We start from the raw sequence: 57,671 nt of genomic DNA on the forward strand, positions 1-57,671 counted from the left end.
CGGGGACTTACCCCATCGTGCTGGTCTCCTACGGGATGGCCTGCGCCAACTACGACAACGCCGAGACGGGTGAGCTCGTCCGCTCCTACTTCCAGTACATCCTGAGTGAGGAGGGGCAGCAGAAGGCGGCCGACGCGGCGGGCTCCGCCCCCATCTCCCAGTCACTGCGCGAAAAGCTGCGCCCGGCCGTCGAAGCCATCGGTTCGAACGGCTGAGCCGCTCGTTCCCCACGCCGGAGGGGAACGAGCGGAGCCCCGCGAACGCGGGGACCGGCCGCGAACCCGCTGGCCGAGATCTCGACCAACGGTGATCGCAGCGGCCCGGGACGTCTCCGCCCCGGGCCGCTGCTCACCCGCGAGCGCTCGGCTCGATGGCGGGTTCCGGCAGTGAAACACCGTCGTCCGACCGGGAATATCCGAAGGGACCGTCCGTGAGCAGTATCGGACAAGACGCCGTGCAAGGCCGTCGTGCACGCAAGCGGCCCGCCGACCAGGCCTTCAGAGGGATCACCACCGGGGCGGGTGTGCTGATCCTGGTGGTGTTGGCGGGAGTGGCCGCTTTCCTGCTGATCGAGGCCTGGCCCGCCTTCGTGGCGCCCGCGGAGGAGATTCCCGGTGAGGGCGGTCTCGTCGTCTACATCTGGCCGCTGGTGTTCGGCACCCTGCTGGCAGCGGCGCTGGCCCTGGTGCTCGCCGCCCCGCTCGCCGTGCTCATCGCCCTGTTCATCACGCACTACGCCCCGCGCAGGCTCGCCCAGTTCCTGGGCTACGTGATCGACCTGCTGGCGGCCGTTCCGAGCATCATCTACGGGCTCTGGGGCTTCACGGTCCTGGCGCCCGCCACGCTGGCGCCGACGGGGTGGTTGGCCGAGAACCTCGGTTTCATCCCGTTCTTCGCGGGTCCGGCCTCCACCACCGGCCGCACCATGTTCACCACCGTGCTGGTGCTGGCCGTGATGATCCTGCCGATCATCACCGCGGTGATCCGCGAGGCCTTCCTGCAGACCCCGAAGCTCTTCGAGGAGGCCTCCCTGGCTCTCGGGGCCACCCGGCTGGAGATGATCAGGATGGCCGTGCTCCCGTTCGGCGGTTCCAGCATCCTGAGCGGTTCCATGCTCGGCCTGGGACGCGCGCTGGGGGAGACGATGGCCGTGGCGATCGTGCTCTCGGCCTCGGGAGGGATCTCCTTCAACCTGATCAGCTCCGGCAACCCGGCGACGATCGCGGCCAACATCGCGCTCGAGTTCCCCGAGTCCTCCGGCATCGCCATCGACACCCTGATCGCGTCCGGCCTGGTGCTGTTCGCCATAACGCTTGTCGTCAACATGATCGCCCGAGCGGTCATCAACCGCCGCACCGACTTCTCCGGAGCCAGTTGATGAGCACCCCCACCCAATCCCGCCCCGCGTCCTCGGAAACGGACCCGCCCGGCGACTCCGCACGACTGGTCCGCGGTTCGCTGCCGCGGTGGGCTCCGTGGGGCGCCCTGGCAGTGGCGGTCCTGGTGGCCGCGGCCATCGCGGCCATGACGGGTTTCTCCGTCACGCTGTTCGTGCTCCTCGCCGTGGTGCTGTACACGGCGGGGATGTACGCGTGGTCCCGCACCGCGGAGGGAAGGCGCAAAGCCGCGGACCGCGCCTTCACCGCCGTGGTCACCTCGGCGTTCCTGCTCGCGCTGACTCCGCTGATCTCCGTGGTGATCACGGTGATCTCGAGGGGAGCGGAGCGCTTCGGCGGAAAGTTCTTCACCTACTCGATGCGCGGAGTGGTCGGGGACGGCGGTGGCGCCTACCACGCGATCATGGGCACGCTGATCACCAGCGGACTGGCCACGCTGATGTCGGTGCCCATCGGTCTGGCCACCGCGATCTACCTGGTCGAGTACGGCGGGGGGCGCCTGGCCCGCGCGATCACGTTCTTCGTCGACGTGATGACGGGCATTCCCTCCATCGTGGCTGGTCTGTTCGCCTACGCGCTGTTCACCCTGGTTTTCGGGGCCGGGACCATCAACGGCTTCGCCGGAGCGGTGGCCCTGAGCGTGCTGATGATCCCCATCGTGGTGCGGTCCAGCGAGGAGATGATCAAGCTGGTTCCGGACGACCTGCGCGAAGCCGCCTTCGCGCTGGGAACGCCGAAGTGGAAGGTGATCCTGCGCGTGGTGCTGCCGACGGCCGTCGCAGGCATCAGCACCGGCGTGACGCTGGCCATCGCGCGCGTGATCGGCGAGACCGCCCCGCTGCTCATCGCCACGGGGACCACGGCGAGCACCAACTTCAACCCCTTCTCCGGGCAGATGGCCACTCTCTCGGTCTTCTCCTACTACGAGTACGCGAGTCCGGGGGTGCCTCCCGAGCCCTACCTGGCGCGTGCCTGGACCGCCGCGCTGACGCTCATGCTCATCGTGATGGTGCTCAACCTGGTGGCCCGGTCGATCTCCCTGTTCTTCGCGCCGAAAACTCGTAGCTGAACCGCCGAACCGGATAGGAGCCAGCAATGGCGAAGCGCATCGAAGTCGAGGACCTGGACATCTACTACGGCTCCTTCCGCGCGGTGCGGAACGTGTCCATGACGATCCATCCGCGGGCGATCACCGCGCTGATCGGCCCGTCCGGCTGTGGCAAGTCCACCTACCTGCGGGCGCTCAACCGGATGCACGAGCTCATCCCGGCCGCACGCGTGGAGGGAAGGGTCGTCATGGACGACCAGGACCTGTACGCGCCCGGCGTGGACCCGGTCGACGTCCGCAAGCACGTCGGCATGGTCTTCCAGCGGCCGAACCCGTTCCCCACGATGTCGGTCTACGAGAACGTGGCGGCGGGGCTGCGGCTCAACTACAAGCGGATGCGCAAGTCCGAGGTGGACGACGTCGTCGAGGAGTCGCTGCGCGGTGCCAACCTCTGGGAGGAGGTCAAGGACCGCCTCAACAAGCCGGGGGCCGGGCTCTCCGGCGGGCAGCAGCAGCGGCTCTGCATAGCCCGTGCCATCGCCGTCAAGCCCGGGGTGCTGCTGATGGACGAGCCCTGCTCGTCGCTCGACCCCATCTCGACGCACGCGATCGAGGACCTGATGGCCGAGCTCAAGGAGAACTACACCATCGTCATCGTCACCCACAACATGCAGCAGGCCGCGCGGGTGAGCAACTACACGGGGTTCTTCAACATCGGCGGAACCGGGGAACCGGGAGAGCTGATCGAGATCGACGAGACTCCGACGATCTTCTCGGCGCCCACCCACTCCGACACCGAGGAGTACATCTCCGGTCGCTTCGGTTGATCGGCGCTTCCGCGGCCGCCGAGCCTCCGAACACGCCCGGAAGTCGTCGAATCGTGGTGCGTTCGGTCGAATCGCCCGGTTGGCAGTTCCCGCCCGGTTCGCGCGAAGGGTAGTTTGCCGATCGCAACCGGACGTGTCGACCGAGGGGCGGGTCCGAAGTGTCCAGCCAGGTGTCGAATTCGGGGTCCTGCAGGCAGCTGCGTCTCGCGCTGGCGCTGCGCGGCGGGGCCAGCATGGCCGTGTGGATCGGGGGAGCCGTAGCCGAGACGGACCGGTTGCGGCGCTGGGTCTCCCACGGGCAGGAGCGGGGATCGGGACCCCGCTCCCGGCACCCCTGGGCCGCGCTGGCCGAGCTCGCCGGGTACGACTCGGTCGAGCTGGACGTGCTCGCCGGAACCTCCGCGGGCGGGCTCAACGCCACGCTGCTGGCGACCTCGCTCGTGTACGGGATGCCGTTCGGGGTCATGCGGCGCGCGTGGATCAGGTTGGCCGATCTGGAGGCCATGGCGCGTCCCGTCCCCCGCCCCTGGGAACCGCGTCCCGATTCGCTGCTGGAGGGGGACGGCTACTTCCGTTCCGAACTTGGCGAACTGCTGTCCGAGGGGATCGGCAACGGCTCCGACGTGGAGGCGGTCCGGCGGGTGGAGCTGCTGTTGACGGCCACGCTGCTGGACCCGGTCTCCGAGCGGCACTTCGACGCGGCGGGAACGGAGTTCGACAAGGCACGTCGCCGGGCGATGTTCCGGTTCAGGCACCGGGGGCGACCGGGGGAGCCGCTCAGCGATTTCGGTTCGGCGGAGCAGCCCGCGGACACGGCGCGACTGCTCGCCCAGGCGGCGCGCACCACGTCCTCCTTCCCGTTCGCCTTCGAACCCGCCGTCTTCCGCTCCGCGCCCCGCGACGGCGCGGAGCGCGGGAACGGAGCCCCCGCGGCTTCCGATTCCACCGTGGACGGAACTTCCGGAGTGCCCAACATGCACGGGAGGTTCTCCGAGGCGAGCGGTTCGGACGGTGCGCGCTTCCGGGCCATGGACGGCGGGGTGCTGGACAACATTCCCGTCACGGCCGCGGTCGAGGCGATACGGCAGGTCGAGGCGGACACCCCCACGGAGCGGTGGTTGCTCTACCTCAACCCCGAGCCGGACCCGCAGGAGCCCTCCGAACGCACTGCAGGCCTCGCCCGCGCCGTCACGGCCACGGCGCTGCGGGCGAAGCTCGGGCAGGAGAGCCTGCTCACCGACATCGAGGCCATCGAGGAGCACAATCGCCGTGCGCGCGAGGCCGCCGGCAGACGTGAAGCCGTTTTCGCGGAGCTGGTCGATACCCCGCGCCCGGAGCGCTGGGGCTGGCTGAGCGCCCGCGTGAGCGCGGTTCGCGTGGAGCACGCCGAGCGGTTCGCCGAAGCCCGCGCCGAGAGCGTGCACGAGCTGCTGACGGCGCCGAAGGACACCGCGGGGACCCCGCTGCTGGCCCCGCTGCCCAAGCAGCCCCTGCTGGACTGGCCCGCGACCGCCTGCACGGGGCTGCGCGAACGGCTCGTGGAGCACCACCGCGGCGAGGCCTCCCGGCGACCGGCCGAGGTGTTCGACGACACGGACACGCTGCTGGCAGCTGTGGACGAGTGCCTGCGCTGGACCCGTGAGCTCGAAGCGCACTGCGCGCTGCCCACGGAGCGGTTCGGCGTGCTCAAGGGGAGCCTGTACCGGTTGCGCGCCGTCTTCGAGACCCTGGAGGGGCACGTCGCCCGTTGCTGGGTGCACGCGGCGCGCTCCGAGCCGGTCCTGGTGCGGACCGAGCTGGACGGCTGGATCGAGTGCGTGTGGCAGCGCCAGTACCGGCTGCAGCACGCCCTTCCCTCCCCGATGGGGGCGCTGCTGGATCCGCTGCTGGGCAGCGTCTCCGCCGAGGAACCGGGTTTCGGCACGGTATTCCAGCGCAGGTTGGCCGACTTCGCGGCCGAGCTGTCCTCCGTCGTGGAATCCGCGGGGGTCGAGGCGGCCGATTCCGACACCGGGGTGGACCCGGTCGCCGAGGGATGGGCGGTGTTGGACCGCCTCGCGGGGGAGGTGCTGGAGGCCACGAGCGAGGAGGGGACAGCGGACCTCGATCGGGTGACGCGCGCCTTCCTGGAAACCGCCTCCGACGGGGACGCGGCCCGACTGCTGCGCACGCTGGTGGTCATCGGAGCCCCGCTGGGGGTGGGGGACGGTGACGAGTCCCGGGTGCTGCTGCACCGCTTGGCCGGGGACCGGTCCAGCCCGCTGCCGTTCACGGCGCTGCGCGACGAGAACGGCCGGATACCGGTTCCGGACAAGGTCCGAGGTTCGGGAATGGGCAACTTTGCGGCCTTCCTCTCGGCCAAGTGGCGGGCCAACGACTGGATGTGGGGACGGCTCGACGCCGTGGCGAGCCTCGTGGAGATGCTGGTCGAGCCGGGGCGGCTGCGCCGACACGTCTCCGACGCTTCCCGGGCGGGGGACGAGCTCCAGGCGATCCTGTGCGAGCCGACCACGGCCGAGCTCGGGGAGCTGGACGAGCCCACCACCAGGAAGTGGCGCGAGTTCCTGGCGGAACGCTGGGCCGAGCGCTCCGGCGCGGTGCGGGCGGAGCTGGAGGCCCTGTTCGCGAGTCCCGCCGACGAGCACCCGCTGACGGCCACCAGAGCGGCCGTGACGGAACGCCTGCAGTGGACCGTCGTTGCCGAGGAACTGCCGTTCGTGGAGGCGGTCGACTCCGGAGCGGACCCCACCGCGGGCGACGTCCCGATCAGACGTGACCCGCGCGCGCTGGACTCAGCGGTGCGGAACTACGACGTGGGCAAGCAGCGCTGCGCCGACCTCGCCGAGGACCGCGTTGCCTCGATGGCCACCCGGTTCACCCTGCTGGCCCACCGCGCCCTCCTGCCGCGCTGGAGGGGGTTCCGCGGTGTGCTGGCCGCGCTGGCCGTGACGGTGGCGAAACCCGTGCTCCTGCTGATCGCTTTCGGGCTGGCGGCGCCGCGCCGCACCGCGATCTGCGTGATGACCGGCGCGGCCGCGACGGTTCTCGCCGGGACGGCCGAGCGGGACGGGACGTGGGCCTGGTTGCGGCTCTACGAGTTGTCCGACGCGGGAGTCGGGATGGTCGGAGGAGCCGCTGCCGCCCTCGCCGTGCTCGCGGCCGCCCGCTGGGGATGGCTGTCCGTCCCGCGCTCCGGTTCGAGCGCCACGCGCTGGCTCGGCGGGCTCGTGGCCGGGGGGCTGTTCGCGGCCGTCGGCTACTGGGCGCTCGGAGCGGGACCGCGGCTGGGACCGCTCGGTGTGCTGGTGGTGGCAGTGTGGATCGTCTGGTACGCGAGCTTCGCCCTGCGGAAGGGCGGCAGGACGGCGGCGACGGTGCTGGCGCTGGTCTCGTTCGGGACCACGCTCGGCGTGGCCGTCGCCTTCGACTGGTCGGTTCCCGGTTGGATGGTGCTGGCCGCGGTCACGGCGGCCTGGGCGCAAACCCTGCTGCTGAGCATCGCCGACGTGCTCCGCCCGCGTCCGCGTCCGCGGGGCGGGCACGTCGGCGGGGGCCGAACGGCGAGGACGCGGAGCTCGGACACCACCGAGGTGGGCGCGGGCAGCGCCTGATCGAGTGGAGAGCGGGTCCGGGGAGACGCCGCCGGTCGGTCCGGTCCGCGCACCGCCTCGCACACCGCCGGGATGATCCGAGTTCTCGGGTGTATCGGGTGAGCGGGTCGGCAGCGGGCCTACTATTCCGGTGTGTCCGACCATTTCGCACGCACCGACCAACCAGGAGTCGCGGGGGAGAACCTCCCGCCGACGGCGGAGCCCCCGCCCCCGCGCGGGGTGGTCCGGGCGGCACCGGGAACGCCGTTCGACATGCTCGCGCGCAACCCGGTGCACCGCTGGTGGCGTCCGCTGGTGACGCTGCTGGTCTTCGCCGGAACAGCCGTGCTCGCGCTGATCGGCACGACCGTGCTGTTCGTCGGCTCGGTCCTGCTGGGGATGCCCACTCAGGTGCTGCGCGCGGTGTCCGATCCCGCCCTGCGAGTCGAGGACCTGCTGCGCGATCCGCTGCTGATGCTGTTCTTCAGCTTCGCGCTGCTGGTGGCGCTGATTCCCGCTGCCGTGCTGACGGCTCGCTGGACGCAGCGGCGGAGCCCGGCGAGCCTGGTGAGCGTGGTGGGGGGCTTCCGGGTTCGCTGGATCGGTTCGGCCCTGCTGTGGGGCCTGCTCGTCTTCGGCACGATGTTCGGCGTCAGCCTGCTGCTCCAGGTGTTGGCGGGGGTGCCCCTCCTCGAGGGTTTTCCCGGCTGGTGGTCGTACTCCTCGATCGCGCTGATCGCCGTGATCGTCGTCCCGGTGCAGAGCGCGGCCGAGGAGCTGGTGTTCCGCGGACTGCTGCTGCAGACGCTCAACGCCTGGTTCCGGGTGCCGTGGTTGGGCATCGTGGTGTCCTCCTTGGTCTTCCTGTCCGGACACGGCTACACGGATCCCGCGGTGTGGGCGGAGTTGTTGTTGATGGCCGGGGCCATGTGCTGGCTCAGCATCCGCACCGGGGGCTTGGAAGCGGCCGTCGCGCTGCACGTGAGCAACAACGGCCTGAGCTTGTTCATAGCGGGGCTGTCGGGGGTTCCCGGGGTCGAGCAGGGCGGGAACTACCCGCTCACCCAGGTGCTGCCGCTCATGGTCGCTGTCGTGGTGTACGCGTGGTTGGTGGACAGGAGCGCGGCTCGCCGTGGTCTGTACACAGTCGTCGGGGGACGGGTTCCGATCCATCCGGTGAGCCTGCGTCCCGGAGGGGCCTCGCGGGCTGAATCCGGCGCCGCGGAGAGGGTAAACTCGTAGTCGACAGGACATTCGGCAGGTTTCGGACCGAACCATGGCGAGCATCCTGGGGTGCGGTCGTGCCGGCGGGCCGCGCTCGAGTGGTGGTAGGCCCGGTTTATCCGGCCGTGTCCGCCCGGCGAGCAGTACGCACGACGTCCAGTGCTCGGACGTCGGCCGTAACGGAGGTGTCTACGGTGAGCAGCCCGTTTTCCGGCTCCGCCCGGTCAACCCAGGGGCTACCCAGCTTGCCCACCCCGCCGACAGGTTGGCCCATCGGCTCCTACGGCACCTACGAGGAAGCCCAGCGCGCCGTTGACCACCTCGCGGACAACGACTTCCCCGTGCAGGAAGTCACCATCGTGGGTGTTGATCTGATGCTCGTCGAACGCGTGACGGGAAGGCTGACCTGGGCGCGCGTGCTGGGTGGTGGCGCCGCTTCGGGGGCGTGGTTCGGCCTGTTCGTCGGATTGATCATGGGGATCTTCTCGGAGCAGAGCGCCTGGCTGGGGCCGCTGCTGGTCGGGTTGGGAGCCGGTGTGGTGTTCGGGCTGATCTTCGCGGCCGTAACCTACGCCTCCACGCGGGGGCGGCGGGACTTCTCGTCCTCGAGTCAGATAGTCGCGGGGCGCTACGACGTGCTGAGCCAGCCCAAGCACGCCGAGCAGGCGCGGGACATGCTCGCTCGCCTTGCGATGGGGGGACCGGCTACGCAGCAGTAGCGCCGCGCTGCGGTGGGGAAGCGATCCGGGACTGATCGTTGGACTGGTCGGTGGCTCCCAACGCGGCGGAGAGCCCCGCCGAAGGAGCCCGCGGAAGGTGCGGTCAGTCCCGCGGATCGGAGCTGCCGAACAGCTGCGTCCAGTAGTGCCCCCACTCGCTGCCCGGGTTCGCCGCGTGGCCGACCCCGAGCTCGGTGAAGGAGCAGTTCACGATGTTCTTCCGGTGCGGCCGGCTGGTGCTCCACTGGGTGAAGGTCGCGGACGCGCTCGCGTTGCCCGCTGCCACGTTCTCACCCACGTACGTTGAGGGGTAGCCCCCGCGGCGTGCTCTGGTGATGTGGTCCGCGCCCCTGCTTCCGATGTGGCCCAGGTAGTCGTGGCGGGCCATGTCGGTGCTGTGCTGCTGGGCCGTTCTGGTCAGCGAGGGGTTCAACCGGACTCGGGGGCAACCCGCCTCCGCTCTGGCCCGATTGGTCAGCTCCAGGATCCGCTCGGCTCGGTCCGTGGGTTCCGCGCGGTCGGCGGCACCGTGCGCCGGTACGGTCAGGAGCAGCGTGGTGGGGACGAGCAGAAGCAGTACCCGACTCGTCGTCGTTCTCATGCGAGTGCCCTTTCCGGTTCGCGTGGGTGGGGTGCTGCCTCGTTTTTCTACAGCACCGCACGCCGGCGCTGTGCCGCGCGATCTCCACCGGGCGACGTGCGGAACGGGAAAACCACCCGCTCAGGGGAGCGGACAATTCGGAAATTGTCCGGGATTCGCATTTACGGGACGCGCTCTCCGGGAGATCGGGGTCTCCCGGAGAGCGCGCTCGGTGGTGTTTTCCGGAGAGTATTCGGGCGGAGCGGGTCCCCCACGACCCGCGAAAAGGACGACTGGAAAACTTTTCAGATCTGATTGGCGATGATCAGGAACAGCGTGAGGATCCAGCCGTTGATCAGCGTGAAGAGCACGGCGGGCTTGTTGGTCACCAGACGGGACATGACATTCCTCCCAGTGCGCAGCTCGAAACGGAAACCGCGTCCGAGCGGAAATCACCGGACGCGCGGAATTCGCCGCACGATGTGGCCCGTGGTGCTCCCCGAGTCAGTGTGCCGAGGGCTCGGCGCGCGTGCTCGTGGGAGTCACGTGCCACACCGCGCCGGGTTTTCGCTGATGCCTTACGTCGCGGGAGGCCCGTCGCGGGCGAGGTGAGTGCGATCCGCGTTCGCCGGTCGCCGTGGAGACCGACTCCGGTGTCGCCTGCGGCGTGTTCGCCGACTTGTCGGTTCCGGTGTCGCGCACGATTCCCTCCCAACCGCGATCGTCGTTCTCGTGCCCGAGGTGGTGCCTGAGCCGGGCCGTGCGAGCGAACCGCACGTGGTCGTGTGCCGGCGTGGCCGCGCACCGGGCGACCGGTCGTTCCGGTGGCCCTGACCGTGATGTCGTCACGCCCCGGCCGTGCGTTACTCCCGGGGTCACAACCAGTTGTTCCTTCTGAAGATCTTGAACAGCATGACGCAGGCCAGCATCATCACCAGCAGCGTCACCGGATAGCCGAAGGCCCACTGGGTCTCCGGCATCTTGTCGAAGTTCATCCCGTAGATACCGGCGATCATCGTGGGCGTCGATATGATGGCGACCCAGGCCGATATCTTGCGCATGTCGGTGTTCTGCTGCAGCGTGATCTTCGCGAGGGTCGCGTCGACCAGCGTGGTCAGCAGTTCGTCGAAGGAGGCCACCCGCTCCGAGACCGTGGCCAGGTGGTCCTCCACGTTCCTGAAGTAGGAACGTACCTGATCGGGGACGTGTGCCGTGTACCCGCCCGCGAGTCGCTGCAGTGGTTGCGACAGCGGCATGACCGCCCGGCGCAGCTGCATGACCTCGCGCTTCATCAAGTAGATCTGCTCGGCCTCTATGCTCGTGCGCGGAGCGAACACCTCGGTCTCGATCGTGTCGATGTCGTCCTGAACCGACTCGGTGACCTCGAGGTAGCTGTCGACCACGTGGTCGGCGATGCCGTGCACCACCGCGGCTGGACCCAGCGCCAGGTGCTCGGGGTACTGCTCCAGCTCGTGGCGCACGCGGGTCAGCTCGGCCTGCCGACCGTGCCGGACGGTGATCACGAAGTCGCGTCCGAGGAAGATCATCAGCTCGCCGCTCTCGACGATCTCGCTGTTGGTCGCCCTTGCGCGGTCCGGAACGTAGCGCACCGTCTTGAGCACCATGAACAGCGTTTCGTCGTAGCGCTCCAGCTTGGGGCGCTGGTGGGCGTGCACGGCGTCCTCGACGGCGAGCTCGTGCAGCCCGAAGGTCTCGGCCACCCCGTTTATCTGCTGCTGGTCCGGTTCGTGCAGCCCGATCCAGACGAAACCGCCGCGCCGCTCGCGAACCTCGGTCATGGCCTGCTCGTGCGTCCACTCGCCGGGGAGTCTGATCCCGTCCACGTAGACCGCGCAGTCCACGACGGAAGTGGAGCGGTTCGACGTCGTGGTGACCGGACGGCTGCGCTGCCCGTCGCGTGTGGACCTCTTGCGCAGGCCGAGCGCGGGGATGCTGAACACGGGGACCTCCGGGGTGGGACACGTCGCGAGCTACCGCACGACGGGAATCGGCATCACGTGCGCGTCCCTGCCGAGGTCCGACCGGCCAGCGGTCGACGAGTTCGGCGGATCAACCCGCTCCGGCGGGAACTCCCGGCCCTTCGAGGCTGATCTTCCCGGCGGGGACGCGGCCGGTACTGCAAGGCGATGCACTGTCCGCGCTGCTGCCTTCCGCGGTGTTCGGCACGTATCCTCACCTCCAATCAGCTCGGCTGCGGGGGTCTGCGGTCCTTGGCCGACCGCTCGACCATCCTACGCGCTCGGTGTTGTTCGGTGCGAAGCGGTGTGTCGAGACTTACTCGCTGCCGGTGCCCGGAGCGCTCCGGTGAGGCCGGCCTTCGTGGAGCGGGGTGCGACGCGCTTCCGGGGGGGTGCGCGCATCGGATGTCCGGCAGCGCACAACTAATGCTTTCGAGTGATAATTCTTGGATTTGGCGCGGAAGAGCGCCAATCCTGTGAGCGGAAGTGCCCCGCGATGTCAACAACACGTGTGTGAACCTGTGTTGATCTTCACCTGAAAAGGGGTTCCATTGTTCGGGTCAAGGCTGCCGGGGCAGCTGGTTCCACTGGGAGAGCAGTTCGGGCAGGCCTTCGGTCAGTTCGTCCGATCGGGCTAGTGTGGTGAATGTCGCAGCGTCGGTCCACATTGCATCGGCAGCGTCGTCACCTGCGCAAAGTTCGTGGTGCAAGGGGTGGCAGGAGTAGTCCACTATGTAGTAGGAGTGCTGTGATCCGGATCTCGTAAGCCGTCCGACGGCGGGGCCGACCTCGACCGTGAGCCCGGTTTCCTCGGCGATCTCGCGCCGCAGCGCGGTCGCGTCGCTCTCGCCGTGCTCGACCCGTCCTCCAGGCAGGGACCACTTGCCCTGACCAGGTTCGTTGGCTCGCTGAATCAGCAGCAGCCTGCCGTTCCGGTCGTGTATCACGGCCCCGACGCAGCGGATCCACGAAGCCTCGAAGTCCCTCATGGACACGCAGGGTAGCGATTCCGGCGCCGGTGTCACATCACTGACCCGAGTGCGCTAAAAACCTGCCGTACAGGCATTGAGTGCGGTACAACGGATCAGCAGGTTCCAGCACTAGTACAGGTCAGTCCAGACGGGGTGCGTGACAGTGAACATCAAGAAGATCCTCACTTGGGCCGGGATCGCGTTCCTCTTGTTCTTCCTCATCTCGGCGCCATCGCAGGCGAGCGACGTGGTCAACGGCATCCTCGCGAGTCTGCAGCAGGCGGCTGAGGCGGTGATCACGTTCATGCGCAATCTCTTCGAGTGAGCGGGCGACGCGCTTCGCTCGTCGAAACGGGCGCTGTCCGACGCGGACGTTCACGGTCCGGTGTGGTCGGCTCAGCGAGGCACAGCCCGACTCGGGGTCGGTACGAGACGTCATATCGGCCCCGTGAGAGGCAAGAAAACGAGCCACGAGGGTGGTTTCCATGTTCGCACCGAGGGATCCGGGGGAGTACCTGCTCGAAACCGAGCGGCGCGTGATCCGGGTTCGCAGGCATTGGGCGTGTCTCGTGTGGGACATCTTCGAGGCGGCAGGGCTGTTGCTCGGAGTGATGATGATCTCCGTTCTGCTGCCCGAGGGGAACTGGTTGCTGCAGAACGTCCTCTGGTACGCCGGGCTGTTCGTGCTGTTGCGCTTCATCTACCAGGTGTTGGACTGGTACGTGGAGCGGATCGTGGTCACGGACAAGCGGTTCATGATCACGGAGGGGATCTTCACGACCTCCGTGCAGATGATGCCCGTGACCAAGGTCACTGACCTGACCTACTCGCGCAGCGTTCCGGGGAGGCTGTTCGGCTACGGAACGCTGATCGTCGAGTCGGCGGGACAGATCCAGGCGCTGAACCGGATCGAGTACCTGCCCAATCCGGAAGAGGTCTTCGACGCGATCTCCTCGCTGGTCTTCGGGGAGAAGAAGGCCCAGCAGGACCGCTTCTCGATGCTCAAGGCCCGCAGGGCCGCGGTCGGGCGCGGCAGGGCCAAACTCACCGAGTGAGCCCCGAGGTCCTCCGCGCGGGGAGCAGCGATTCCTGCCCCGGCGACGGGCGCCTCGCCCGCTCCGGGGCGATCCACCGGTGCTCGTCGGGTGCGGCTCCCCCGTGCCGGAGGCATCGGTCACACTGGCGGATGTGCGAACAGACCTGCATGTGCATTCCACCGAGTCCGACGGCACTGACGAGCCCGCAGATCTCGTCCGGGTGGCCGTCGAAGCCGGGCTCGACACCATCGCGCTGACCGATCACGACACCACCGCCGGCTGGCGGGAGATCGAGCGCGCGGTGCGCGAGCAGGACGGCACCTCCCTCCGCGTGGTTCCGGGGGCGGAGCTGTCCTGCACCAGCGACGACGGCCAGGGCGGAAGCGTGACGGTCCACCTGCTGGCCTACCTCTTCGACCCCGAATCGCAGGCGCTGGCCGACGAGCAGCTCCGGCTGCGCTCCGAGCGGCGCGGTCGGCTGGAGCAGATGGCGCGCAGGATGGCCGCGGACGGCTTCCCGGTTGACCCGGACGCCCTGATGGCGGGGTTGCCGCCCGATTCCCCGGGCGGGCGCCCGCACCTGGCCAGGGCCCTGGTGGAGGGCGGAAGCGTGGAAACGGTCACCGAGGCCTTCGACAAGTACCTCCGCACGGGAGGCCCCTACTACCTGCCGCGCACCGACACCCCGGTGGAGCGGGCCATCGAGATGATCACCGAGGCGGGCGGGGTCACGGTCCTGGCCCACCCCTTCGCGGCTTCCCGGGGGAGGTCCGTCACGGAGGACGTGATCGCCGATCTGGCCGATCGCGGTTTGCGCGGTGTCGAGGTCGAGCACCCGGACCACGGGGACGAGGCGCGCGCGAGGCTGCGCGGGCTCGCGGCCGAGCTGGGGCTGGTTCCCACGGGAGGCAGTGACTACCACGGCACGAACAAGAGCATAGCCATGGGAAGCAGGCTCACCGAGGAGCAGTCCCTGGAGCGGCTGACGGCGGAGTGCACCGGTAGCGCGATCATCGGTTGAGGCGGTGATCCGGCCCGGCCTCCCGGCCTCCCGGCCGCAGGTGCGGTCGGGTAGCCGCGGGGGCGCTGGAAGCGGTGCACATCCGGTGGACTGCGTAGTGTTGGACACGTGCAAGGACAACTCGCCTTCTGCGGCGTTCCGGATCGACTGGTGCGGGTGACCCCGGCCAAGCTGGCCGCGTGGTCGAGCTGCCCGCGCCGGTACCGGTTCGGGTACGTGGACAGTCCCCGGCCTTCCCACGGTCCCGCCATGGCCCACACGACCCTCGGCGCAGTGCTGCACAACGCGTTGCGCGCCCTCTACGAGTCGTCGGTGGAGCAGCGCACCCCGTCGAGGGCGCGGGAGCTGGTGCGGCGGTACTGGAAGAGCGACGGTTTCGCGGGGCCTCGGCAGTCCGGTGATTTTCTGGCGCGTGCGCAGGACTGGCTCGCGGAGTACGTCGAGCGTTGGGGAGCGATCGCGCAACCGGTCGGCGTCGAAAAATGGGTCAGCGCGACCACGGGTACGATCATCGTGCAGGGTCGGGTGGACCGCGTCGACGAGCGCGACGGCGAGTTCGTGATCGTGGACTACAAGGCGGGCAGGCGTCCGCCCGAGGTCGACGACGTGCGGGAATCGCAGGCACTGGCCCTGTACGCGCTGGCGCTGCAGGGGATGTCGCGCACCCGGTGCCGTCGGGTCGAGCTGCATCATCTCCGCACCGCCGAGGTCGTGGGGTGGCGGCACAGCACCGATTCCCTGACGGAGCACCGTGAACGGGCCGAGGAGCTCGCTCGTGAGTTCGAGGAGGCGGGCGCCGAGGTCGAGGCGGGTGCGGACCGGGAGCGGATGTTTCCCGCGCGGCCCGGCGGTCAGTGCGCGGCGTGCGAGTTCCGGAAGCACTGCCCGGAAGGGCAGCGGGCCACTCCGGAGGTCGACCCCTGGGCGCTGCTCGGGGAGTGAGTCGTGCGAGTCGATCGGAGCCGGTGAGGACGAGGCAATGTGGGCATCATCTGGTCAACCTGCCGATGACGTCGCGGCGAGGGTGCGCGGTACGGAGGGGCTCGGGGAAATGTCCACACGGCCTTCGTTCGGAGCGCCCGCGCAGGTGGACTTCGCAGGGGAGCCCGCACGGGGGAGCGGACTGATGGGAACGGTGCTGCGCGGAGTGTCCGGAGCTCTGGTCGCCGGGATGCTGGTGCTGGCGGTGACTTTGACCGGCGTCCAGTTCTGGGGACTCGGGAAGGGCGGCATCGGACCGGGCTGGTTCATCGTCGGCGGGCACTGGGTCGTTGCGCTCGTGGCGCTGTTCCTGCAGGTGCGTGCCGACCGCGGGCAGAGTCCGGCCCGCGCGTTCCAGGCGCTCTGCGCCGCTCTGATCGTGCTCCTGAGCCTGGCCTACTGGTGGTGGCTCTGATCCGGGCTTTCCGCGCGTGTCCTGCGGGGCACAGCCGGAACTACCGGACCGCGCGTCGCGGCGGGGCGTTGCCGCGCCGCGAGCGGTGGAAGGGTCGGGCCCCTCACCGGTAGGCGAACAGCCGGTCCCCGCGCTGCTCCAGCACCGTTCTCCCGACCACCTCGGGGAAGACGACCCGGGAGTCGCCCGCCCGGTCCAGCGCCAGAGTTCTGAGCCGCTCACCGGATGCGGGGTCGTGCACGGCCAGGCCGTCCCGCACGGGGAGCAGGAGCTCGTCGGCCATCCGCGTGGCGGGACCGAGCGTGTCGCGGGCCGTCCACACCGGGGTGAGCCGGTCCCCCTCGAGGGCGACGGTGTCCCGTCCCGTGTACCAGTAGACGTCCCCGCTCCGCGTTGTCGGTTCGATGTGGACGTTGGCGCCGCTGTCCGGAAGCTCTCCGAGCCGTACCGCGTAGCTCTCCCGCAGCGCGCCGGACATGTCGTAGACCGCCAGCCGCTGGCGGTCCCGCAGTGCCACGGCGACCCGCTCCCCGGTCACCGCGACCACGCTGGCCCGCTCGCTGCTCAGCACGGTGCTCATCACTTCTTCGGGCTGCTCGTTGTCCTCGGGGTGGGCCTTGAGCACGGTCACCCGGTCCCCGGGCGAGTCGGCGCACTCGGCTATGACGGCGACCCGCCGATCGCCGACGGCGGTTCCCGAGTAGTCGCAGTCCGGGCGGCGCAGGTTGTTGTCCGGGATCTTGATGTCGGTGGGGATGCCGTACTGCTGGGTGCGCACCAGATCGGAGCGCCAGGTCTCCAGGAACCCGCTTCCGGTGGCGGTCACGTAGTTGCCGTCGGAGAGCAGGCGGGTCCCCGGGCTCATCCCGCTGTTGCGCTGCGGTTCGCGGCTGCCGTCCGAGCCGTTCAGCGAGGTGACGGCGTTGCAGTGGTCGCCGGTGCGGTAGACCGCGATCGCGCGTTCCCACTCGGCCCCGACGGTGCACAGGCTCTTGTCCCTGCTGTAGCGCCACCGGACGTCGCCGCTGGCCGGGTCGCGCCCGAGCACCTCACCGTCCTGACCGGTCACCACGGTGGGGCCGGCCAAAACGGGGTGCGGGGTGGCGGAGCTGGGGGCTTGCCACACCTGCTCCACCCGCTCGGGCACCGTCCGCGCCGGGGACGCGGGGGAGACGGGCTCGCTCGCCGTGCTCAACTCGGTGGCCCGAGCGGAGCTGAACCACCAGAGGGTGACCGCCCCGCCCAGAACGGCGATGGTGAGCACGAGTGCCGTGGCGATGTCGCCCTTCGTGCGTCGCTCCGGCCGTACCAATGTCACCCCGGTTGTCGCTCGTCCGACAGGTCCTCGCACGTGAGACTACGAGGTCGCGCGGGCCGGTTCGCCTCGAGGGGCGGGTGCCGCCCTCGGCAGCGCCACGGCGCCGCGCTCGGGCGGCCGGTGCCTCCGGCGGGGTGAGCCGTCAGCGGAGCCGCCCGGGGACTTCCGCTCGTGGGGACGGTGGAGCAGCACCGCCCGGGCGCGGCGTCACCGGAGTCGCCACGCCCGTGCTCGGCCGGACAGCCCCGGATCACTGACTGGTGGCGTCCGCCTTCTGCTCGGCGGCTCCGCTCTGGGAGCCACGCCTCCTGCGCACCCGCCGGCGTGCCGGACGCTGGGAGCCGCTCGCCTCCGAGCTCTGCTCGGATTCGGTCGACGTGCCGGAGGCCTGGGCCTGTTCGACGGGTTTCCCGTTCCTGGTGCGCCGCCGCTTCCTGCGTCCGTTCGGGCGGCTGTTGCCGGTCTCCTCGGACCCGTTCGCACGGGACCCGGAGGAATCACCGCGGGAGCTCTGCCGGTTCCGGCGCTTGTTGCGCTTGGGGGCGGACTCGGTGCGCTCCTCGGCCTCGGCCCCGAGTCCCACGCGGGTGCGCTTGGCCAGCGGCAGCCTGCCGCCCGCGTCGGAGGGGATGTCGAGATCGCTGAACAGGTGAGCGGAAGTGGAGTAGGTCTCGACCGGGTCGTCCATCCCCAGCCCGAGCTCCTTGCTGATCACCTTCCACCGGGTTTCCTCGTCCCAGTCGACCAGGGTGATGGCCACTCCGGTGCGCCCCGCACGTCCGGTGCGCCCGATGCGGTGGACGTAGGTCTTCGAGTCCTCGGGGCACTGCAGGTTGATCACGTGCGTGACGCCCTCGACGTCGATGCCGCGCGCGGCCACGTCGGTGGCGACCAGGATGTCGATCTTGCCGGTGCGGAAGGCGCGCAGCGCCTTCTCCCGCGCTCCCTGCCCCAGGTCGCCGTGGACGGAACCGGCCGCGAAGCCGCGCTCGTTCAGCTCGTCCGCGAGCTTCTGGGCCGAGCGCTTGGTGCGGCTGAAGATCATCGTCAGCCCGCGTCCGTTCGCCTGCAGCGCGCGGGCGAGCAGCTCGGGCTTGTCCATGGCGTGGGCGCGGTAGACGAACTGGTGGGTCCGCTCGTGCACCGCGCTCTCGTCGGACTGCTCGGCGCGTATCTGGGTCGGCTGGTGCAGGAAGTTCCTGGCGAGCTGAATGATCGCGTCCGGCATGGTCGCCGAGAAGAGCATGGTCTGCCGCTGCTCGGGCACCATTCCGAGGATGCGTTCGATGTCCGGCAGGAAGCCGAGGTCGAGCATCTCGTCGGCTTCGTCGAGCACCAGGGTGGAGACCTTGCCGAGCACCAGGTGCTGTCGTTCGGCGAGGTCGAGCAGCCGCCCCGGAGTGCCGATCACCACGTCCACCCCGGCGCGCAACCCCTCGATCTGGGGTTCGTAGGGGCGGCCTCCGTAGACCGACAGCGTGCGCACGCCGAGATACTTGGCGGCGTCCTCGATGTCCCGCGTCACCTGCATGCACAGCTCCCTGGTCGGTACCACGATCAGGGCCTGCGGGGTTCCGTCCCCGGGCAGGTTCATCTGCTGCAGGAGGGGGACGCCGAAGCCGAGGGTCTTGCCCATCCCGGTACGTGCCTGACCGATCAGGTCGGCGCCGCGCAGGGCCAGCGGCAGCGTCATCTCCTGGATCATGAACGTCCGCTCGATCCCGGCTTCCCGGAGAGCGCGGACGATCTCCTCGGAGGCCCCGAGCTCGGCGAACGTGGGGCTCTCGGAGCCCCCGGTGTTCTCCGCGTGCAGGTCACGGCCCTGCGTTTGCCTGGGCTGTCCGGAGGGTGTTCCGGGCTGTTCCGAATCGCGGTTCTGGACCGCTCGTTCCTCGTCCTCGGCGCCGGTGTGACCGGTGCTCCGGGTTTCGTTGCTCGTCAGAGTAATCGCCTCTTTCGTGATCGCGCGCGCGACTGCGTGGCCGGATCGGTATCGATGCGTGGGCACGCGTTCGCGCGGCGATGTCGGTTTTGTGGCCGTACGCGGATCGCGGATTCGGCGCGACGCTCGACGTCGCCCGCCGACTCCGCCGCGGTTCGTCGCCGCGCGGTGGCGGCCTGTCGTGTGGGCGCCGGGTCCGTCGCTGCGACGTCCGCTTGCTCACGGCTTGCTCCGGCGGAGACGACTCGCGTCGCCCACCGCCGTGAGACGGCGTTCGTGTTCGGGAGGGCCCGGCACGGTTGACCGTTCTCCCCGCTGGAGTGGAAGCAACCGCCGAGGGCATCCCCGTTTCGGAATGTGGGCGTTCTCGTTCCGGCCGGTCGGACTCGGCCGTCCGGTCCGCGGAAGAACCCGCCCGCGGCTGCGCGAAGGATCCCCGGCTCGGAAGTCCATCCGGCGGGAACTCGAAGCGCACCAGCTGTCGGCACACTAACCGCTGTCGGGGCGACCCCGCACGTGCAACACTGTTCAGCGGGGTTCCATTCCCACGGTCGGGGGACCGATGGGGCGGGTGCTTGCCTGACGCCAATAAACCTCCCTTTGGGCGAGGATACCTGGCACGTCCCACCGTGAGGGGCGTGGATGGCGAACGCCACCCGTTGAGTTCCCTTCGTGTCGTTGGTTCGCCCCACTCGCCCGAAAGAAGGACTGAAGTCTCGCGACCGGGTGAGCGGCCCGGGCCGCAGCGTGCTGCGCGGTTCCGCGCGCACCGCTGCCGCTCGCGCCGGGTGAGCCGCTCCGCGCGAGATCCCCGGTTCGGACGGACGGACCTGCAACGAGTTCGAGAACGGTAGGCTCACACCATGACCGAGGCTGACCAGAGTGCCGTGACTTCCGGGGGGCGTGACACGCAGGCTCCGGAGGCCGAGGGAGCGGATTCCGCCGGCTACGAGGAAGGGGTGACGGATCTGCTCGCCGCTCTGGCATACGGTGAGCTCTCCGCGTTCGACCGGCTCGCCGAGGACGCCAGGGAGGCGCCCACCCTCACGGGCAGGGCCGCGCTGGCGAGCATGGCCGCCGCCGAGATGGGGCACTTCCGGCTGCTGCAGGACAAACTCTCCGAGCGCGGCGTGGCGGTCGAGGACGCGATGCGACCCTTCGTCGCTCCCTTCGACGCCTTCAACGCTTCCACCGCCCCCCATTCCTGGCTGGAATCGCTGGTCAAGGCCTATGTCGGGGACGGGCTGGCCGCCGATTTCTACCGCGAGGTCGCGAACTGGCTGGACCCGGAGATCAGGGAGCTGGTGCTGACCGTGCTCTCCGACACCGGGCACTCGGCGTTCGCCGAACGCGAGGTCTCCGCCGCCTGCGCCGAGGACGACTCCCTGCGCGACAGGCTGACCCTGTGGGGGCGCAGGCTGCTGGGGGAGGCGGTCACCCAGGCGCAGTGGGTCGTGGCCGAGCGCGACTCGCTCTCCGAGCTGATCATCCGGGGCTCCGGGGATCTGGCCGGGATAGGTTCCCTGATGCGCAGGCTCCAGAACAACCAGAACAAGCGGATGTCGCGACTGGGACTGGGCTGAGGGCCCGGAGCGGCGGACGTCTCCGCCGGGATTCCCGGGAGCGCGACATTCCCCGGCAGTGGCCGTTTCGGGTTCCTTCCGGGGTGGGCAGATAGCCTCTTGAGGCAAGGCGACAATCAGCAACGTTCACGGAGGTGTGCGGTGGAGGTCAAGATCGGAGTCGCGGAAGGCACGCGCGAGCTCACGCTGAACAGTGGTCAGAGCCAGGAAGAGGTCGAGAAGCTGGTCTCGGACGCGTTGGCCACCACTGACGGCCACCTGCGTATCGACGACGACAAGGGGCGGCGCTACATCGTGCCCGCCGCCAAGGTCGCCTACGTCGAGATCGGGGCGCCGGAGACCCATCGCGTCGGCTTCGGAGTCGGCTGACCCGCTCTCTCCCGGTGAGGCGTGAACGGCCCCCGGGCACCGAACGGGCCGGCCTCGTTCCCGGACGGGACGTCGGGCCTTCGACTCGGGGAGCCCGCAGGGCTCCCGGCGTCGAGAGCCACTCGAGCGACTCGCACCGCCGCGGGCGTCCCGCGGCGGTGCCGACTGCCCGGGTGGAGCCGGGTGGAGGAGAACGGCCGCGCCGTTTCCCCGCCCGCCGGCTCGCCCGGGCGAGTGCTCGCCCGCCGAGCTCGGCGGGCCCGTGCGGACCGAGCGCGAGGGACGTCGTCAGGCACCCTCGTTCAAGTCGGCCAGTTCCGTGCCCGGGGGAAACGGGGGGCGCCCCGATCCGGTGAGGCGGTACCTGTTCCACGGGTCCGGATCGGACAGGGTGGCTGCCGCCTCGCCGTGCGGCGTGCGCAGCACGACCTCCACTCTGCGGCCCCCGGTCAGCTCGTCCAGCTTCTCGTCGGGCCCGGTGCGCCCGTACCAGTGGAACCGCCCGTCGATCGGCTGGAAGTTGCCGCGCAGCACGACGTCCACGGTGACCTCCGCGTCGGCGGTGAACACCACGGCTGAGCCGAGGTAGTCGTGCTCGTCGTGCTCGTCGTGCTCGTCGTGCTGCTGCTCGTGCTCGAACTGCTCCACCACGGTCGCGCCTTCCGTTGTTCGTCGTGCTCGCGTTCCCCGCCGGGCCGTTCGGCCCGCGTCGGCGGGTCGGAGCGGTGGTCAGACGTCCTCGTCCTCGACGAGCTTCAGGTCGGGGGGAAGTTCCAGCGGCTCGTCCGGGTCGATCACGATTCCGCCCGAGCGGAGGACTCCGTCGAGCGCGAACCAGATGATCTTGGTCAGGTATTCGGTGAGATCGTCCCTGCTCATGGAGTGGCGCTCCATCCACCAGTCACCGCTGGCCTGCACCATGCCCACGAGCCCGTGGCTCCAGGCCTCCACGCCGCCCGAGTCCAGTTCCAGACTGCGCAGGTACTCGCCGAGCAGTCGGGACAGCGAGTTGGCTATGATCGTCTTCTCGTTGCTGACCGGATCGGTCTGCACCGGCCGGTCGGCGAAATTGCGGCGCACCACGAAGCGGTACAGCTCCGGGTACTCCTCGATGACCCCGAGGTAGGTGCTCACGATTCGCTCGATCCGCTCGCGGATGGTGCCGCCCTGTTCGAGGGCGGGTTTTATCCGCTCCATTAGCAGGTTGGTCCCCCACTCGCCGACGGCGAGGTAGAGATCGCTCTTGTCGCTGAAGTGCCTGTAGAGCACGGGCTTGCTCACGCCTGCCTCCGCGGCGATGTCGCCCATGCCCACTTCGGCGCCGTAGTTGCCGATCGCGCGGATGGCGGCTTCGACGAACTCCGCCCGCCGTGCTCTTCGGTGTCCCTTCCAGCGTTCCCTCCGGGCGTCGCTGCGCCCCTGCGACTGCGTGACCTTGACAGGCCGCGAGATGTGGCTCACGCTACTCAAGGTAGCTGTTACTTGTAGTAACACGCAATGTTCGGCACGGGCACCCCACGGAAGGGTGATCAGCGATCATGACCAACACGCTCCAGGTCAACGACCGGGAAAGAACCGCTTCGCGGCTGCTGAAGTCCTCGGCCAAGAACAGCTACGACCCCGAGGTGGACATCGACTGGGACGCCCCGCTCGCGGAGGACAAGCCCTACCTCCCGTTCCACCGCAGCACGCTGTACGGCACCCGGTTGTGGGAAGAGCTCACCGAACAGCAGCGCATCGAGCTGACCAAGCACGAGTTCGCGAGCCTCGCCTCGAACGGCCTCTGGTTCGAGGTGCTGCTCATGCAGATCCTGCTCAAGGACTTCTATCGCCGCGATCCGCGCACCAACCACGCCCAGTACGCGCTGACCGAGATCGCCGACGAGTGCAGGCACTCCACCATGTTCGCCAAGACCTGCGAGCGGATCGGGGCGCCCGCCTACGGGCCGTTCCGGATTCTGCACCAGGGCGGCAGGCTCCTGCCCGCCGCGCTGAAGGGCCCCTCGGCGTACGCCTCCATCCTCGTCGCCGAGGAGATCCTCGACCGGATACAGCGCGACCAGATGCACGACGAGCAGGTGCAGCCGCTGGTGCGGATGGTCAACCGCATCCACGTCGTGGAGGAGGCGCGGCACGTCACCTTCGCCAGGGAGGAGGTGATCAGGGGGATGCGCGAGTGCGGTCCCGCCGAGCGCGCCCACCACCAGTTCATGACCGCGTTGGTCGGCTTCTGCATCGTCAAGGCGCTGATCAACCCGAGGATCTACGAGGCGGTGGGGCTGCGCCCCGGTATCGCCTACCGGGTGGCCATGGAGAATCCGCACTGGCGGGAGACCATCCGGTGGAGCGGCGAGAAGATCATGGCCTTTCTCGACGAATCGGGTCTGGTGGGAGGACCCGGAATGCCCTTGTGGCGGAAAGCGGGGTTGATCCGGTGACTCTCGGGCAGCAGGAACGCGCGGGGAGCACGCTGACCACTTCGGACGGGGTCGGGCTCGCCGTGGACGAGAGCGGTGACCCGAACGCCCCGATCACGGTGCTGCTCGTCCACGGCTGGACGTTGAGCAGGCGCACCTGGGACCGGGTGATGGCGGACCTGCCCGGTTCGGTCGGGAGCTCGGTGCGGGTGGTGCGGTTCGACCACCGGGGGCACGGTGATTCGGATCCGTCCCCGCGCGGAACGGCCGAGATCGCGCGCTGCGCGGACGACGTGGCGGAGTTGATCGCGGAGCTGATTCCCACCGGGCCCGTGGTGCTCGCCGGTCACTCGATGGGCGGAATGACGATCATGGCCCTGGCCGAGCGGCACCCCCGTCTCATGGCGGAGCGGGTTCGGGGCGTGGCCCTGATCGCCACGTCGAGCGGCGGCCTGGCCGCCCCCGACCTCGGGCTGCCGGGCCCGGTGGCGGCCGTGTTCAACGCGGCCGAGCGCAGGATCCGCTCCGCGCTGGCCCGTTCGGAGCGCTCCAGGGTCGGCGATCGCTCCGCGTGGATGCGTCCGGGGCTGCGGTGGCTGCTGTTCGGCAGCGGTGCCGCGAGCGGTGACGTGGCCAGGAGCGCCGAGTGGGTCGCCCAGTGCCACCCGGCCAGTTTCGCGGGGTTCCGCGAGTCGTTGGCCGAGCACGAGCGCGGCGACGCCCTGGACGAGTTGCCCGGGGTGCCCACCGTGGTGTTGGCCGGGCTCGCCGACCGGCTCTGCCCGCTGCCGCACGCCAGGGTCATGTCCGAGCGACTGCCGCACGCCGGCTTCTTCGTGTACGCGGGGGCGGGCCACATGCTCCCCCTGGAGCGGGCGGAGGAGGTGACCGGCCGGATAGCCGACGTCACGCGCTCCGCGCTGGAGTGAGTCGTTCCCGCGGTCGGTCCTGCCGGGCTCACCGGACGTCGTGCTCCGGAGCGGCCCCCTCGCGGTGGGAGCCGTCAGGGCCCGGCCGGGTGACCCACGCACGCCGATCGGGGCGTTTCCCCCCGCGAGTTCGGTACTGTGACCGGAGGCGGCATATCACGGTGGGACGGTTGCGCGGTGGTGTTCGGAAACCGTGCGTCGCGCCGTGACGGGAACCATCCGGACGAAAGGACCTCCGTGGGACAGCACACCAACAGCATCCACCACCACGGCTATGTCGAGGACACGCCGCTCAACCAGGCCATGCCCGCGCACGAGCGGTTGACCCGCCTCGACGCCGTCGAGATCCTGCACAGTCCCGACGAAGTGGCGCAGTGGTTGGCGAGCACGCTGCGTGCGGCGATGGGCAGGTCCGAGGACGAGGTCGCGTTCGACGACGAGTGGGACCAGTGGGTCAAGTACGCCCATTCCGGTGAGACGATCACGACCGGCCTGCTGCACGGCCCGACCATAAGCGTGGTGGCCGTCCCCGAGGACGAGTGTCGCTGTGCCTCCACTCCGCTGGTTCCGGTCGGAGGCAAGAAGCGCAGCCGGTGAGGCCGGGGAGCGGGCGGCGGGCCGGGTCAGCCCTGCTGCATCGGAAAGCCCGCCAGTCCCCTCCAGGCCAGGGTGGACATGAGGTTCACGGCCTCCTCGCGGGAGATGGAGTTCTCGCTGTCCAGCCAGTCCCTGGCGGTCACCTGGCTCAGTCCGACCAGCCCCACGGCGAGCAGCCTCGCCCGTTCGTGGTCGAGACCGGCGTCAGCCGTGACGGCCTCGGCCACCGCGTCGATGCAGCCGGAGGAGGCCTGCTCGACGGCGCGTTCCACTGCGGGCTCCCCCCGGAGGTCGGACTCGAACACCAGCCGGAACGCCTGGTCCTCCCGATCGACGAACTCGTAGAGCGCCCCCACGGCGGCCCGCACGCGCTGCTTGTTGTCGGGGTTGGACTCGATGGCTTCGCGCACCCGGGCGACCAGCTCGGTTCCGTGGGTTTCCAGCAGAGCGAGGTACAGCTCGAGCTTGCCGGGAAAGTGCTGGTAGAGCACGGGTTTGCTGACCCCGGCGCGGTCGGCGATGTCGTCCATCGCCGCGGCGTGGTACCCATTGGCCACGAACACGTCCTGAGCCGCGGAGAGCAGCTGCGCCCTTCGTGCGTCGCGCGGAAGTCGAACCCCGCGATTGGGCTGGTCGGTGCTCTGCTGCGCGGTCTCGGTCATCTCTAAGCCTCCACCGAATGATGCTGGTTCCGGTCGGGTCGTCGTGCGGGACGGGATACCCAACTTTACTTGTCGGTAGAGATTTTGTGCTGCTTACCTGTTCACTCCCCGGTGGGGAATTGGAAATCCGCACCGCACGGGCTCGGTAGCCGCGCGTCGCTCTCGGCTACGGACAGTACCCGCATTCGCTGATCAAGTTGCGTACTGTGGCAATCTGGAGGACACGGAAGCGCTCGGCACCTCGCTCGATCGAGCAGCGCGCCGAGCCGAGTTCGCTGTTCGGGTTGTCGTGGGGGGCTGAGCGGGGCCTCCCGTCGACTCGCGCTGCGCCGAGCCCGACATCGGGTAGCGTTCCAGGACGTCGGAGCCGTCCGCTCGAGCGCGCGACGCAGGGGAGCCCGTGGAAGAAGCGGGCCGCGGAGCGCCGCGGCGCTGCCGGGGGCAGGAGCACCGCACCGGGCGTCGACCCGGCGGGAACAACCAGAGCATCAGTGAGTCGGCAGGAATTCGAGGAGATCAGTGGAATCCGGGGAAGGCGGTCGGCACCGGGGGGATCCGCTCGCGGCGTCCTGGTATCCGAGCCCCGAGCGGCATCCGGGGGGCGATGGGACCAGACGTTCCGGCAGGAGCCGTCGGAAGAGGGGGCTGCTGCGCTACGGCTGGGGCGTCTACGCGGTTCCGGTGCTGTTGGTGATCACCGTCTTCGCGGTCGCCGGGATGCCGGACCGGTCCCAGCAGGGGAGCGGTTCCTCGGAAGCGGCGGGCAGGACGACGGAGAACGACACCGCTCCCGTGGTCACCGAAGGTGAGAAGGGCGGCGAGTACGACTCCCGGATGAAGTCCCCGGAACTGCCTCCGGGGGCGCCGATCCCGAAGTCGGGCTCGGGGACGTTCGGGGTCGTGCCGGGCAAGACCGAGCCGGTCGGCTCGGGGCAGCTCTACAAGTACACCGTCGAGATCGAGACCGGTGTCGAGCTGATCGAGGGCAACGACACCTTCGGCAGGCTCACCGAGCAGACCCTGGCCGACCCGCGCAGCTGGACCAACCCCCGCGCCGGCGGCATATCGCTGCGGCGGGTCGGTCCCGACGGTCCCCGGCCGGACCTGCGGGTCACGCTGGTCAGCAGGGACACCGCCAGGGAGGTGTGCGGATACGGCAACGGGCTGCCCTACGACTCCTCCTGCCGGATCGGCGAACGTGTCTACATCAGCGCCGCACGCTGGGTGCGGGGTGCGGTCTCCTTCGACGGGGACATCGGAACCTACCGGCGGTATGTCGTCAATCACGAGGTCGGGCACTTCTTCGGCAACGACCACGTGGGCTGCCCGGCCCAGGGGCAGCTCGCTCCCGTGATGATGCAGCAGACCTTCAGCGTCTCGAACGACGAGCTGCACGAGCTGAACGAACGAGTCTCCCAGGGCACGGAGATTCCGGCCAACGGTTTCGTGTGCAAGCCGAACGCGTGGCCGTTCCCGCTGGGGAACGAGGCGGGCGACTAGGATCCTCGTCTCAGTTCGTGGGAGCAGCTTGGGACGTGGAAGACCATCGGCCAGGCTTGCGTTACACGATGTGGTGGCGCGCGGTAGGCGGGCTGTGCGACCGCACCGGTCGGCACGCCGTGGCCGCCGCACGTCAACGCACATCCAGGCAACGCAGGAGGAGCTGGGAGATGACCGGCAACACATCCCCTCAGGGGGCGGCCGGTAGCGGGACGGCGCTCCCGCCGCTGGTGGAGCCCGCCGCGGAGCTGACCAAGGACGAGGTCGCGCGCTACAGCAGGCACCTGATCATCCCGGACGTCGGGATGGAGGGGCAGAAGCGCCTGAAGAACGCCAAGGTGCTGGTCATCGGTGCTGGCGGGCTCGGAAGCCCCGCGCTGATGTACCTGGCCGCCGCTGGTGTGGGCACCCTCGGGATCGTCGAGTTCGACGAGGTCGACGAGTCGAACCTGCACCGCCAGATCATCCACGGTCAGTCCGACCTGGGGCGCTCCAAGGCCGAGTCCGCGCGGGACTCGATCGCCGACGTCAACCCGTTCGTCCAGGTCAATCTGCACCAGACCCATCTGACCTCGGACAACGCGCTCGACATCTTCGCCGACTACGACCTGATCCTCGACGGCACCGACAACTTCGCGACTCGTTATCTGGTCAACGACGCCGCGGTGCTGCAGGGCAAGCCCTACGTGTGGGGTTCGATCTTCCGGTTCGAGGGACAGGCGAGCGTTTTCTGGGAGACCTACGGGCCGAACTACCGCGACCTCTACCCGGAGCCCCCGCCGCCGGGAATGGTGCCGTCGTGCGCCGAGGGCGGTGTGCTCGGAGTGCTGTGCGCCTCGATCGGTTCCATCATGGTCAACGAGGCGATCAAGCTCATCACCGGAATCGGTGAAACCCTGCTCGGCAGGCTGATGATCTACGACGCGCTGGAGATGAGCTACCGCACGGTTAAGATCCGCAAGGATCCGAACGCGGACAAGGTCACCGAGCTCATCGACTACGAGAGCTTCTGCGGAGTCGTCTCGGACGACGCGCAGCAGGCCGCCGCGGACAGCACCATCACCCCGCAGGAGCTCAAGGACAAGTTCGACTCGGACGAGAAGTTCGAGCTGATCGACGTCCGGGAACCGCACGAGTACGAGATCGTGCGCATCGAGGGCTCGAAGCTGGTCCCCAAGGACCGGATCATCTCCGGGGAGGCGCTGGCCGAGCTGCCGCAGGACCGGCAGCTCGTGCTGCACTGCAAGTCGGGCGCGCGCTCGGCAGAGGCGTTGTCCGCGCTGCACAAGGCGGGCTTCTCGGATGCCGTCCACGTCGGCGGCGGTGTGCTCGGCTGGGCGAACCAGGTCGACACGGACCTGCCGACCTACTGATCGGGGTTCGCGGGAACCGGACCGTTCCGGTTCGGTCCCGGTTCCGTTCGGTCCCGGTTCGGTCCCGCTCCGGAACGGACCGGTCCGGGGCCGAACCCGTGATCCCGCGGGCCCGTCGGTGCGAAGTTCGGGCGGCGCCCGCGTGTCACCTTGATCGCTCCAGAACTCGCCCTCTCCCGGAGCGCCTGCGACTTGATCGACATCGTTGCGGGTAGCGTCTGGCACGTGAGTGCTACGGCCGAGCCACCCCCGACCCATGTGCGCGCCGCGTTCGGTGCTCGTGGGGAGGAGGTCGAACTGCTGGATGGCGGACTCGCCTGGCGTTGCGGCGAAGAGGACGCGGTGCTGCTCAAACTCGCGGCGAACACGGCCGAGGCCGCCTGGGTGGCGCGAGTTCTGGACACGCTGGATCCGGAGGAGACGCGTCTGGCGCGGCCACTGCGGTCCACCGACGGGAGGTGGGTGGTTTCCGGGTGGTCCGCGCGGCGCGATCTCGTCGGACGTCCCGAACCGCGACACGACGAGGTCGTCGCGATGTCGCTGCGGTTGCACGCCGCGACCAGTCGCCTGGACAAACCGCGCTTCGTGGACTCCCGCCAGGACATCTACGCGCTCGCCGACCGGATGGCCTGGGGCGAGGCGAACATGTCGCTGTCCCCGGAGAAGGGCGGGCGGCTGTTCGACGTGCTGGCCACCTCGCGCAAGCAGGTCGCGCTGCGTCCGCAGGTGGTGCACGGCGACTTGTTCGGCAACGTGCTGTTCTCCGGAAACGCCCCACCAGGCCTGATCGACTTCGTCCCGTTCTGGCGCCCCGCGGAGTGGGCAGCTGCCGTGGTGGTGATCGACGCGCTGGCCTGGGGGGGCTCCGATCCGGCGATAGTGGAGCGCTGGTCGCATCTCGCGGAGTGGCCCCAGATGCTGTTGCGGGCGCTGCTGTTCCGCCTCGCGCTGCACGCGCTGCACCCGCGGGCGGGCACTGCCTCGCTCGGGGGGCTCGAGAGTGCCTCGCAGACGGTCCTGGAAGTTTTGTGAAGCTCTTGTGACGGTGCTCTGCTCGGGTGGTGCGTGGCGCTCGGTCGGGGCGGACTCTCGGGAAAGCGCGCTGCGGGAGGGCACCTCTGTCGACCTTTCGTGTGAAGATGGCGGAGTGGGCTCGAAAACGGAGGAACCGCTGCGCGGTTACGCGGTCGGAGTGACCGCGGAACGCAAGGCCGAGGAACTGGCGTCGTTGTTGAACCGACGCGGGGCGGACGTGGTGCAGGCCCCCGCCATGCACACCGTCCCGTTGCCGCGGGACGGAGCGTTGGCCGAGTCCACCGCCGAAGTGCTCGCCTCCGAGGTGGACTACGTGGTCGCCACCACGGGAGTGGGCTTTCGCGGCTGGATCGAGGCCGCCGACACCGCAGGCAACGGCGCGGCGCTGCGCGAGCGGCTGTCCGCGGCGACCCTGCTCGCACGCGGCTCCAAGGCCGTGGGTGCGATCCGCGGTGCCGGGCTCGAGGTGGCGTGGAGCGCCCCTTCGGAGGAGGCGAGCGAGGTCCTGGACCACCTGCTGACGCGCGAGCTGCGCGGCAGGCGCGTGGTCGTCCAGGTGCACGGTGACCCGATGACGTGGTTCCGCGAGCGCCTCGTCGAGGCGGGTGCGGAGGTGATCGCCGTGATGGTCTACCGGTGGACCGATCCGCTGGAGCCGGAGAAGCTGGACGACCTCATCGATCGGGTGATCGACGGCCGGGTGCACGCGCTGGCCTTCACCAGTGCCCCCGCCGCGGCGAACCTGCTGGGCCGGGCGGAGCGGATCGGGCGCTCCGCGGAGCTGCACGAGGCACTCGGCAGCGGTGTGCTGCTCGGCTGCGTGGGTTCGGTGACGGCGGCGCCGCTGGTGGAGGCGGGACTGGACTGCGCGTTGCCGGAGCGCGCGCGGACCGCCTCGCTGGTGCGCCTGATCGCGGAGCGGCTCCCCGAGCTGCGCTGAGACCGCTACGGCCGCGGTTCACTCCGGATCGGGAAGTTCGAAGGGCTCGGACGGTTGCCACCGGTAGCGACGCATGTCCACCCGCCCCCGATCGGCGAGCACCCCCTCGGCGCGGAGCCGTTCCAGCTGCTCGTGACGCAGGTGCTCGGCCACGCTCCCGTTCGAGCGGAGCACCCTGTGCCAGGGCAGGTCCGCGCCGTCCTCGGCGAGGATCCGCCCGACCACGCGGGCGGAACGCAGCCCCGCGTGCCGCGCGACGTCGCCGTAGCCGAGGACGTACCCCGGGGGGATGGTGGTGACGACCGTCCGAACGTGCTCCCAGGTCCGCTCGTCCACTCGGGAAGTCTCGCACAGTCGGGGGTGGCGCAGGCGACACGCTCGTCACCAGGTGCGGGAAGCGATCACGGCGGCATGGTTCCATCGCGGACGTGTCGACCTTCTCCGTTCCGACCCTCGTGCGTTCCGGTGAGCAGAGCGCTCCACGGCTTCGGTGGTCCGAAGCGCAGCGCCGGGTCATCGACGGCGCGAACGGATTCCTGCGAATCCTCGGCGGTCCGGGTACCGGCAAGACGACGCTGCTGGCCGAGGCGGTCGCCGAGCGACTGCTCGACGGCAGGGCCACCGCCGACGACACCCTCGTGCTGACCGCCAATCGCACCACGGCCGCGCTGATGCGCAGCGCCGTCAACAGCCGTCTGCTGGCCGACGAGTCCTCCGTCACCACGGGGCGCGCTCCGCTGGTGCGCACGGTGCACTCCTACGCCTTCGGCGTGCTGCGGCTGCGGGCCAGCCGCGACGGCGCACCGCAGCCGAGACTGCTCAACGGCCCCGAGCAGGACCTGCGGATCCGCCAACTGCTCGAGGGCGACCTCGAGGACGGGGCGGAGTACTGGCCGGAGTCGTTGCGCGCGGCGCTGCGCACCGAGGGCTTCGTGACCGAGCTGCGCGATCTGCTGATGCGCGCCGCCGAGCGCGGAGTGGGGCCGAACGAGCTGGTGGCGCTCGGCCGGCGGCACGAGCGCCCGGAGTGGGTGGCGGCCGGGATCTTCGGGCGGCAGTACGAGCGCGTCACCCAGCTCGGAGGGGCGAGCGGGGACACCGCACCACCGCTGGACGCTGCCGAACTGGTCTCCGCGGCCCTGGCGGCCTTCGACTCCGACGCGGAGTTGTTGGCGGCGGAGCGGACCAGGGTGCGGCACCTGGTGGTGGACGACGCCCAGAACCTGGACCCGCAGCAGTACCGCCTGTGCAGGCGCATCGGGGACACGGCGTCCGAGTTCCTGCTCGGCGGCGACCCAGACCAGGCGGTTTTCTCCTTCAGGGGCGCCGATCCCAGCAGTCTGTCCGAAGCGGACCCGAGTGGGGAGCGGACCCTGGTTCTCGGGGCCGATCACCGGATGTCGACGCGCGTGCGCAGGGCGGTGCGGCGCTTGGCCGCGCGGCTTCCCGGCTCGGGGGAGCAGCGCCGGATCTTCGGAGCGGACCTCGCCGAGGACTCCGGACAGCGGGACGAGGGGGGCGAGCAGTCCGCGGACGGGGGCGTCCAGGTTCGGCTGCTGGCCTCGCAGGCCCAGCAGGCGGCGTGGGTGGCCGACCAGCTGCGCCGAGCGCACCTGCTGCGCGGGGTGGCGTGGTCGGACATGGCCGTGATCGTCAAGTCCACCGGGATCTCGCTGCCGGTGCTGCGCAGGGCATTGCTGGCCGCAGGGGTCCCGCTGGAACTCGGGGACGAGGAGATCCCGCTGGGACGACGCCCGGCCGTGCGTCCGTTGCTGACGCTGCTGCGGTGCGCGGCACGTCCGTCCGATCTGGACTCGGACACGGCCGAGTACCTGCTCGGTTCGCTGCTCGGAGGGGCGGACTCGTTGGCCCTGCGACGACTGCGGCGCGGGCTCCGCAGGTTGGACCTGGAGGCGGGCAACGACCGCCCGAGCGGTGAGGTGCTGGTCGAGGCGCTGTGGGACGCGGACAGGCTGGCCGCGCTGCAGGGGAGCACGGCGGAACCGGCTCGCCGGGTCTCCGCGCTGCTCGACGCGGCCGGGCGGGCCTGCGCGCGCGGGCAGAGCGTCGAGGACGTCCTGTGGCGGATCTGGAAGGACAGCGGGGTGGAGCAGACCCTGCTGGCGCGTTCCGAGCGGGGAGGCGTCGGCGGAGCGCGGGCCGATCGCGACCTGGACGCGGTGGTCGCGCTGTTCGACGAGGCCGCGCGGTACGTGGACCGACTCCCCGGGGCGGACGCGGCCTCGTTCGTCGAGCACCTGGAGAACCAGCGCATCTCCGGTGACACGCTGGCACCGAGCGCACCCGGCGGGGACGCGGTGTCCGTGCTGACCGCGCACGCGGCAGTGGGGCGCGAGTGGGAAGTGGTGGCGGTGCCCGACGTGCAGGAGGGCATCTGGCCGGACCTGCGGTTGCGCGGATCGCTGCTCGGGGTCGAGCGCCTGGTGGACGTTCTGTCCGGTGTGGATTCCCCGGACGTGGTCTCCGCCTCGGCGCCGCTGCTGGCCGAGGAACGTCGCCTGCTGCTGGTCGCGGCCAGCCGGGCGCGCAGGACGCTGCTGGTCGGCGCCGTGCGCGGTGAGGAGGAGCAGCCGTCCAGGTTCCTGGACGAACTGGACGGCACCGACGAGGACCCAGAGACGGAGCAGCGCCAGGTCGCCAGGCCCGAGCGCGGCCTGAGCCTTCCCGAGCTGGTGGGTGAGCTGCGTCAGGTGGTCAACGACGACACCGCGGGAACGGAGCGTCGCCGTCACGCGGCCGCGCAGCTGGCCAGGCTCGCGGATGCCGGGGTGCGGGGGGCGCACCCGGACAGCTGGTACGGGCTTCCCGAACCGTCCAGCTCCGCCCCGCTGGTGGGCGAGGACGAACCGGTCCGGGTGAGCCCGTCCACGGTGGAAGTGCTGTCGACCTGCCCGCTGCGGTGGATGATCGAGCGGCACGGCGGTCAGGACGCGGCCGAACTGGCTTCGGTCGCCGGTACCGTGGTGCACTCGCTCGTCCAGGCCGCGGCCGAGGGGGCCGACCGGCAACGGCTCGAGCAGGCCCTGGATCAGACCTGGGAGTCCGTGGACGCGGGAGCTCCCTGGTACTCCCGCAGGGAGCGCGAGCGGGTGCGCGGGATGCTGGACTCGTTCCTCGCGTGGTTGGACTCCTCGCGCGCCGAGCTGGAACAGGTCGCGGTGGAACGCGACCTGGACCTGACGGTGCCCGCGCGGGAGGGCGAACACCAGCTGCGGCTGCGGGGCCGGGTGGACCGGCTGGAGGAGGACGGCGGTGGCAGACCGGTGATCGTAGACATCAAGACCTCCAAGACCCCGGTGAGCAAGGAAAGGGCCGGGCAGCACACCCAACTGGCGGTTTACCAGCTCGCCGCCGCCCTGGGAGCTTTCGGCGCGGAGGAGACGCGCGAGCCCGGTGGGGCGCGGTTGGTCTACGTGGCCAAGCCGGAGTCCCGGAGCGGCGCGGCCACCGAGCGGGTGCAGCGCGGATTCGACGAGGAGGAGGTCCGCGGCTGGCTGGACGTGGTGCACGAGGCGGCCGCCGCGGGCACCGGTCCGGAGTTCCGCGCCGTCGAGAACGCGGAGTGCCCGCGCTGTCCCGTGCGGACCAGTTGTCCGGTGCACTCCTCGGGAAGGCAGGTCGGCCAGTGATCACCCCACAACGCGTGGCCCAGGCGCTCGGGCTGCCCGAGCCGACCGCCGAGCAGGCCACGGTCGCGGGCGCCCCGGCGGAACCGGCGCTGGTGGTGGCCGGAGCGGGCGCGGGCAAGACGGAGACGATGGCGGCGCGGGTCGTCTGGCTCGTCGCCAACGGTGTCGTCACTCCCGAGCGGGTGCTCGGGTTGACCTTCACCCGCAAGGCCGCCAGGCAGCTGGCCGACCGGGTGCGGGCGCGGCTGCGCCGCCTGGCCGGGTCCGGGCTGCTGGAGGAGGTCGATCCCTCGGGAGGTCTGCGCGCGCGGGTGCTGGCCGAGGAACCGACCGTGCTGACTTATCACGCCTACGCGGGCAGGATCGTTTCCGAGCACGGCTTGCGCGTTCCGGTCGAACCGGGCGCGCGGTTGCTGCCCGAGACGGCGTCCTGGCAGTTGGCCCACCGCGTGGTCTCCGGCTGGACCGCCGATCTGGACACCGACAAGGTTCCGGCGACGGTGACCGAGTACCTGCTCTCGCTCGCAGGCGAGCTGGCCGAGCACCTGGTCGAGCCGGAGCGGGTCCGGGAGCACGCCGAGCGGATGGCCTCCCTGGTGGAGAACGCGCCGCCCGAGAAGCGGCAGCGGGCGAAGCTGCCGCAGGAGCTGCAGCGGGTGGTTGCGGCGCAGCGGCTGCGCGCGGCGCTGCTCCCGCTGGTCGAGGCCTACACGGCGCGTAAGCGCGGCGAGGCGGCGATGGACTTCGCCGACCAGATGTCGCTGGCCGCCCGCCTGGCCGCGGAACACCCCGAGGTGGCGGCGGGGGAGCGCAACCGCTTCGCCGCCGTGCTGCTGGACGAGTACCAGGACACGGGGCACTCCCAGCGCGTGCTGCTGCGGAACCTGTTCGGCTCCGCGGAGGGGAGCGCGCCGTTGCCGGTGACGGCGGTGGGGGATCCGGCGCAGGCCATCTACGGTTGGCGCGGGGCCAGTGCCGCGAACCTGCCCAGGTTCACCACGGACTTCCCCCGTCGGGACGAGAGCTCGGATGCCACCCCGGCAGCCCGCTACGGCCTGCTCACGAGCTTCCGCAACCCTCCGGGAATACTGCGGCTGGCCAACGCGGTGGCCGAGCCGTTGCGCGCGGCCGGGTTGGACGTCGAGCAGCTGCGGGCCAAACCGGACGCGCCCGCAGCCGACATTCGCGGCGCCCTGCTGGAGGACGTCCGCACGGAGCGCCGGTGGGTGGCCGAACGCCTGGCTCGGTGTTGGCGCGCCGCGGTGGAGGCCGACGGCGCACCGCCCACGGCCGCGGTGCTGGTCCGGCGGCGTGCGGACATGGCGGAGATGGCCGAGGCGCTGCGTGCCGAGGGGTTGCCCGTCGAAGTGGTCGGCCTCGGCGGGCTGCTGGACGAGCCCGAGGTCCGGGACCTGGTGAGCGCGCTGCGCATGCTGATCGACCCGTTGGCGGGCACCGCGGCGATGCGCCTGCTCACCGGTTCGCGCTGGCGCCTCGGCGCGGCCGACATCGCGGCCCTTTCCGCTCGTGCCGGGGAACTGGGCGAGCGCAAGGCTTCCGGTGGCTCCGAATCCGGTGTTGAGGACGCCCTGGAGGCGGCTCTTCCCGGTGAGCGCGCGGAGCAGGCAGGTCTGGTCGACGCGCTCGACGACCCGGGTGAGCGGGAGCGCTACTCGGAGGAGGGCTACCGCAGGATCCGCAGGCTGGGGGGCGAGCTGGCCGCGCTGCGGCAGCGGCTGGAGCAGCCCCTTCCGGAGCTGGTCGCTGACGTGGAGCGCACCCTGCTGCTGGACATCGAGAGCATGTCCCGCACCGACGGGGTCGGCAGGGCCCACCTGGACGCGCTGGCCGAGGTGGTGACCGAGTTCGCCACCGCGAGCCCCACCGCCACGCTTCCCGGGTTGCTGGACTACCTGGACTCCGCCGAACACGCGGAGGACGGTCTGGAGCCGGGCGAGGTGGAGGTCGCCGAGGACAGGGTGCAGGTGTTGACCGTGCACGCGGCCAAGGGGCTGGAGTGGCAGCTCGTGGCCCTGCCGCACCTGGTCTCCGGCGTCTTCCCCGGCAAGCGGAAGTCCTCGTGCTGGCTGCGCTCGGTCACCGATCTGCCACCCGAACTGCGGGGGGACGGCCCCGATCTGCCGCGGCTGGATCTCGACCGGCTGGAGGGGTTCACCCGCAAGGAGCTGCATCGGGAGCTGGACGAGCACGACGCCGAGTTCGAGCAGCGGCGGTTGACCGAGGAGCGCAGGCTCTTCTACGTCGCGCTCACGCGTTCGGAACGCACCCTGCTGCTGTCCGGGCACTGGTGGGGTGAGAGCGGGGGCAGGCCCAAGGGGCCCTCCGAGTTCCTCGAGGAGACCGCGCGGGAGCTGACCGGTCACGCGGACCACGGTGTGCTCGAGCACTGGGCCCCGGAACCGGAGGAGGACGCGGAGAACCCGCTGGCGGAGAAGGGCCGGAGCCTGCTGTGGCCGGTGGACCCGCTGGAGGGGCGCAGAAACGCCGTCGCGGAGGGCGCCGAACTGGTCCGGGCCGAGCTGAACCGGGGGACGGCGGATCAGCGGGCGAGCGAGCGGGACGAGCAGGAACTCGATCCGGAGGTGCTGCGCTGGCGGCGGGACGTGGACGTGCTGCTGGCCGAGCGCGAGCGGGGCAGCGGGCAGGAGCGGGTGCGGTTGCCCGACCAGCTCTCGGTCAGTCAGCTGGTCGAGCTGGCCGAGTCGCCCGAGCGCTTCTCCCGGGGGCTGCGGCGTCCTCTCCCCGCACCGCCCAATCCGGTCGCGCGGCGCGGCACGGCTTTTCACGCCTGGTTGGAGCGGCGCTACACCTCGGAGGCCCTGTTCGAGGTGGACGAGCTGCCCGGGGCCTCCGACGAGTCGGCCGCTCCGGACGAGCACCTCGATCGGCTCCGCGACGCGTTCCTGGCCGGTTCCTGGGCGGACCGGGTCCCGCACCGCACCGAGGTGCCCTTCGAGACCCGGATAGCCGGAGTGGTCGTACGGGGCCGGATGGACGCGGTCTTCTCCGATCCGGACGGGGGGTGGACCGTGGTCGACTGGAAGACCGGCTCCGTGCCGGACGAGCGCCGCATGTCCGCGACCGAGGTGCAGCTCGCCGCGTACCGGCTGGCCTGGTCGGAGATCTCGGGGGTGCCGGTCGAGTCGGTGCGCGCCGCGGTGCACTACGTGCGGCACGACCGCACCCTGCGCCCGACCGACCTGCTGGACGCGGAGGGGTTGCGCAAGCTGATCCTGTCCGTGCCTTCCGAGGAGTGAGCGATCCCACCGCTGTGTCCACCGGAGACTGAACGAAAAACACACGTTCGAGTGGTGCGGCTTGTATTCGGGGGTGTTCACCCAGGAATATGCCCGCGATGTCGCAGATTACGGAAACCAGGCTCGACGCCTCCTTGCAGACCGAGGTGTCCGTGGACGAGGAGGTCCTGTCCCTGCAGGCCCCCCTCGTGCTCGTGCGAAGGGACGAACAGGGGGGATGGTTCTTCGAGGGCCCCGGCGGAGCGGACTCCGGTTCGGCCGTGCTGACGGTGCTCGGCGCCGTGGTGAACGCTTGGCCGCACGTGGCGGCGCTGACTGAGCTGCAGCCGGGCTCCTCCGCGATCTGGTCCTGGCAGAGCCACGGCTGGACCAGCGAGTTCGAGTGCACCTGCGGTGAGTGCGAGCAGCCCAAGCCCGTGGATCTCGATCGGCGCAGCTGGCCCGCGGATCTGGACCCGGAGACGATCGTGAGCGTGGAGGAGAGCGCGCTGGCTGGGCAGGTGGCGCTTTCCGACATCCTGCACACCTCCGGCAGGATCGCGCTGCTCGGCCCCGGTGAGCAGAACCGCTCGAGCGAGGAGATGACTTCGGTGGCCCTGGCCAACGTGATCCGGCGCTGGCCGCACACCATGCGTGCGCTGCGCTCGGTTCGGCCGGGGTATCTGCTGCGCTGGAACCCGGACAGCCTCAACTGGCACGAGTACGAGACCGTCTGAGCGGAGTTCCGCCGGATCGAGTCGTCGGCCGGCGTCAGGGGGCGCTGTCGCTGCTCCCGGCGCCGCAACCCGAACTGTGCAACAGGCACCGAGGCGCCGCCTTGGGAGGTTCCGCCGAGCAACCACCCACGGCTACCCGGAGGGAGACCTCCGAGGATCAGCCCCGGTCCGGTTCGTTCGGGGTGTGGTGCGGTTTTCCGTCGGTGGGGCGCCCCGCGTTCTGAGTGCTCTCCGGATGGCTGTGCACCACTCGTTCGTAGAGCAGTTCCAGCAGCCATCTCTCGAACAGCGAGGTGCCGAACTCGGTTCTGCGGTCCTCCGGGGCGAGGACGAGTTCGGCAGCTCCGTCGCGGTCCGCGGTTACCGCCCCGATCCCGTAGTAGTCCATTTCGGTGAGCGCCCAGGGGCGGTAGGGGTGGTCGCCGGGCAGCACCGCCGCGCAGGGAGCCACGGTCAGCATCGTGCCGCACGCACGCGTGGCCTTGCGGGCCTTGGAGACGCGTACCAGCAGTCCCACCAGCTCGACCGCGGGAACGGGCAGTCGGTCGAGGGAGCGCGATTCGGACCAGGCCTCCACGCGGGCCGGATCGGTCTCCGGGGGCCAATCGTTCACGCTGCGCCACTGGTGAACGTCGAAACGCAGCCGGGTCACGGCGGTGAATCGTGCTCCGAGCGCCGCTATGTCGGAGACGAGATGGCCGTGCCAGCCCAGGGCGCGAGCCGCCTGCTCAAGCTGCTGCACCGCGGAATGGTAAGCAGGACAGCTCAAGGTTCAACAACTCCACACGCGCTCGGGGGCCAAAGTGTTACCTACCGGTGTCGCGGCGTACGCGTAGCGCCCACCCGGTCCAGGGTAACCGCATCGGCGGTCCGGCGTAGCCCGCGTCCCGCGAACGGCGGTTTCGGTCCGGTGGTCGGAAGGGGTTCCCGGCCTCGGCGGGTCGGTCGTCGGGACGCGGGGCCCGGACGGGACGGCCACGAGTGTCCGTTCCGCGAAGGAGGCGTTACGGTGCTCGCTCGTGGACAAGCACACTAGCCGAACCACGCGTTTCGGACGTTCGCTGCCCGGGCGCCGCTCCGATTCGACCCTGACCGATCGACTCACCGACCGACCGGATCACGCGCTGGTCGGGGTGGTCCGCATGCCCGCCACCGCCGTCGGTCCCGTCAAGTCGATCATACGCAGGATCATCGGGGCGAGTCTCGCTCTCGCGGTTACCGTGCTGCTGGTCTACATCGACCGGGGAGGCTACAGCGACACGGACGGCACGCCGCTGAGTGTGCTGGATGCCCTCTACTACGCCACCGTTTCGCTGTCGACCACCGGGTACGGTGACATCGCTCCGGTGTCGACCTCGGCGAGGCTGGTGAACGTACTGGTCATCACCCCCTTGCGGGTACTGTTTCTGATCGTGCTGGTTGGCACCACTCTGGAGGTGCTCACCGAGCGCTCGCGTCAGGCACTGAAGATCCAACACTGGAGGTCCAGGGTGCGCGACCACGTGGTCGTCATCGGGTACGGCACCAAGGGAAGAGCCGCGGTGACCGCGCTGCTCGGGGACGGGGTCGAAGCGGGCAACATCGTGGTCGTCGACACCGAGCCGACTGCCCTGGAAGCGGCGTCCTCGCTCGGTCTGGTGACCGTCAACGGCTCCGGTACTCGTTCGGACGTCCTCCGGGTGGCGGGCATTCCGCGCGCCAGGGCGGTGGTGGTGGCCCCGCCCCGCGACGACACCGCCGTGCTGGTCACGCTCACCTCGCGCGAGCTCGCGCCCAAGGCGCAGATCGTGGCGGCCGTGCGGGAGGCCGAGAACGTCCACCTGCTCCGGCAGTCCGGGGCCGACTCGGTGGTCATCTCCAGCGAGACCTCGGGAAGGCTGCTCGGGATGGCGACCTCGACCCCCTCGGTGGTCGAGATGTTCGAGGACCTGCTCAGCCCCGATCTCGGGCTGGCCATCGCCGAGCGGGAGGTCGACAGGACCGAGGTCGGGGGATCCCCCCGGCACCTCTCCGACATCGTGCTGGGCCTGGTCCGGGACGGGCAGCTCTACCGGGTGGACGCCCCGGAGGCCGACGCGATCGAGGAGGGGGACCGTCTGCTGTACGTGAAGAAGGTGGCGAACTCCTGAAGCAGCTCCGACCCGTTCGAGCGGAGAGCGGGGAAGGGGAGTCGAGCGCGCCCACGTGGTGTTTTCCCGTGATCTCGTACGGGCGAACAGAAGAACACCGTCGTGATCTGGGGCGTTGCCGCCGCCCTGCCGATATTCGGAAGTGACGGAGGGCACAGTCGCCGCGTCCGCGGCGCTGTGCCGCCCGATCGGACAGCCCGAATCGGCACGAGACGGAAAGTGGTGACCGCGCGCTCGATGGAACGCACCCAGGTTTTCTGGATAACCCCGGAAGACGACACCAGACAGCACGCGACGTTGTGCGAACCTCCCGCCGAGGGCGGGAAGGTGGAGGTCCTCGGCGGGCACGCCCCTGTGCTCGCTCCGGAAGCGCGGGACCGGCGGGGATGCCAGATGTGGCACACCCGGCCGTTCTGCGAGGAGTGCTTCACGGCTTACCTGAAACTGCCGATCGCTCGACCGGAATGGAAGTCGTGATCGGCATGGGCGAGCGCCACTACTGGCTTCCGGTGAGCAGTCGGGGCGAGCCCCGGATGATTCGCCACGCGTTCCGCGGGAGCCGCTGGGAGGGGCGTCCGGCGGGGACCTCGGTGTGCGGCGTGCCGTGTGCGATGGCCGAGCCCGACGAGCTGGACTGGTTCCAGGCCCCTACCTGCCGGGCCTGCACCGAAGTCCTGATAGCGGAGCAGGACGTGGCCCGGCACGGCGAGGGCGGCGAGTGACCAGGCGTTTGTCGCCCGCCCCTCGGCGAGCTCCGCGCTGCCTCGCGCGCTGCTTCCGAGGTGCCGGCTCGGGTGACCGGCACCTCGGCCGCTCAAGCGGGATTCCCGCTGTGAGCTCCCATCCGCGGCGTCGTCCCGGCGGTCGCCCGTGAACGGGTGATCCGCTCATCGGCCGAGCGAGTTGCCCCGTCACGTGGGCGGATCCACGACGACTGCTTCAACTCACGTCGCTCGCGTCCGCCGCCCAGGTGTTGCACTCGCTGGTGTTGTTGCGCTTGTAGCCGGTCTCCATCCAGCTGCCGTAGTGCTGCGGACTGCCGTGGTCACGTGGTTGGTTCCCCCGGTCGCCGCGGTTGTACCCGTCCTGGATGCCGTTCCACGCAGCTTGCGTGCCCAGCGAGTTCGTCCGCTCGGCGCTGGCGAGGTACTGCCCGGCGAAGCACTGGGCCTGCAGCTCGCTGCGCCTGCTCAACGCCAGGGCCTCCGGTGTCTCGTAACCTCCGGTCTCGTAGGCCTCGTTCTGCCAGGCGACCATGATGCCGGAGAGGTTCTGGACGTGATGGCCGTACTCGTGGGCGAAGACCCCGAGGTAGACACCGGGCTGGTTTCCGTAGACATCGGTCTGCAGTCCGGCGAACGGCATGTAGATCGTCCGGTTGCTGCCGCAGTAGAAGGCCGAGACGTTCTCCGACTTCGAGACCGAACCGCACGGACTGGACCAGTTGCCTCCGCTGGGGAAGACGAGTTCGGGAGGTTCGAACGGCAGACCGGCCTGGCTCAGCACGCTGCTCCACGCCTCGTTCAGGCACGGGAGCGCCGCGCGGAAGAAGCGTTGCGAGGCCTGCGGGTTGGTGCGCCACTCGGGAAGGTCGCACTGCACGTCCGGGACGGGGACGGCCGTCGTGGCCAGCGGGTTGTCCGCGGTCTTGCGCACCGGTCGCGGTCCCGTCGCCGAGGTGGTCGGCGAGGTCGCCGTGCCCGACGGGCCACTTCCGGATTCGGTCGTGGTGCCCCCGTACTCGGTGTCGTTCTCCCCGGTGGCCGTGTCACCGAGATCGCCGGTCTCGCGGTACTCGTAGGTGCTGTAGTCGTACCCGCTTCCGGCGGAGGTGCTCGTCTCCGAGGCGAATGTGGACAGTGCTATCCCCATCGGCATCACGATCAGCAGCAGAAAGCCGCACACCAGCGGAATGATGATCGCCGCCGGATTGGTCCGCTTGCGGGGCGGCGCGGGGCCCCGGTAGCCCGGAGGCACGGGTCCGGGGAAGCGCTGCGGTGCCGTCGGGGGGACGGCTCCGGGAGGTACGGATCCCGGCGGGGGTGTCACCTGCTGCGGAGGCGGTGCGGGCCGCGGTGGCGGTTGGGCGTGCGGAGGAGGACCGTACCCGGGAGGCGGGACGTTCGGATGCGCCCGCGGCCCACCTTGCTGCGGTCCGCCCTGCTGCGGCCAGCCCTGCTGCGGTCCGGGTGGACGTGCCGGTGGCGGGGTGGGCGCTTGGGGGCCGGGCCCCTGGGCGGGGTGCTGTGGAAGCGGTCTGGCCATCGGCGGTGCCGTCGGCCTGCGGTGCTGGTCCGGACCCGGTTGGTTCGGGGGACCTCCCGACGGCCACGGTGGACCCGGTGGTTGCCGCGGAGGTGTCACCGCTGCACCTCCCATCCGAACGGGACTGTCCTGAGGGCACCGCTGCTCGAGCTCTCCGCCGACGCAGCGAGGCACCGGTTCACGCGCCGGGCACCCGTCCGGCTGCGCGAAGTTCCGTCACGGGCCCGAAAAGGACCCGGGAGTAACCGGTCGCGAGTGGATCGCGACGTCTTCATAGTGCTTCCCCCTGCTCGCTGAAGCGAATTCGGCGAAAACACTACCCACTGTTCGCTATCGTTCGTGGCGTGTTGAGAAAACGGTTCCTGTTCTCCTGTGCCGTGGTGGCACTGGCGGCCCTGATCGCCTGCTTACCCCAGGTGCGCCAATCGGCCGTCGCCCAGACCGGGGAAGACGGAGTGACCAGTGACGTCTCCCTGAAGCTCGAACGTGACGGAAAGCTGTCCGTCACGGAACGCGTGGTGGTGCCCTCGGGCCCCGAGGTGCATCGCACCGTTCCGCTGCGCCAGGCCGCGGGGGAGGACGTGGACCGGGTGTTCGAGATCCGCGGTGCCGAGGTGAGCGGACCGGGAAGCGCCCGCGTCACCGACGAGGAGCTCGAACTGACGCTGCCGCCGGGTGAATCCACAGTGGAGTACCAGGTGGTCGGTGCCGTGGCGGACACGCGGGACGACACCCAGCGGGTCGACTGGCGCGCTTCCGGCGGCTGGGACGTGGCCGTCCAACGGACCCGGATCTCCTTCATATCCCCGAACCCGGCCCGATCCATCGACTGCCGAGCGGGGCCCGTCGGCAGCGACGACGAGTGCGCCGATTTCCGGATCGGCACGACGCGCGGCCCCAGGGCCGAGCACACCGAGCTGGGCGAGGGGGAGCGGATCGACTTCTCGGTGGAAGTACCGGAAGGAACGGTCCCGGCGAACGCCGAGTTCGACGAGACGTTCGGCCTGGACGACGCCTTCGGGCTGAGCCCTGCGGTCGCGGCGGCGCTGGCCGGGCTGGGACTGCTGGTGATCGGCGGGTTCGGTCTGCTCTGGTACACGCGAGGACGCGACGCGCGCGTGAGCACCGGTGATGTCGGGCCGGTCGACGTGCTGATGACCGATGAGCAGGGCAATGTGCGTTTCGCATCCCCGGACGGTGTGCTGCCCGGACAGGTCGGCACCGTCATCGACGAGCACGTCGACGTGGTGGACGTGACCGCGACGGTCATCGATCTGGCCGTGCGCAACTACCTGTGGATCGAGGAGATCTCCGAGGAGGGGCAGGGGCGCGACTGGCGGATCGTGCGGCTGAATCCCCCGGACGACTCGTTGCGCGCCTACGAGCGAGCGGTGCACGAGATGCTGTTCGGGGCCGAGGGTGCCGAGCGGGACCAGGTGCTGATCTCCCAGCTGCGCGAGGGGAGCGCCCCCGAACTGGGCAAGGTTCGTGACCGGATGTACTCCGACGTGGTCGCGCAGCGCTGGTTCTCGCGCAGGCCCGATTCGGAGCGCAACCTCTTCTGGTGGATCGGTCTCGGAATCGGGGGCTGCGGTGTCGTGCTCACCGCGGTGCTGGCGCTGACGACCTCCTTCGCGCTGCTCGGCATCGGTGTGCTGGTCGGCGGGGTCGCCCTGACCTTCGGGGCCAGGGTCATGCCCGCACGGACGAAGCGCGGGAGCTCCCTGGTCGCCCAGGTCCGGGGGCTGCGGGAATACCTGCGGAGCGCGACGGCGGAGTCGATTCCGCTGGCCGACCGCGAGATGGTCTTCTCCCGCTCGCTGCCGTACGCGGTGGTGCTCGGCGAGACCGAGCGCTGGTTGGGCGAGTTCGCCGAGCTGGATCCCGCAGCCGACGGAACGCCCGGGTTGTACTGGTACGGCGAGCTCGCGGAACGGGCCGGACACGTGGTGCCCGACATGCGCCGCTTCCGGGAGCACTTCCCGGTGTTGGTCTCGGTGCTGAACGACGCGCTCGCTCGGCCGGGGCAGGTGCGTTCACTGCGCTGACGGGGCGGCGACTCGGTTGGCTCGGGTGGTCCGCGGGGGAGCCTCGGCCGGGGTTTCGCCGCGGGATCCGGCACGTCGAGTAGCCACAGTAGTGGAGCGGCGACCTCCGAGCGAGCCCCGCGTGCGCGGAGGTCGCCCAGTTTCTCAGTACTCGCTGTGATGATCCGTCCCCGGAACGAGTGATATCTGGTCTGGCAGTATCGCCCTGTGGGGCGAGGGCGTGGTTCGGCATCGGTGCTGTTGACCCTGGTGGTGCTCGGGGTGCTCGGCGCGGCCGCCATCGCGTTCGCCCGCTGGCCCCTCCTGGATTCCGGGGGCGGTGCGCGGGAGTGGCGGACCACGACGGCGACCGTGGTCCGCTCGGCGTCCTGCGGTGCCCCCGACGCGCGGGACCTGGTGCGGGTCCGTGTCGGAGAGCGGCGACTGCGTGTCCCGTTCGACGGCTGCGGCCATCCCGAGGGAAGCCGGCTGGAGGTGCGCGTGCCCGCGCGCCCGAGCGGGGACGTCCACGCCCGACCGCCCGAGCGGGGCGGCGGTACGGGCGGTACGGGGCTCCTCGTCTTCGACAGCAGGGCGAGCACGGTGCTGTGCGTGCTCGCCGCGGTATCCGGCGCCGGATACGTGCTGATGCTCGCAGGTGGAAGTCGCGGGCCCTCCGCCTAGCGGTGTGCTCCGGTTCACCTCCGCGCCCCGGATCCGGGCTTTTCGCTCCCACCGGCCGAGAGGCCCTCCAGCTCGAGAGGGTGCTCGCGGCGACGAATCGTTCGAGATCCGACACGCCGAGTGGTCACCAGGGTGCTCACCGCGAGGGCACCGGACGCACGTAGGCTGAAGGACATGGTCGAACCGCAACCACATCGCGTTACCCTGCCCAACGGGCTGCGCGTGGTGCTGGCTCCGAACGCCGAACCGGGATCAACCGAACCCGGCGGGCCTCCGGTGGTCGGCATCAGCGTGCACTACGACGTGGGATTCCGCTCCGAACCGCAGGGGAGGACGGGATTCGCGCACCTGTTCGAGCACTTGATGTTCCAGGGCAGCGAGAGCTTGGAGAAACTCGCCCACTTCCGCCACGTACAGGGCTCCGGCGGAATCTTCAACGGTTCGACGCATCAGGACTACACGGACTACTTCCAGGTGCTGCCCTCCAACGCTCTGGAGCGCGGGCTGTTCCTGGAGGCGGACAGGATGCGTGCACCGCGGCTGACCGAGGAGAACCTGCGCAACCAGGTGGACGTGGTCAAGGAGGAGATCCGGCTCAACGTGCTGAACCGGCCGTACGGCGGGTTCCCCTGGATCCTCCTGCCGCCGGTGCTGTACTCGACCTTCGCCAACGCGCACAACGGCTACGGCGACTTCACCGATCTCGAACGCGCGACCGTGGACGACTGCGCCGCGTTCTTCGACACCTTCTACGCGCCGGGCAACGCCGTGCTGACCATAACGGGAGACATCGACGTCGACCACGCCACCGGACTGGTGGAGAAGCACTTCGGGGACGTCCCGGCGCGCTCGGTTCCGGAACGTCCCTCCTTCGCCGAGCCCTTCCTCGAGGGCGAGCAGCGCGATCGGCAGCAGGACCCCCACGCCCCGCTGCCCGCGGTGGCGCTGGGCTACCGGCTGCCCGACCCGGTGGCCGAGCTCGACAGCTACCTGGCGAACGTGGTGCTGGGAGAGGTGCTCAGCGACGGGGACGCGTCCCGGCTGCAGCAGCGCCTGGTCTACCAGGACTCCCTGGTCGTCGACGTCCAGGCCGGTGCGGGCCTGATGGGGGCCCCGCTCGACGCGCGCGATCCGGACACGTTCACGGTCACCGCGGTCCACAGCCCGGAGGTCTCCACCGACAGGGTGATGGAGGCCATCGACTCCGAGCTGGACCGGCTGGCGACCGAAGGCCCCACCGCCGAGGAGCTGTCCAGGGTCACCGCCAGGTGGTCGGCCGGGCTGTACCGGGACCACGACCGGCTGATCTCGCGAACTCTGGACCTGGGCAGCACCGAGCTGCTGCACGGCAGGGCCGAGCTGGTCGGTGAACTTCCCGACAGGGTCGGCGCGATCACCACCGAGGACGTGGCCGCGGCGGCCAAGGCCCTGCGCCCGGAGACCCGGGCCGTCCTCGAAATCGAACCGACAGGCGACTCCGACGGAGGTGCGGCATGACCAGCGCTACCCACCGCAGTGCCGAGCGGATCGGCCGCACCGAGCAGGGACCCCGGCCGCTGCCCGACCTGGCCGAACCGCGTCAGGGATGGCAGCCGGAAACGGTGGACACCGTGCTGGACAACGGACTGCGCGTCATAGTGGCCAGGCACGGTTCGGTGCCCATGGTCGAACTGCGGCTCCGCATCCCCTTCGCGGGCGACGACCCGAAGCACCCGGCCCGCGCCGAGGTGCTCGCCGAGACCCTGCTGACCGGAACCGACCGGCGGGACCGGATCCGGATGGACACCGACCTGGCCGCGGTCGGGGGGACGCTGCAGGCCTCCGTGGACCCGGAGCGCCTCAGCATCACCGGCGATGCGCTGGCCAGCGGGATGGACACCCTGCTCGACGTGCTCAACGACGCGCTCACCGGCGCTTCCTATCCCGAGCACGAGGTCAGCGGGGAACGCGACCGCCTCGTGGAGCGGATCGCGGTGGCGCGTTCCCAACCCCGGGTGCTCGCCCGCGAGGAGCTGCAGAAGCACCGCTACGGCGATCACCCGTTCGCCAGGGAGGTGCCGCAGTCCGAGGACGTCGCGCAGGTGACGGCGGAGGAGGTCCGCGAACTGCACCGCTCCGCCGTGCTCCCCCGGGGATCGACCCTGGTGCTCGTCGGCGACATCGATCCGCAGCAGACGGTGGAGACCGTGAGCCGGGTGCTGTCCGGCTGGAACTCGGAGGGCAGCGCCCGCGAGATCCCCGCACTGCCCCCGGTCGAGGGCGGAAACGTCCGGCTGGTTCACCGGGAAGGGGCGGTGCAGTCGCAGCTGCGCTTCTCGGCGCAGGCCGTTCCGCGCACCGACGAGCGCTACCCCGCGCTCCAGATCGCCAATCTGATCTTCGGCGGCTACTTCTCCTCCCGGTTGGTCGAGAACATCCGCGAGGACAAGGGCTACACCTACGGGGCCCATTCGGCCTTCGAGTTCACCCCGGACAACGGGACGATCCTGGTCGACGCCGACACGGCCAGCGAGGTGACGGCCGCGGCGCTGATGGAGATCCGCTACGAGTTCGGCAGGCTCGCCCTGGACCCGCCCAAGGAACCCGAGGTCGAGTCGGCGCGCCAGTACGCCATCGGTGGTTTGCTCACCTCCACGTCCTCCCAGTCCGGGCTGGCCTCCATGCTGATCGGCCTGGCCGCCGTGGGACTGGGGCAGGAATGGCTCGCCGGGCATCCGGACCGGCTGCGCTCGGTCACGGTGGATCAGGTGGCCGAGGCGGCCCGGTGGTACATGCCCACCGCGTTCACCGGCGTGATCGTCGGTGACGCGAACCAGTTGAGCGACCAGCTACGCGGACTCGGTGGTGTGACCCTGCCGTGACAGCTCGTTCGGATTCGGAGGAGATCGGCTTCGGGAGAAGCACGAGCGGGGGAGGATTCCAGCTGGACAGTTCTCCCCTGCTGGCCGGTTCTCCGGTGGAGCTCTCGGACGTCCACCGGGACGACCCGGATACGGCGGCCGAGCTGTGGCGCGACGGCGAGGTGCTGCTGGTGGACGAGTACGGCCGCACCCCCGTCGACGCGGAGGGAAGTCTGGCCTGGGCCGATCCCGGGGACTGCGGGAACGGGACGAACGCCGTGCTGCTCGGGCTGTACCAGGGGAGGGCCCGTTGGGGGATGCGTGCTTCCGCACGTGGCTCCGAACTCCTCTGGAGCGATCTGCGCGTGCTCGGGGACTGGCTCGGCGAGGCGGAGTCCGGGCTGTTCGCCACCGCCGTCGGTTTGCTCGCCTGGCACGACCGCGCGCGCTACTGCGCGTTGTGCGGTGCGGGTACGAATCGGATCCGCAGCGGTTGGGCCCGTCGCTGCGGCGGGTGCTGGCACGAGGAGTACCCCCGCACCGACCCGTCCATGATCTGCCTCGTGCACGACGGGGGCGATCAGGTGCTGCTGGCCCGCAAGGCGGGCTGGCCGGAAGAGCGCTTCTCGGTGCTGGCCGGTTTCGTGGAGATGGGCGAGTCCCTCGAGGGATGCGTGCGCCGTGAGGTGCGCGAGGAAGTCGGGATGGAGGTCTCCGACATCCGCTACCTGGGCAGCCAGCCGTGGCCGTTCCCGCGTTCGCTGATGGTGGGCTTCGCGGCAGTGGCCGATCCGGAGGAACCACTGCACCCCGTGGACGGCGAGATCGCCGAAGCGCACTGGGTGAGCCGGGAGCACGTTCGCCAGGCCCTGGAGACGGACGGCCCAGTGCGCGGCGTACGGATGCCGCCCGGGATTTCCATCGCGTACCGGATGTTGCGTGGTTGGGCCTTGAGCTGATCCAGGTTCGGCTTCGTTTCCAGGGCCGGTGGTTCCTTGCGTGCGTGGTTGCGTGGCGGAACCTCAGTCGGGATCTCGCTGCTCCGATCCTCGACATCGGGTGGACACCTGCACAACGTCGAGGCTGTCCTCGCGGGACCCGTGACTGAGAACCCGCGGTCGGTCGGGTGGCTCAGGCTCACAAGCGCCTGCGTTGAGCGGTGCCCTTTGGTCGGAAGCGCTGGTTCCGTCCGTGCGGCGGTGTGAGTTGCCGGGGTGGTGACAAGCTGCTTCGCCGCTTGCCGGACGAAGCATCGTGGTCACGCGGTGGGGTGTGACCGCCGTCAATTGTCCGCCTCTGCGAGGATGCGCACCATGACCGATCGACCGCGACTGCTGGAAGGACTCGATCCGCAACAGCGTGCGGCCGTGACGGCCCCGCGCGGTCCGGTCTGCGTGCTCGCGGGAGCGGGCACCGGCAAGACGCGCACGATCACGCACCGCATCGCTCATCTGGTGCAGCGCGGTCTCGTCGTTCCCCAGCAGGTGCTGGCCGTGACCTTCACGGCCCGCGCCGCCGGGGAGATGCGCACCAGGCTGCGCGGACTCGGCGCTTCCGGTGTGCAGGCGCAGACCTTCCACGCGGCAGCCTTCCGCCAGCTGCGCTACTTCTGGCCGCGCGCGCTGGAAGGCGAGATCTGGCCGCTGGTCGAGCACAAGTTCCGCCTCGTGATGCAGGCCGCGGGGCGAGTCGGCCTGTCCACGGACTCGGAGTCGGTCCGCGATCTGGCCTCCGAGATCGAGTGGGCCAAGTCGGCGCTGCTCACCCCGGAGCAGTACCCGAAGGAAACCGCCCGGATCGGGCGCAGCGCCCCGGTGGCCCCCGAGCGGTTCGTGCAGGTCTTCGAGGCCTACGAGCGGGCGAAGAACTCCGCGAAGATGCTCGACTTCGACGACCTGCTGCTGCACACAGCCGCGGTGCTGGAGGAGCACTCCGAGGTGGCCGATGAGTTCCGCGCCCGGTACCGGACCTTCGTCGTCGACGAGTACCAGGACGTCACCCCGCTGCAGCAGCGAATTCTGGACGCGTGGCTGGGTGGGCGGGACGATCTCACCGTCGTGGGCGACGCCAATCAGACCATCTACTCGTTCGCCGGGGCCTCCCCGCAGTGGTTGATCGACTTTCCGAACCGCTACCCCAAGGCGGAGGTGGTCCGGCTGGAACGTGACTACCGGTCCACTCCGCAGGTGGTCGAACTGGCCAACCGGGTCATCGCCATGGGCAACTCCGGCAGGTCGCACACCGGACTGACCCTGGTCGGGCAGCGTGCGGACGGCCCGGAACCGGGCTTCGCCGAGCACGAGAGCGAAGCGGCCGAGGCGCAGGCGGTGGCCCGGACGGTCGCCGAGCTCGCGGGCAGCGGTGTCCCGCTGTCCGAAATGGCGGTGCTGTACCGGGTCAACGCCCAGTCCGAGGTGTACGAGCAGGCGCTGTCCGACGCGGAGATCCCTTATCAGGTGCGCGGCGGGGAACGCTTCTTCGCGCGCACCGAGGTGCGGCAGGCCATGGCTGCGCTGCGTACCGCCGCGGGCAGGGGCTCCGCGGAGGGGGGCGAGCTGTCCGAGGCGGTGCGCGAGGTGCTGTCCGAGGTCGGCCTCACCACTAAGCCGCCCGAGGGCGGAGCGGCGCGCGAGCGGTGGCAGTCGCTGAACGCGCTGGCCGAGCTGGCCGACGAGCTGTCCCGCGACGTGGAGGGCGCGGACCTGGCCCGCTACGTGAGCGAGCTGGACGCCCGCGCCTCCGCACAGCACCCCCCGACCATGGAGGGGGTGACGTTGGCCTCGCTGCACGCCGCCAAGGGGCTCGAGTGGGACGTTGTCTTCCTGGTCGGGCTGACCGAGGGGACGCTGCCGATCCAGCACGCCGACGGCGACGACGCTTCGGTGGAGGAGGAGCGCAGGCTGTTCTACGTCGGGGTGACCCGCGCCAGGAAGCACCTGCGGATCTCCTGGGCGTTGTCCAGGGGCCAGGGCGGCGGACGCAAACGTCGGCACAGTCGGTTCCTCAACGGGTTGGTCTCCACCGGCGGCGGGTCGAAAAGCTCCGGGAAGACCCGGCGGACGAACTCCGAGCGGGGGAGGCGCAAGGACGTCGCGCGCTGCCGGAGCTGCTCCGCGCGGCTGGAATCGGCGGTCGAGGTCAAGATCGGTCGTTGCGCGAAGTGCCCCTCGGACGCCGACGACGAACTGCTGGCCAGGCTGCGCAGTTGGCGCACCGAGCGGGCCCAGGAGCTGAAGGTCCCAGCCTACGTGGTGTTCTCGGACGCTACGCTGATCGCGATCGCCGAGCAGCGGCCCGTCGACACCGAGTCCCTCGGCCAGGTTTCCGGAGTCGGGCCCACCAAGCTGGAGCGGTTCGGTGCGGACGTGCTGTCCCTGGTGAACGGACCGGCGGATCTCTGAAACGCCCGTTCGGGTGAGATCCGGGCGAGTGACGTTTTCGGGACAGCGGGGTGAAATCCCGGCGAAAGACCGCCGCTCCGGCAGGAGCACGTTCCGGTGAGAATCCCGCTCCACGCGTTTCCGCAGGGGACAGCGATGTGAAAAATCGCTTGCGCCGCGTGCGCCCCGCGGAATAATCTGCCTTCGACAGTCCGGACGTACCCGCCTCATCCGGCGGTGGGCACAGGAAAGGTGGTGGCTCGAAATGCGCGAGCTCGGCATTCACGCGTCGACGGGTCACCACGGCCTCGCGGACACTGCTGCGTGGCGGATGCTCGGGGACGTGCACGACCAGAAAGGCTCTGTCGTGGGTCCGTGCTTCCGTCGTGTCGCACAGTCGGGGATTCCCCGTGGAGGGCGGTCCGTGCCGGAACGAAGTTTTTGAGGCTGCTTGTCGAGTAGTCGGTGCTTTTTCGGCCGCGGACCCCGAGGGTCCGCGGCCTTTTTGATGTGTCCCCAAGTGGCGAACCTAATCGCACTTCACGGGCATTCCGCGGCGCTCGACGAACGAACTGATTCAACCGATCAGGAGGAAGACACATGTCGACCGGCAGTGCCCCGCCAACGACCGGGGACGAGACCGGCAACCACGGTGAGACCGTTTCCGATCTGCTCAACGCCGCACCTAGCACCACCGCGCACCTGCCTTGTCGCAGGGATCCGGACCTGTGGTTCGCGGAGAAACCGTCGGACCTGGAGAGAGCCAAGCGGCTGTGCGGTGACTGTCCGATCAGGTCCGAATGTCTGACGGGTGCGCTCTCCCGTGGTGAACCCTGGGGGGTCTGGGGCGGCGAGATCGTCGAGCAGGGAACGGTGATCCACCGCAAGAAACCGCGCGGCAGGCCGCGCAAACACCCGGTGGAAGACACCGAGCCGGGGCGGAACTCCACGAACGGACGGCGAGCGGCATGACATCCGCAGGGGCGCCCCGGACGGACGATGTGGAACGAAGCGAGGAGCTGAGGCGGAGAATGTATCCCGAGGAGCTGGCCCGATTACGATGTCGGCGATTGTTGGAGGAGGCCGAGGAGGCGAGACTGGCGCGTCGGCTGAGAGCGGTTCGATTCTGGCGACGCGTCGCCGCCTTCGCCGCGGAGAGAGCAGAGCGGCGACTGCCGCGGAATTGAATCCACCGCGGCAGGCCCGCCGGTTGGCGGCGGAGGCTTCGCGGCGGTGGGAATCCACGTCGGAGGAAAGCGCACCGGAAGCGTTCGGCTCGCCGAAAGGGGGCGTTCGCTTCCCCGGCTCCGCGTTCGCGTTCTGCGCCGATTCTCTCGCCGGATCGGCTCGAACGGGCCGTGATCACGGTAGGCTTCGAGCATGCACGGCCATTCGCACGACAACATCGACTGGGACTCGCGCCTGAGCGAACTGCGGGAGGAGGACGAGCTGACCGCGGCCGAGACCGGGCGGCTCGCGGCGGATCTGGTCTCCGACGGGCGGAACTGCGAATCGGTCGTCGACGTCGGTTCGGGGGCGGGCGGGGCCGCCGCCGCGTTCGCCGCGGCGCTGCCGAGCGGTCTGGTGACCCTCGTGGACTCCGCTCCGGAGCTGCTGGCCGAGGCGCGGCGTCGCGCGGAGGAGTCCGCGGGTGCGAACGTGCGGGTCCGCGGTGTTCCGGGGGATGTCGCCACAGCGGAACCGAGCGATTCGGTGGAACCCGCCGATCTGGTGTTCGCCTCGCTGATGGTGCACCATCTTCCGGACCAGCTCGACGGGCTGCGCAGGCTTTCCCGGCTGGTGCGGCCGGGCGGCAGGCTGGTGGTGGTGGAATCGGGCTTGTGGGCGCGGACCCTTCCCTGGGACCTCGGCGTCGGACAACCCGGTTTGGAGGACCGGCTGCTCGCCGCGCGGCAGACGTGGTTCCGCAGGATGCGGGAGGAGATGCCCGGTTCGGTGCGGTTGCCGGTCGGCTGGGCGACGGCGCTGCGCCAGGCCGGACTGGACGAGGTCACCTCGTGGAGCTACCTGGTGGATCGGCCCGCCCCGGCAACCGGCCCGGTGCTGAACGTCGTCTTGCGGCGGTTGCGCTGGTTGCGCGAGGCGGCGTGGACGGAGTGCTCGGCGGCCGACGTCGACGCGCTCGACCAGCTGCTCGACGAGAACGGGCCGAACTACGCGGGAGACCGCGACGACCTGTACTACCTGTCCGCCGACACCGTGTACGTGGGCACGAAACCCTGACGGTTCAGCCGACGGCCCAGCTCGGTGGCGTGGCCCGAGACCCGCTGCGGGCGCCAGCCCGGAGAACCTCCGGGACGCGGTGGGAGTGATCAGTCGAGGAATCCGGGCTGCCAGTTCGCGATGATCTCCCGGGCCGCCACCTCGGCGTCGAGCTGGCAGAGAATTCCGGTGGCGCCCAGCGTCACCCGGTGGATCAGCAGGTAGTCCGGGGGCAGGTTCAGCGAACGTCCGGTCCGGAACTCGGGACTGCGCAGATCGCCGACACGATCAGCCTGGTACTGCAGCCACGTGCGGGTGAAGTGGAAGGTCTCCGTGCGGACCGGGTCCACGAACGGGCCGAGGTAGGCCTGCACGTCCTCGGCTCTGAGGTCGGAGTCGGTCTGCACGAACCGGTCGGTGCGCAGCAGTTCCATCAGTTCCTCGGCGCGGTCCTCCAGCGCGAGTCGCAGCATGCGCCCCAGCGTGGTGGGCAGCCCCTGCGGGAGCCGTGCCACGGCACCGAAGTCGATCACGCTCAGCCTTCCGTCCGGGAGCAGCCGGAAGTTGCCCGGATGCGGGTCCGCGTGCAGCAGTCCGACCCGCGCAGGGGAGGAGAAGTGGAACTCGCTGAGCAGCCTGCCCGCCCGGTCGCGCTGCTCCCGCGAGCCGCTGTCGATGATCTCGGCGAAGGGCTGGCCGGAAACCCACTCGGTCACCATGACCTTGGGGGAACTGGCGACGACCCCGGGAACACGCACGAGCTCGTCGTCGGCGAAGGCCGCGGCGAACGCGCGCTGGTTGTCGGCCTCGGTGCGGTAGTCGAGCTCCTCCACCATCCGGTCCTGCAGCTCGTTGAGTAGCGGCTTGATCTCCGCTCCCGGCAGCAGTGACTGGAAGAGCCTGGAAAAGCGCATCAGCTGGCGCAGATCGGAACGTAGCGCCTCGTCGGCCCCGGGGTACTGGATCTTGACCGCGACCTCCCTGCCGTCGTGCCAGACGGCCCGGTGGACCTGTCCGATGCTCGCCGCCGCGGCGGGGGAGTCGTCGAACTCGGCGAAGCGCCGGGGCCAGTCGGAACCCAACTGCTCGTCCAAGGTCCTGCGCACGCTGGCTTCCGACATGGGCGGTGCCGTCGCCTGCAACTTGGACAGCGCCTGCCGGTACGGCTCGGCCAGCTCGTCGGGAACCGCCGCCTCGAACACGCTCAGCGCCTGCCCGAACTTCATGGCACCGCCCTTGAGCTGTCCGAGCACCTCGAACAACTGCTCGGCGGTTCTCGCGGAGAAGTCCGCGTTGACCGTGGCGGCGTCCTGCCCGGTCAGCCGCTTGCCCCATCCCGCGGCCACCCTCCCTGCTGCGCCGAGCGGCAGACTTGCCAGTTTGGCGGTGCGCTGCGCTGCTCGGCGGGGAACATCGGTCACGGGAACTCCCTTCCAGTCGGCAGGTGGCGAAGGCGACTCGACCTCCGAACACACGCCTACGGACTCACCGCCATGTTAGAGGTATTCGCATAGCCGTGTGCAAGATCGCCACGGACGAATTCGCTCTTTTCCGCGGTTGGGAGTGCCCGTCCCGACTCCGGGTGAGTTGACCAGCGCTGTCGTGTTGTCGCGTTTCGGGCCCGGCCCCGGAACGATCGTCGACCTCCGGGTCGCGGCCGGCGAGCGGAGAGACTTCCGCGCGGAGGGATCACCCCTGGGCGTTGTGCGCCTTTCCGAGAATGCGCGTCATTTTCGTTCCGCAAACCGGGCAGGTCCCCTTGGCCATCCTCCTGCCGTTGGTTTCCGAGATCTCGCCCGTGAAGTCCCGCTTTTCCCGGCACTTCACGCAGTAGCCGTTGTACGTGTCGGCCAAGGCTTCCTCCTCTGTCGCCGTCCCGAGGTCCGGATCTTCCGGTGCGCACCGCTGCGCCTGTCCGGACTACGCTGGGCAAAAGGTACCCGTGGGCGGGGCGGCGTGCATGTGTTCGGAGTGTCGCGAGTTCGTGTGAAAGTGTCGGCCGAGCCGTGAGCACGATGCGTGTTTGATCGGAATCGATCCGCAGGAATCCGCCTGTTGCGTCCGTCCAGGTGCGGAGTCGATCTGCGGGTAGGATCACAGCGGGCGTCCGGAGTTCGAGGAGGCTGGCTAGGCTCCCGGGGCGTGTCCGAACCGCAAGTGGAGGTGCGCCGCAGCAAGCGCAGGCGTCAAACGGTCAGCGCTTATCGCGACGGCGGCAAAGTGGTCGTGCTGCTACCGGCCAGGATGAGCCGCAGCGAGGAGAAGCGCTGGGTCGAGGAGATGCTCAGCAGGCTCCGCCGCAGCGAGACCCGGCGCAAGTCACCGGCGCGGGAGTCCGACGCCGCGCTCTCCGCGAGGTGCGCCGAACTCGCTGAGCAGTACCTGGAGGGCAGGGCGGTTCCCACGGGCATTCGGTGGGTGGCGCCGATGCGCACCAGGTGGGCCTCCTGCACACCGAGCGAGGGCACCATAAGGGTCAGTCGCAGACTGCGCGAGGTGCCGTCCTGGGTGCTCGACTACGTGCTGGTCCACGAGCTGACGCACCTGCTGGTTCCCGGGCACGGGGCGGACTTCTGGGCCTGGGTGCACAAGTACCCGAAGACCGAGCGGGCGATCGGCTATCTGGAGGGGCTGGCCGCTGCGGCACAGCTGGATCTCGACGGTGGGGACGAGGACGACGAGCAGGACGGCGGCCGGTGAGGGCCGGGCTCCCGGAATCCCGGGGCCCGGCCGATCCCGGGAGCGATTCGCTCGGTTGCGGTGTTGTACCGACTCACCGACGTCCTCCGGTCGAGTCGTCGCTCGGCCCGGGGCGCCCGCGGCGCCGAGGTGCCGGTCAGCGGTCGGTGTCGCCCTGCTGGGCGTTCCCGTCGTCCTCGCCGTCCCCGCGGTTCTGCTCGCCCGAGTCGTCCTCCGCGGTGCCGGAGTTCTCCTCCGCCGCCTGCTCCTGGGCCTCGGCCCGCCGGATGGCGGCGATGGGGTCGTCCAGGTCCTCGTGACCCCGTCCCCAGCGGTCGGCGAAGTCCAGCGGCTCGTCGAGGTCGGACCCGTCCGGCAGCAGATCGGGGTGGTCCCACACCTGGTCGCGACCGGTCACTCCGTAGCGCTCGGTCAGCAGCCGCCACAGCGAGGCCGCCGCGCGCAGCCTGCGCGGCCGCAACTGCAGTCCGACGAGCGTGGCGAAGGTCTGCTCGGCGGGGCCACCGCTGGCGCGCCTGCGCCGCACGGTCTCCCCGAGGGCGTCCGCGCCCGGCAGCCGTTCCCCGACCGCATCGGCCACGACCACGTCGACCCAGCCCTCGACGAGCGCCAGCAGGTTCTCCAGCCTGTCGAGGGCAGCCTGCTGCTCGTCGGTGGTCTTCGGCTCGAGCATCCCGGAGTTCATCAGTTCCTGCATCGAACTCGGATCGCTCGGGTCGATCCTGCTCGCGAGGTCCTCCAGCGAGGAGGTGTCGACCTGGATGCCGCGCGCGTACTCCTCCACCGTGGCGAGCAGCTGTTGACGGAGCCAGGGAACGTGGCTGAACAGGCGATGGTGGGCGGCCTCCCGCGCCGCGAGGAAGACGGTGATCTCGCTGGCGGGGCGGTCCAGTCCCTGGCCGAAGCGTTCGACGTTGGCGGGCAGCAGCACGGCGGTGCCGTCAGGGCCCAGCGGAAGTCCCACCTCGGTCGAGGTGAGCACCTCACCGGCGAGCTGTGCCAGGCCGTTGCCCAGCTGGGACCCGAAGGTCAGCCCGCCCATCTGGCCGAGCATGGAGACGATGGGGCCTGCTGCCTGCTTGGCCTCCTGCGGCAGGGCTTCCAGCCAGGACTCGGAGACCCGTTGCGCCACCGGGTCGCACAGCCGTTGCCAGGTGGGCAGGGTCTTGTCCACCCAGTCACCCGGGGACCAGGCCTGGACGGTGTGCGTCCCCGTCGGGAACGAGGTGGTGGGGTCGAGCCAGAGCTCGGCCAGCCGCACTCCGTCCTCGACGGCCTTGGTCTGCTCCTGCGTCGGTCGTTCGTTGCTCTGCAGCTGCTGGTGG

Annotated in this window: 50 protein-coding genes (2 of these 50 cut by a window edge); 36 read left to right on the forward strand and 14 right to left on the reverse strand. The window is 70.0% G+C overall.

Annotated features, from left to right (window positions below; translation table 11 throughout):
* From pstS to G9Q41_RS12945, 7 genes are all read left to right on the forward strand, one after another.
* A protein-coding gene (pstS, locus tag G9Q41_RS12915; protein ID WP_165633380.1) for a phosphate ABC transporter substrate-binding protein PstS crosses the window boundary here: on the forward strand, positions 1-215 show its end. 877 nt of this gene lie to the left of the window's left edge; 215 of the gene's 1,092 nt are visible here — the last part of the coding sequence; the start codon falls outside the window, past its left edge; its stop codon occupies positions 213-215.
* A gap of 215 nt (positions 216-430) precedes the next feature.
* On the forward strand, positions 431-1,378 hold the full coding sequence (gene pstC, locus G9Q41_RS12920; protein ID WP_347567586.1) for a phosphate ABC transporter permease subunit PstC: 948 nt from the start codon (positions 431-433) through the stop codon (positions 1,376-1,378).
* Positions 1,378-2,466 carry a phosphate ABC transporter permease PstA gene (gene pstA / locus G9Q41_RS12925; protein ID WP_092526860.1) on the forward strand — a complete coding sequence of 363 codons (1,089 nt, stop codon included), beginning with the start codon at positions 1,378-1,380 and terminating at the stop codon, positions 2,464-2,466. Before pstC ends, pstA begins: the two co-directional genes overlap by 1 nt.
* 26 nt (positions 2,467-2,492) lie before the next feature.
* Positions 2,493-3,272 (forward strand): phosphate ABC transporter ATP-binding protein PstB, encoded by a 780-nt coding sequence (pstB, locus tag G9Q41_RS12930; RefSeq protein ID WP_165633381.1) that lies wholly within the window; start codon positions 2,493-2,495, stop codon positions 3,270-3,272.
* A gap of 170 nt (positions 3,273-3,442) precedes the next feature.
* Entirely contained in the window at positions 3,443-6,883 is a 3,441-nt protein-coding gene (locus G9Q41_RS12935) for a patatin-like protein (RefSeq protein ID WP_347568691.1), read from the forward strand.
* Between the two features lie 132 nt (positions 6,884-7,015).
* The gene (locus G9Q41_RS12940) at positions 7,016-8,104 is read left to right on the forward strand and encodes a type II CAAX endopeptidase family protein (RefSeq protein ID WP_347567587.1); all 1,089 of its coding nucleotides are present in this window, start codon (positions 7,016-7,018) and stop codon (positions 8,102-8,104) included.
* A 176-nt stretch (positions 8,105-8,280) separates the two neighbouring features.
* Positions 8,281-8,805 carry a general stress protein gene (locus G9Q41_RS12945; RefSeq protein ID WP_165633383.1) on the forward strand — a complete coding sequence of 175 codons (525 nt, stop codon included), beginning with the start codon at positions 8,281-8,283 and terminating at the stop codon, positions 8,803-8,805.
* A 103-nt stretch (positions 8,806-8,908) separates the two neighbouring features.
* On the opposite strand, the gene G9Q41_RS12950 is transcribed toward G9Q41_RS12945, so the two are convergent.
* From G9Q41_RS12950 to G9Q41_RS12960, 3 genes are all read right to left on the reverse strand, one after another.
* Positions 8,909-9,406, reverse strand: coding sequence for a CAP domain-containing protein (locus G9Q41_RS12950; protein ID WP_165633384.1), 498 nt, complete (start codon positions 9,404-9,406; stop codon positions 8,909-8,911).
* 854 nt (positions 9,407-10,260) lie between these two features.
* A complete protein-coding gene (locus tag G9Q41_RS12955) occupies positions 10,261-11,346 on the reverse strand; it encodes a magnesium and cobalt transport protein CorA (protein WP_165633385.1) in 1,086 nt (361 codons plus the stop codon).
* A gap of 578 nt (positions 11,347-11,924) precedes the next feature.
* Positions 11,925-12,353 (reverse strand): NUDIX domain-containing protein, encoded by a 429-nt coding sequence (locus G9Q41_RS12960; protein ID WP_165633386.1) that lies wholly within the window; start codon positions 12,351-12,353, stop codon positions 11,925-11,927.
* Between the two features lie 145 nt (positions 12,354-12,498).
* Between G9Q41_RS12960 and G9Q41_RS12965 the strand changes: the two genes are divergently transcribed.
* From G9Q41_RS12965 to G9Q41_RS12985, 5 genes are all read left to right on the forward strand, one after another.
* Positions 12,499-12,660, forward strand: a complete 162-nt coding sequence (locus G9Q41_RS12965) for a hypothetical protein (protein WP_165633387.1) — start codon at positions 12,499-12,501, stop codon at positions 12,658-12,660.
* Between the two features lie 160 nt (positions 12,661-12,820).
* The gene (locus tag G9Q41_RS12970) at positions 12,821-13,390 is read left to right on the forward strand and encodes a PH domain-containing protein (RefSeq protein ID WP_092526883.1); all 570 of its coding nucleotides are present in this window, start codon (positions 12,821-12,823) and stop codon (positions 13,388-13,390) included.
* A gap of 124 nt (positions 13,391-13,514) precedes the next feature.
* Complete coding sequence (locus G9Q41_RS12975) at positions 13,515-14,393, forward strand: PHP domain-containing protein (RefSeq protein ID WP_242687439.1); 879 nt, start codon at positions 13,515-13,517, stop codon at positions 14,391-14,393.
* Positions 14,394-14,501: 108 nt separating this feature from the next.
* Positions 14,502-15,335: a PD-(D/E)XK nuclease family protein gene (locus tag G9Q41_RS12980; protein ID WP_165633388.1), complete on the forward strand. Its 834-nt coding sequence runs from the start codon at positions 14,502-14,504 to the stop codon at positions 15,333-15,335.
* A 109-nt stretch (positions 15,336-15,444) separates the two neighbouring features.
* Complete coding sequence (locus G9Q41_RS12985; RefSeq protein WP_165633389.1) at positions 15,445-15,789, forward strand: hypothetical protein; 345 nt, start codon at positions 15,445-15,447, stop codon at positions 15,787-15,789.
* Positions 15,790-15,892: 103 nt separating this feature from the next.
* Here G9Q41_RS12985 and G9Q41_RS12990 read toward each other — a convergent pair whose 3' ends face one another.
* Together G9Q41_RS12990 and G9Q41_RS12995 are read right to left on the reverse strand one after the other, a co-directional pair.
* Positions 15,893-17,107, reverse strand: a complete 1,215-nt coding sequence (locus tag G9Q41_RS12990; RefSeq protein ID WP_165633390.1) for a PQQ-binding-like beta-propeller repeat protein — start codon at positions 17,105-17,107, stop codon at positions 15,893-15,895.
* A 250-nt stretch (positions 17,108-17,357) separates the two neighbouring features.
* The gene (locus G9Q41_RS12995) at positions 17,358-19,115 is read right to left on the reverse strand and encodes a DEAD/DEAH box helicase (RefSeq protein WP_347567588.1); all 1,758 of its coding nucleotides are present in this window, start codon (positions 19,113-19,115) and stop codon (positions 17,358-17,360) included.
* 797 nt (positions 19,116-19,912) lie between these two features.
* Between G9Q41_RS12995 and G9Q41_RS13000 the strand changes: the two genes are divergently transcribed.
* A complete protein-coding gene (locus G9Q41_RS13000) occupies positions 19,913-20,632 on the forward strand; it encodes a ferritin-like fold-containing protein (protein WP_207631275.1) in 720 nt (239 codons plus the stop codon).
* Positions 20,633-20,773: 141 nt separating this feature from the next.
* Positions 20,774-21,001: a DUF3107 domain-containing protein gene (locus G9Q41_RS13005; protein WP_092526902.1), complete on the forward strand. Its 228-nt coding sequence runs from the start codon at positions 20,774-20,776 to the stop codon at positions 20,999-21,001.
* A gap of 288 nt (positions 21,002-21,289) precedes the next feature.
* On the opposite strand, the gene G9Q41_RS13010 is transcribed toward G9Q41_RS13005, so the two are convergent.
* Positions 21,290-21,652, reverse strand: coding sequence for a DUF4873 domain-containing protein (locus tag G9Q41_RS13010; protein WP_347567589.1), 363 nt, complete (start codon positions 21,650-21,652; stop codon positions 21,290-21,292).
* Positions 21,653-21,730: 78 nt separating this feature from the next.
* Entirely contained in the window at positions 21,731-22,462 is a 732-nt protein-coding gene (locus G9Q41_RS13015; protein ID WP_092526904.1) for a TetR family transcriptional regulator, read from the reverse strand.
* 77 nt (positions 22,463-22,539) lie between these two features.
* On the opposite strand from G9Q41_RS13015, the gene G9Q41_RS13020 reads away from it, so the two are divergent.
* The 3 genes from G9Q41_RS13020 to G9Q41_RS13030 all read left to right on the forward strand — a co-directional run bounded on the left by G9Q41_RS13020 (position 22,540) and on the right by G9Q41_RS13030 (position 24,944).
* Positions 22,540-23,439, forward strand: coding sequence for a diiron oxygenase (locus G9Q41_RS13020; protein WP_165633391.1), 900 nt, complete (start codon positions 22,540-22,542; stop codon positions 23,437-23,439).
* Positions 23,436-24,347: an alpha/beta hydrolase gene (locus G9Q41_RS13025; protein ID WP_092526911.1), complete on the forward strand. Its 912-nt coding sequence runs from the start codon at positions 23,436-23,438 to the stop codon at positions 24,345-24,347. Before G9Q41_RS13020 ends, G9Q41_RS13025 begins: the two co-directional genes overlap by 4 nt.
* A gap of 237 nt (positions 24,348-24,584) precedes the next feature.
* Positions 24,585-24,944 (forward strand): hypothetical protein, encoded by a 360-nt coding sequence (locus G9Q41_RS13030; protein ID WP_165633392.1) that lies wholly within the window; start codon positions 24,585-24,587, stop codon positions 24,942-24,944.
* A 26-nt stretch (positions 24,945-24,970) separates the two neighbouring features.
* On the opposite strand, the gene G9Q41_RS13035 is transcribed toward G9Q41_RS13030, so the two are convergent.
* On the reverse strand, positions 24,971-25,606 hold the full coding sequence (locus tag G9Q41_RS13035; protein ID WP_092526913.1) for a TetR/AcrR family transcriptional regulator: 636 nt from the start codon (positions 25,604-25,606) through the stop codon (positions 24,971-24,973).
* Between the two features lie 519 nt (positions 25,607-26,125).
* On the opposite strand from G9Q41_RS13035, the gene G9Q41_RS13040 reads away from it, so the two are divergent.
* The 4 genes from G9Q41_RS13040 to G9Q41_RS13055 all read left to right on the forward strand — a co-directional run bounded on the left by G9Q41_RS13040 (position 26,126) and on the right by G9Q41_RS13055 (position 30,454).
* On the forward strand, positions 26,126-27,106 hold the full coding sequence (locus G9Q41_RS13040; protein ID WP_165633393.1) for a DUF3152 domain-containing protein: 981 nt from the start codon (positions 26,126-26,128) through the stop codon (positions 27,104-27,106).
* Between the two features lie 170 nt (positions 27,107-27,276).
* On the forward strand, positions 27,277-28,479 hold the full coding sequence (gene moeZ, locus G9Q41_RS13045; protein ID WP_092526919.1) for an adenylyltransferase/sulfurtransferase MoeZ: 1,203 nt from the start codon (positions 27,277-27,279) through the stop codon (positions 28,477-28,479).
* A gap of 225 nt (positions 28,480-28,704) precedes the next feature.
* On the forward strand, positions 28,705-29,511 hold the full coding sequence (locus G9Q41_RS13050) for a TIGR02569 family protein (protein WP_092528070.1): 807 nt from the start codon (positions 28,705-28,707) through the stop codon (positions 29,509-29,511).
* A 115-nt stretch (positions 29,512-29,626) separates the two neighbouring features.
* The gene (locus G9Q41_RS13055; protein WP_092526921.1) at positions 29,627-30,454 is read left to right on the forward strand and encodes a uroporphyrinogen-III synthase; all 828 of its coding nucleotides are present in this window, start codon (positions 29,627-29,629) and stop codon (positions 30,452-30,454) included.
* Positions 30,455-30,472: 18 nt separating this feature from the next.
* Here the strand turns inward: G9Q41_RS13055 and G9Q41_RS13060 are convergent, their stop codons facing one another.
* Positions 30,473-30,790 carry an MGMT family protein gene (locus G9Q41_RS13060; protein WP_092526925.1) on the reverse strand — a complete coding sequence of 106 codons (318 nt, stop codon included), beginning with the start codon at positions 30,788-30,790 and terminating at the stop codon, positions 30,473-30,475.
* 92 nt (positions 30,791-30,882) lie between these two features.
* Here G9Q41_RS13060 and G9Q41_RS13065 point away from each other — a divergent pair, with 92 nt between their 5' ends.
* The 3 genes from G9Q41_RS13065 (at position 30,883) to G9Q41_RS13075 (ending at position 38,098) form a co-directional block, all read left to right on the forward strand.
* Positions 30,883-34,104, forward strand: a complete 3,222-nt coding sequence (locus tag G9Q41_RS13065) for an ATP-dependent DNA helicase (RefSeq protein ID WP_165633394.1) — start codon at positions 30,883-30,885, stop codon at positions 34,102-34,104.
* On the forward strand, positions 34,101-37,382 hold the full coding sequence (locus tag G9Q41_RS13070; RefSeq protein ID WP_165633395.1) for an ATP-dependent DNA helicase: 3,282 nt from the start codon (positions 34,101-34,103) through the stop codon (positions 37,380-37,382). The genes G9Q41_RS13065 and G9Q41_RS13070 overlap by 4 nt, the downstream gene beginning before the upstream one ends.
* A 98-nt stretch (positions 37,383-37,480) precedes the next feature.
* The gene (locus tag G9Q41_RS13075; protein WP_092526931.1) at positions 37,481-38,098 is read left to right on the forward strand and encodes a hypothetical protein; all 618 of its coding nucleotides are present in this window, start codon (positions 37,481-37,483) and stop codon (positions 38,096-38,098) included.
* Positions 38,099-38,255: 157 nt separating this feature from the next.
* Here the strand turns inward: G9Q41_RS13075 and G9Q41_RS13080 are convergent, their stop codons facing one another.
* Positions 38,256-38,840: a hypothetical protein gene (locus G9Q41_RS13080; protein WP_092526934.1), complete on the reverse strand. Its 585-nt coding sequence runs from the start codon at positions 38,838-38,840 to the stop codon at positions 38,256-38,258.
* A gap of 400 nt (positions 38,841-39,240) precedes the next feature.
* Between G9Q41_RS13080 and G9Q41_RS13085 the strand changes: the two genes are divergently transcribed.
* The 3 genes from G9Q41_RS13085 (at position 39,241) to G9Q41_RS13095 (ending at position 40,949) form a co-directional block, all read left to right on the forward strand.
* A complete protein-coding gene (locus G9Q41_RS13085; protein WP_347567593.1) occupies positions 39,241-40,227 on the forward strand; it encodes an NAD-binding protein in 987 nt (328 codons plus the stop codon).
* 237 nt (positions 40,228-40,464) lie between these two features.
* Positions 40,465-40,704, forward strand: a complete 240-nt coding sequence (locus tag G9Q41_RS13090; RefSeq protein WP_207631279.1) for a hypothetical protein — start codon at positions 40,465-40,467, stop codon at positions 40,702-40,704.
* Positions 40,692-40,949 (forward strand): hypothetical protein, encoded by a 258-nt coding sequence (locus tag G9Q41_RS13095; RefSeq protein WP_207631280.1) that lies wholly within the window; start codon positions 40,692-40,694, stop codon positions 40,947-40,949. Before G9Q41_RS13090 ends, G9Q41_RS13095 begins: the two co-directional genes overlap by 13 nt.
* Before the next feature lie 217 nt (positions 40,950-41,166).
* Here the strand turns inward: G9Q41_RS13095 and G9Q41_RS13100 are convergent, their stop codons facing one another.
* Entirely contained in the window at positions 41,167-42,204 is a 1,038-nt protein-coding gene (locus G9Q41_RS13100; protein ID WP_165633396.1) for a neutral zinc metallopeptidase, read from the reverse strand.
* 632 nt (positions 42,205-42,836) lie between these two features.
* On the opposite strand from G9Q41_RS13100, the gene G9Q41_RS13105 reads away from it, so the two are divergent.
* From G9Q41_RS13105 to G9Q41_RS13140, 8 genes are all read left to right on the forward strand, one after another.
* On the forward strand, positions 42,837-44,540 hold the full coding sequence (locus G9Q41_RS13105) for a DUF2207 domain-containing protein (RefSeq protein ID WP_347567590.1): 1,704 nt from the start codon (positions 42,837-42,839) through the stop codon (positions 44,538-44,540).
* A gap of 207 nt (positions 44,541-44,747) precedes the next feature.
* Positions 44,748-45,203, forward strand: a complete 456-nt coding sequence (locus G9Q41_RS13110; protein WP_165633397.1) for a hypothetical protein — start codon at positions 44,748-44,750, stop codon at positions 45,201-45,203.
* 174 nt (positions 45,204-45,377) lie between these two features.
* Positions 45,378-46,700 (forward strand): pitrilysin family protein, encoded by a 1,323-nt coding sequence (locus G9Q41_RS13115; protein ID WP_092528082.1) that lies wholly within the window; start codon positions 45,378-45,380, stop codon positions 46,698-46,700.
* A complete protein-coding gene (locus G9Q41_RS13120) occupies positions 46,697-48,064 on the forward strand; it encodes a pitrilysin family protein (RefSeq protein WP_092526949.1) in 1,368 nt (455 codons plus the stop codon). The genes G9Q41_RS13115 and G9Q41_RS13120 overlap by 4 nt, the downstream gene beginning before the upstream one ends.
* Positions 48,061-49,002: an NAD(+) diphosphatase gene (gene nudC / locus G9Q41_RS13125; protein ID WP_092526952.1), complete on the forward strand. Its 942-nt coding sequence runs from the start codon at positions 48,061-48,063 to the stop codon at positions 49,000-49,002. Before G9Q41_RS13120 ends, nudC begins: the two co-directional genes overlap by 4 nt.
* A gap of 354 nt (positions 49,003-49,356) precedes the next feature.
* On the forward strand, positions 49,357-51,444 hold the full coding sequence (locus G9Q41_RS13130) for an ATP-dependent DNA helicase UvrD2 (RefSeq protein ID WP_165633398.1): 2,088 nt from the start codon (positions 49,357-49,359) through the stop codon (positions 51,442-51,444).
* Positions 51,445-52,023: 579 nt separating this feature from the next.
* Complete coding sequence (locus G9Q41_RS13135) at positions 52,024-52,395, forward strand: WhiB family transcriptional regulator (RefSeq protein WP_165633399.1); 372 nt, start codon at positions 52,024-52,026, stop codon at positions 52,393-52,395.
* Between the two features lie 408 nt (positions 52,396-52,803).
* The gene (locus G9Q41_RS13140) at positions 52,804-53,667 is read left to right on the forward strand and encodes a methyltransferase (RefSeq protein ID WP_165633400.1); all 864 of its coding nucleotides are present in this window, start codon (positions 52,804-52,806) and stop codon (positions 53,665-53,667) included.
* Between the two features lie 89 nt (positions 53,668-53,756).
* Here the strand turns inward: G9Q41_RS13140 and G9Q41_RS13145 are convergent, their stop codons facing one another.
* Both G9Q41_RS13145 and G9Q41_RS13150 read right to left on the reverse strand, forming a co-directional pair.
* Positions 53,757-55,067, reverse strand: a complete 1,311-nt coding sequence (locus tag G9Q41_RS13145) for an AarF/ABC1/UbiB kinase family protein (RefSeq protein WP_092526961.1) — start codon at positions 55,065-55,067, stop codon at positions 53,757-53,759.
* Positions 55,068-55,335: 268 nt separating this feature from the next.
* Entirely contained in the window at positions 55,336-55,500 is a 165-nt protein-coding gene (locus G9Q41_RS13150; protein ID WP_165633401.1) for a DUF5679 domain-containing protein, read from the reverse strand.
* A 288-nt stretch (positions 55,501-55,788) separates the two neighbouring features.
* Here G9Q41_RS13150 and G9Q41_RS21970 point away from each other — a divergent pair, with 288 nt between their 5' ends.
* A complete protein-coding gene (locus G9Q41_RS21970) occupies positions 55,789-56,346 on the forward strand; it encodes a M48 family metallopeptidase (RefSeq protein WP_092526964.1) in 558 nt (185 codons plus the stop codon).
* A 136-nt stretch (positions 56,347-56,482) separates the two neighbouring features.
* On the opposite strand, the gene G9Q41_RS13160 is transcribed toward G9Q41_RS21970, so the two are convergent.
* Positions 56,483-57,671 carry the 3' portion of a zinc-dependent metalloprotease gene (locus tag G9Q41_RS13160; protein WP_165633402.1) on the reverse strand. The gene runs 293 nt beyond the window's last position, so 1,189 of the gene's 1,482 nt are visible here — the last part of the coding sequence; the start codon falls outside the window, past its right edge — the gene reads right to left on this strand; it ends in the stop codon at positions 56,483-56,485.

This window comes from Actinopolyspora sp. BKK2 (assembly GCF_011291845.1).
Classification (GTDB): Bacteria; Actinomycetota; Actinomycetes; order Mycobacteriales; family Pseudonocardiaceae; genus Actinopolyspora; species Actinopolyspora saharensis.

What these genes read in the sequence shown, in the direction of transcription:
- G9Q41_RS12985 (WP_165633389.1), top strand. Translation starts at nt 15,445, where the DNA reads ATGTCCACACGGCCTTCGTTCGGAGCGCCCGCGCAGGTGGACTTCGCA.
- G9Q41_RS13095 (WP_207631280.1), top strand. Translation starts at nt 40,692, where the DNA reads ATGGAAGTCGTGATCGGCATGGGCGAGCGCCACTACTGGCTTCCGGTG.
- G9Q41_RS13020 (WP_165633391.1), top strand. Translation starts at nt 22,540, where the DNA reads ATGACCAACACGCTCCAGGTCAACGACCGGGAAAGAACCGCTTCGCGG.
- pstA (WP_092526860.1), top strand. Translation starts at nt 1,378, where the DNA reads ATGAGCACCCCCACCCAATCCCGCCCCGCGTCCTCGGAAACGGACCCG.
- pstB (WP_165633381.1), top strand. Translation starts at nt 2,493, where the DNA reads ATGGCGAAGCGCATCGAAGTCGAGGACCTGGACATCTACTACGGCTCC.
- G9Q41_RS13130 (WP_165633398.1), top strand. Translation starts at nt 49,357, where the DNA reads ATGACCGATCGACCGCGACTGCTGGAAGGACTCGATCCGCAACAGCGT.
- G9Q41_RS13035 (WP_092526913.1), bottom strand. Translation starts at nt 25,606, where the DNA reads ATGACCGAGACCGCGCAGCAGAGCACCGACCAGCCCAATCGCGGGGTT.
- G9Q41_RS13120 (WP_092526949.1), top strand. Translation starts at nt 46,697, where the DNA reads ATGACCAGCGCTACCCACCGCAGTGCCGAGCGGATCGGCCGCACCGAG.
- G9Q41_RS13135 (WP_165633399.1), top strand. Translation starts at nt 52,024, where the DNA reads ATGTCGACCGGCAGTGCCCCGCCAACGACCGGGGACGAGACCGGCAAC.
- G9Q41_RS13085 (WP_347567593.1), top strand. Translation starts at nt 39,241, where the DNA reads ATGCCCGCCACCGCCGTCGGTCCCGTCAAGTCGATCATACGCAGGATC.
- G9Q41_RS12960 (WP_165633386.1), bottom strand. Translation starts at nt 12,353, where the DNA reads ATGAGGGACTTCGAGGCTTCGTGGATCCGCTGCGTCGGGGCCGTGATA.
- G9Q41_RS12970 (WP_092526883.1), top strand. Translation starts at nt 12,821, where the DNA reads ATGTTCGCACCGAGGGATCCGGGGGAGTACCTGCTCGAAACCGAGCGG.
- G9Q41_RS13115 (WP_092528082.1), top strand. Translation starts at nt 45,378, where the DNA reads ATGGTCGAACCGCAACCACATCGCGTTACCCTGCCCAACGGGCTGCGC.
- moeZ (WP_092526919.1), top strand. Translation starts at nt 27,277, where the DNA reads ATGACCGGCAACACATCCCCTCAGGGGGCGGCCGGTAGCGGGACGGCG.
- G9Q41_RS13000 (WP_207631275.1), top strand. Translation starts at nt 19,913, where the DNA reads ATGACCGAGGCTGACCAGAGTGCCGTGACTTCCGGGGGGCGTGACACG.
- G9Q41_RS13140 (WP_165633400.1), top strand. Translation starts at nt 52,804, where the DNA reads ATGCACGGCCATTCGCACGACAACATCGACTGGGACTCGCGCCTGAGC.
- G9Q41_RS12950 (WP_165633384.1), bottom strand. Translation starts at nt 9,406, where the DNA reads ATGAGAACGACGACGAGTCGGGTACTGCTTCTGCTCGTCCCCACCACG.
- G9Q41_RS13075 (WP_092526931.1), top strand. Translation starts at nt 37,481, where the DNA reads ATGTCGCAGATTACGGAAACCAGGCTCGACGCCTCCTTGCAGACCGAG.
- G9Q41_RS13090 (WP_207631279.1), top strand. Translation starts at nt 40,465, where the DNA reads ATGGAACGCACCCAGGTTTTCTGGATAACCCCGGAAGACGACACCAGA.